The sequence below is a fragment of the Micromonospora sp. WMMD964 genome (genome assembly GCF_029581455.1).
GTDB lineage: Bacteria > Actinomycetota > Actinomycetes > Mycobacteriales > Micromonosporaceae > Micromonospora.
Genome location: NZ_CP120860.1, coordinates 3,710,343 through 3,767,335, shown reverse-complemented (window position 1 = coordinate 3,767,335; position 56,993 = coordinate 3,710,343). Strand labels below are relative to the sequence as shown.

General features: G+C 69.8%; 54 protein-coding genes (2 of these 54 cut by a window edge). 27 read left to right on the top strand and 27 right to left on the bottom strand.

Translation table 11 applies throughout. The annotated features are described in order from the left end of the window. A protein-coding gene (locus O7616_RS17365) for an amino acid adenylation domain-containing protein (RefSeq protein WP_282302951.1) crosses the window boundary here: on the top strand, positions 1-354 show its 3' end. The gene continues 1,101 nt to the left of window position 1, outside the view; the window shows 354 of its 1,455 coding nt (coding positions 1,102-1,455); its start codon lies beyond the left edge, outside the window; the stop codon is at positions 352-354. 163 nt (positions 355-517) lie between these two features. On the opposite strand, the gene O7616_RS17360 is transcribed toward O7616_RS17365, so the two are convergent. Continuing rightward, on the bottom strand, positions 518-1,855 hold the full coding sequence (locus tag O7616_RS17360; protein ID WP_282302950.1) for a cation:proton antiporter: 1,338 nt from the start codon (positions 1,853-1,855) through the stop codon (positions 518-520). Positions 1,856-2,154: 299 nt separating this feature from the next. On the opposite strand from O7616_RS17360, the gene O7616_RS17355 reads away from it, so the two are divergent. From O7616_RS17355 to O7616_RS17310, 10 genes are all read left to right on the top strand, one after another. After that, complete coding sequence (locus O7616_RS17355) at positions 2,155-2,418, top strand: hypothetical protein (RefSeq protein ID WP_282260446.1); 264 nt, start codon at positions 2,155-2,157, stop codon at positions 2,416-2,418. A 111-nt stretch (positions 2,419-2,529) separates the two neighbouring features. Then, complete coding sequence (locus O7616_RS17350; RefSeq protein WP_282260448.1) at positions 2,530-3,399, top strand: hypothetical protein; 870 nt, start codon at positions 2,530-2,532, stop codon at positions 3,397-3,399. Beyond that, positions 3,392-5,212 (top strand): ABC transporter ATP-binding protein, encoded by a 1,821-nt coding sequence (locus O7616_RS17345; protein WP_282302949.1) that lies wholly within the window; start codon positions 3,392-3,394, stop codon positions 5,210-5,212. Before O7616_RS17350 ends, O7616_RS17345 begins: the two co-directional genes overlap by 8 nt. Positions 5,213-5,227: 15 nt before the next feature. Next, positions 5,228-6,253, top strand: a complete 1,026-nt coding sequence (locus tag O7616_RS17340) for an alpha/beta hydrolase (protein ID WP_282302948.1) — start codon at positions 5,228-5,230, stop codon at positions 6,251-6,253. A 5-nt stretch (positions 6,254-6,258) separates the two neighbouring features. After that, complete coding sequence (locus O7616_RS17335; protein WP_282302947.1) at positions 6,259-6,801, top strand: hypothetical protein; 543 nt, start codon at positions 6,259-6,261, stop codon at positions 6,799-6,801. 26 nt (positions 6,802-6,827) lie between these two features. Beyond that, positions 6,828-7,529, top strand: a complete 702-nt coding sequence (locus tag O7616_RS17330; protein ID WP_282260454.1) for a response regulator transcription factor — start codon at positions 6,828-6,830, stop codon at positions 7,527-7,529. Next, positions 7,522-7,947, top strand: coding sequence for a DUF393 domain-containing protein (locus tag O7616_RS17325; RefSeq protein WP_282260455.1), 426 nt, complete (start codon positions 7,522-7,524; stop codon positions 7,945-7,947). The genes O7616_RS17330 and O7616_RS17325 overlap by 8 nt, the downstream gene beginning before the upstream one ends. Before the next feature lie 25 nt (positions 7,948-7,972). Further along, positions 7,973-9,262 (top strand): NAD(P)/FAD-dependent oxidoreductase, encoded by a 1,290-nt coding sequence (locus O7616_RS17320; RefSeq protein WP_282302946.1) that lies wholly within the window; start codon positions 7,973-7,975, stop codon positions 9,260-9,262. Then, entirely contained in the window at positions 9,259-9,645 is a 387-nt protein-coding gene (locus O7616_RS17315) for a hypothetical protein (protein WP_282260457.1), read from the top strand. The genes O7616_RS17320 and O7616_RS17315 overlap by 4 nt, the downstream gene beginning before the upstream one ends. 148 nt (positions 9,646-9,793) lie before the next feature. After that, complete coding sequence (locus tag O7616_RS17310) at positions 9,794-10,075, top strand: hypothetical protein (protein WP_282260458.1); 282 nt, start codon at positions 9,794-9,796, stop codon at positions 10,073-10,075. Positions 10,076-10,446: 371 nt separating this feature from the next. On the opposite strand, the gene O7616_RS17305 is transcribed toward O7616_RS17310, so the two are convergent. Then, complete coding sequence (locus O7616_RS17305) at positions 10,447-11,748, bottom strand: pitrilysin family protein (protein WP_282302945.1); 1,302 nt, start codon at positions 11,746-11,748, stop codon at positions 10,447-10,449. 184 nt (positions 11,749-11,932) lie between these two features. On the opposite strand from O7616_RS17305, the gene O7616_RS17300 reads away from it, so the two are divergent. Continuing rightward, positions 11,933-12,721, top strand: coding sequence for a hypothetical protein (locus O7616_RS17300; protein ID WP_282302944.1), 789 nt, complete (start codon positions 11,933-11,935; stop codon positions 12,719-12,721). Between the two features lie 3 nt (positions 12,722-12,724). On the opposite strand, the gene O7616_RS17295 is transcribed toward O7616_RS17300, so the two are convergent. After that, positions 12,725-13,351: a class I SAM-dependent methyltransferase gene (locus O7616_RS17295; RefSeq protein ID WP_282302943.1), complete on the bottom strand. Its 627-nt coding sequence runs from the start codon at positions 13,349-13,351 to the stop codon at positions 12,725-12,727. Between the two features lie 158 nt (positions 13,352-13,509). Between O7616_RS17295 and O7616_RS17290 the strand changes: the two genes are divergently transcribed. Continuing rightward, positions 13,510-14,058: a GNAT family protein gene (locus tag O7616_RS17290; protein ID WP_282260463.1), complete on the top strand. Its 549-nt coding sequence runs from the start codon at positions 13,510-13,512 to the stop codon at positions 14,056-14,058. Here O7616_RS17290 and O7616_RS17285 read toward each other — a convergent pair. The 3 genes from O7616_RS17285 to O7616_RS17275 all read right to left on the bottom strand — a co-directional run bounded on the left by O7616_RS17285 (position 14,055) and on the right by O7616_RS17275 (position 16,151). Then, positions 14,055-14,378 (bottom strand): hypothetical protein, encoded by a 324-nt coding sequence (locus tag O7616_RS17285; protein ID WP_282302941.1) that lies wholly within the window; start codon positions 14,376-14,378, stop codon positions 14,055-14,057. The two genes, O7616_RS17290 and O7616_RS17285, sit on opposite strands and share 4 nt — an antisense overlap. 77 nt (positions 14,379-14,455) lie before the next feature. Next, positions 14,456-14,899, bottom strand: coding sequence for a hypothetical protein (locus tag O7616_RS17280; protein ID WP_282302939.1), 444 nt, complete (start codon positions 14,897-14,899; stop codon positions 14,456-14,458). 64 nt (positions 14,900-14,963) lie between these two features. Beyond that, the gene (locus O7616_RS17275; RefSeq protein WP_282302937.1) at positions 14,964-16,151 is read right to left on the bottom strand and encodes a trypsin-like serine protease; all 1,188 of its coding nucleotides are present in this window, start codon (positions 16,149-16,151) and stop codon (positions 14,964-14,966) included. A 273-nt stretch (positions 16,152-16,424) separates the two neighbouring features. Between O7616_RS17275 and O7616_RS17270 the strand changes: the two genes are divergently transcribed. Next, a complete protein-coding gene (locus O7616_RS17270) occupies positions 16,425-19,505 on the top strand; it encodes a hypothetical protein (protein ID WP_282302935.1) in 3,081 nt (1,026 codons plus the stop codon). Here the strand turns inward: O7616_RS17270 and O7616_RS17265 are convergent. The 9 genes from O7616_RS17265 to O7616_RS17225 all read right to left on the bottom strand — a co-directional run bounded on the left by O7616_RS17265 (position 19,476) and on the right by O7616_RS17225 (position 27,438). After that, positions 19,476-20,711 carry a hypothetical protein gene (locus tag O7616_RS17265; RefSeq protein ID WP_282302933.1) on the bottom strand — a complete coding sequence of 412 codons (1,236 nt, stop codon included), beginning with the start codon at positions 20,709-20,711 and terminating at the stop codon, positions 19,476-19,478. The two genes, O7616_RS17270 and O7616_RS17265, sit on opposite strands and share 30 nt — an antisense overlap. A gap of 107 nt (positions 20,712-20,818) precedes the next feature. Beyond that, complete coding sequence (gene ptsP, locus O7616_RS17260; protein ID WP_282302932.1) at positions 20,819-22,486, bottom strand: phosphoenolpyruvate--protein phosphotransferase; 1,668 nt, start codon at positions 22,484-22,486, stop codon at positions 20,819-20,821. Next, positions 22,479-22,754, bottom strand: a complete 276-nt coding sequence (locus O7616_RS17255; protein WP_124778215.1) for an HPr family phosphocarrier protein — start codon at positions 22,752-22,754, stop codon at positions 22,479-22,481. The genes ptsP and O7616_RS17255 overlap by 8 nt, the downstream gene beginning before the upstream one ends. Before the next feature lie 9 nt (positions 22,755-22,763). Continuing rightward, positions 22,764-23,804, bottom strand: a complete 1,041-nt coding sequence (locus O7616_RS17250) for a zinc-dependent dehydrogenase (RefSeq protein WP_282302930.1) — start codon at positions 23,802-23,804, stop codon at positions 22,764-22,766. Next, the gene (locus O7616_RS17245; protein WP_282302928.1) at positions 23,801-24,235 is read right to left on the bottom strand and encodes a PTS sugar transporter subunit IIA; all 435 of its coding nucleotides are present in this window, start codon (positions 24,233-24,235) and stop codon (positions 23,801-23,803) included. The genes O7616_RS17250 and O7616_RS17245 overlap by 4 nt, the downstream gene beginning before the upstream one ends. Then, positions 24,228-24,536 (bottom strand): PTS lactose transporter subunit IIB, encoded by a 309-nt coding sequence (locus O7616_RS17240; RefSeq protein ID WP_282302927.1) that lies wholly within the window; start codon positions 24,534-24,536, stop codon positions 24,228-24,230. Before O7616_RS17240 ends, O7616_RS17245 begins: the two co-directional genes overlap by 8 nt. A 2-nt stretch (positions 24,537-24,538) precedes the next feature. After that, positions 24,539-25,696, bottom strand: coding sequence for a PTS mannitol transporter subunit IICB (locus O7616_RS17235; RefSeq protein WP_282302926.1), 1,158 nt, complete (start codon positions 25,694-25,696; stop codon positions 24,539-24,541). A 58-nt stretch (positions 25,697-25,754) separates the two neighbouring features. Then, on the bottom strand, positions 25,755-26,663 hold the full coding sequence (gene pfkB / locus O7616_RS17230; RefSeq protein ID WP_282307660.1) for a 1-phosphofructokinase: 909 nt from the start codon (positions 26,661-26,663) through the stop codon (positions 25,755-25,757). Positions 26,664-26,676: 13 nt separating this feature from the next. Beyond that, positions 26,677-27,438 (bottom strand): DeoR/GlpR family DNA-binding transcription regulator, encoded by a 762-nt coding sequence (locus O7616_RS17225; protein WP_282302925.1) that lies wholly within the window; start codon positions 27,436-27,438, stop codon positions 26,677-26,679. Positions 27,439-27,570: 132 nt separating this feature from the next. Between O7616_RS17225 and O7616_RS17220 the strand changes: the two genes are divergently transcribed. Continuing rightward, positions 27,571-27,819 (top strand): hypothetical protein, encoded by a 249-nt coding sequence (locus O7616_RS17220; RefSeq protein WP_282302923.1) that lies wholly within the window; start codon positions 27,571-27,573, stop codon positions 27,817-27,819. Between the two features lie 457 nt (positions 27,820-28,276). Here the strand turns inward: O7616_RS17220 and O7616_RS17215 are convergent, their stop codons facing one another. The 4 genes from O7616_RS17215 to O7616_RS17200 form a co-directional block, all read right to left on the bottom strand. Beyond that, positions 28,277-29,506: a serine protease gene (locus tag O7616_RS17215; RefSeq protein ID WP_282302920.1), complete on the bottom strand. Its 1,230-nt coding sequence runs from the start codon at positions 29,504-29,506 to the stop codon at positions 28,277-28,279. 117 nt (positions 29,507-29,623) lie between these two features. After that, positions 29,624-30,055, bottom strand: coding sequence for a DUF6196 family protein (locus O7616_RS17210; RefSeq protein ID WP_282302918.1), 432 nt, complete (start codon positions 30,053-30,055; stop codon positions 29,624-29,626). 70 nt (positions 30,056-30,125) lie between these two features. Continuing rightward, positions 30,126-30,695, bottom strand: coding sequence for an MFS transporter (locus O7616_RS17205; protein ID WP_282307659.1), 570 nt, complete (start codon positions 30,693-30,695; stop codon positions 30,126-30,128). Continuing rightward, entirely contained in the window at positions 30,692-31,330 is a 639-nt protein-coding gene (locus tag O7616_RS17200; protein WP_282302916.1) for a hypothetical protein, read from the bottom strand. The genes O7616_RS17205 and O7616_RS17200 overlap by 4 nt, the downstream gene beginning before the upstream one ends. Before the next feature lie 72 nt (positions 31,331-31,402). Here O7616_RS17200 and O7616_RS17195 point away from each other — a divergent pair, with 72 nt between their 5' ends. From O7616_RS17195 to zwf, 4 genes are all read left to right on the top strand, one after another. After that, positions 31,403-32,245, top strand: a complete 843-nt coding sequence (locus O7616_RS17195) for a LysR family transcriptional regulator (RefSeq protein WP_282302915.1) — start codon at positions 31,403-31,405, stop codon at positions 32,243-32,245. A 202-nt stretch (positions 32,246-32,447) separates the two neighbouring features. Then, positions 32,448-33,311 (top strand): TIGR03620 family F420-dependent LLM class oxidoreductase, encoded by an 864-nt coding sequence (locus O7616_RS17190; RefSeq protein WP_282302913.1) that lies wholly within the window; start codon positions 32,448-32,450, stop codon positions 33,309-33,311. A gap of 45 nt (positions 33,312-33,356) precedes the next feature. Next, positions 33,357-34,280 carry an AEC family transporter gene (locus O7616_RS17185; protein WP_282302911.1) on the top strand — a complete coding sequence of 308 codons (924 nt, stop codon included), beginning with the start codon at positions 33,357-33,359 and terminating at the stop codon, positions 34,278-34,280. Positions 34,281-34,617: 337 nt separating this feature from the next. After that, complete coding sequence (gene zwf, locus O7616_RS17180) at positions 34,618-36,111, top strand: glucose-6-phosphate dehydrogenase (protein ID WP_282302909.1); 1,494 nt, start codon at positions 34,618-34,620, stop codon at positions 36,109-36,111. 162 nt (positions 36,112-36,273) lie between these two features. On the opposite strand, the gene def is transcribed toward zwf, so the two are convergent. Then, entirely contained in the window at positions 36,274-36,993 is a 720-nt protein-coding gene (gene def, locus O7616_RS17175; RefSeq protein WP_282302907.1) for a peptide deformylase, read from the bottom strand. A gap of 315 nt (positions 36,994-37,308) precedes the next feature. Here def and mce point away from each other — a divergent pair, with 315 nt between their 5' ends. The 6 genes from mce (at position 37,309) to O7616_RS17145 (ending at position 44,377) form a co-directional block, all read left to right on the top strand. After that, positions 37,309-37,827, top strand: a complete 519-nt coding sequence (mce, locus tag O7616_RS17170; RefSeq protein ID WP_282302905.1) for a methylmalonyl-CoA epimerase — start codon at positions 37,309-37,311, stop codon at positions 37,825-37,827. A 164-nt stretch (positions 37,828-37,991) separates the two neighbouring features. Then, positions 37,992-39,299 carry an adenylosuccinate lyase gene (gene purB / locus O7616_RS17165; RefSeq protein WP_282302903.1) on the top strand — a complete coding sequence of 436 codons (1,308 nt, stop codon included), beginning with the start codon at positions 37,992-37,994 and terminating at the stop codon, positions 39,297-39,299. Further along, a complete protein-coding gene (locus O7616_RS17160) occupies positions 39,286-39,696 on the top strand; it encodes a GNAT family N-acetyltransferase (RefSeq protein WP_282260496.1) in 411 nt (136 codons plus the stop codon). The genes purB and O7616_RS17160 overlap by 14 nt, the downstream gene beginning before the upstream one ends. Before the next feature lie 50 nt (positions 39,697-39,746). Beyond that, positions 39,747-41,432: a hypothetical protein gene (locus O7616_RS17155; RefSeq protein WP_282302902.1), complete on the top strand. Its 1,686-nt coding sequence runs from the start codon at positions 39,747-39,749 to the stop codon at positions 41,430-41,432. Next, a complete protein-coding gene (locus tag O7616_RS17150) occupies positions 41,425-42,825 on the top strand; it encodes an amidase family protein (protein WP_282302901.1) in 1,401 nt (466 codons plus the stop codon). Before O7616_RS17155 ends, O7616_RS17150 begins: the two co-directional genes overlap by 8 nt. A gap of 13 nt (positions 42,826-42,838) precedes the next feature. Then, positions 42,839-44,377, top strand: a complete 1,539-nt coding sequence (locus O7616_RS17145; RefSeq protein WP_282302900.1) for a glutamine synthetase family protein — start codon at positions 42,839-42,841, stop codon at positions 44,375-44,377. 11 nt (positions 44,378-44,388) lie between these two features. On the opposite strand, the gene asnB is transcribed toward O7616_RS17145, so the two are convergent. From asnB to O7616_RS17130, 3 genes are all read right to left on the bottom strand, one after another. After that, positions 44,389-46,224, bottom strand: coding sequence for an asparagine synthase (glutamine-hydrolyzing) (asnB, locus tag O7616_RS17140; RefSeq protein WP_282302899.1), 1,836 nt, complete (start codon positions 46,222-46,224; stop codon positions 44,389-44,391). A gap of 144 nt (positions 46,225-46,368) precedes the next feature. Beyond that, positions 46,369-47,688 carry a crotonyl-CoA carboxylase/reductase gene (ccrA, locus tag O7616_RS17135; RefSeq protein WP_282302897.1) on the bottom strand — a complete coding sequence of 440 codons (1,320 nt, stop codon included), beginning with the start codon at positions 47,686-47,688 and terminating at the stop codon, positions 46,369-46,371. 44 nt (positions 47,689-47,732) lie between these two features. Then, the gene (locus tag O7616_RS17130; RefSeq protein ID WP_282302896.1) at positions 47,733-48,152 is read right to left on the bottom strand and encodes a hypothetical protein; all 420 of its coding nucleotides are present in this window, start codon (positions 48,150-48,152) and stop codon (positions 47,733-47,735) included. Positions 48,153-48,204: 52 nt separating this feature from the next. On the opposite strand from O7616_RS17130, the gene O7616_RS17125 reads away from it, so the two are divergent. Then, positions 48,205-49,206 (top strand): helix-turn-helix transcriptional regulator, encoded by a 1,002-nt coding sequence (locus tag O7616_RS17125; protein WP_282302894.1) that lies wholly within the window; start codon positions 48,205-48,207, stop codon positions 49,204-49,206. On the opposite strand, the gene O7616_RS17120 is transcribed toward O7616_RS17125, so the two are convergent. After that, entirely contained in the window at positions 49,176-50,732 is a 1,557-nt protein-coding gene (locus O7616_RS17120; protein ID WP_282307658.1) for a methylmalonyl-CoA mutase family protein, read from the bottom strand. The genes O7616_RS17125 and O7616_RS17120 overlap by 31 nt on opposite strands. Before the next feature lie 156 nt (positions 50,733-50,888). Here O7616_RS17120 and O7616_RS17115 point away from each other — a divergent pair, with 156 nt between their 5' ends. Next, positions 50,889-52,712, top strand: coding sequence for a fatty acyl-AMP ligase (locus O7616_RS17115; RefSeq protein WP_282302892.1), 1,824 nt, complete (start codon positions 50,889-50,891; stop codon positions 52,710-52,712). Positions 52,713-52,819: 107 nt separating this feature from the next. Here O7616_RS17115 and O7616_RS17110 read toward each other — a convergent pair whose 3' ends face one another. The 3 genes in view from O7616_RS17110 to O7616_RS17100 are tightly spaced (at most 26 nt apart) and all read right to left on the bottom strand, a layout consistent with a single transcriptional unit that may run on beyond the window. Further along, positions 52,820-53,656, bottom strand: a complete 837-nt coding sequence (locus tag O7616_RS17110) for an aspartyl/asparaginyl beta-hydroxylase domain-containing protein (protein ID WP_282302890.1) — start codon at positions 53,654-53,656, stop codon at positions 52,820-52,822. 26 nt (positions 53,657-53,682) lie between these two features. Further along, entirely contained in the window at positions 53,683-55,851 is a 2,169-nt protein-coding gene (locus O7616_RS17105) for a condensation domain-containing protein (RefSeq protein WP_282302888.1), read from the bottom strand. Then, a protein-coding gene (locus tag O7616_RS17100) for an amino acid adenylation domain-containing protein (RefSeq protein ID WP_282302886.1) crosses the window boundary here: on the bottom strand, positions 55,835-56,993 show its 3' portion. The gene runs 362 nt beyond the window's last position; the window shows 1,159 of its 1,521 coding nt (coding positions 363-1,521); its start codon lies beyond the right edge, outside the window; it ends in the stop codon at positions 55,835-55,837. The genes O7616_RS17105 and O7616_RS17100 overlap by 17 nt, the downstream gene beginning before the upstream one ends.

Genomic DNA, 56,993 nt, shown 5'->3' with positions numbered 1-56,993 from the left:
GGCGACTGGGCGCGGCAGGACGCCGAGGGGCGGCTGCACTACCTGGGTCGCCGCGACCGCCAGGTGCAGTTGCGCGGGTTCCGGGTGGAGTTGGGCGAGCTGGAGGCGGCCGTCGCGGCCCATCCGGCGGTGGCCCAGTGCGCGGTGCTCGCCGAGGCCAACCAGCTCGGCGAGTTGCAGCTGGTCGCCTACTACGTGCCGCGCGCCGGCGCCGACCTCGCGCCCGAGCAGGTACGGGCCCACGTGGCGGGATGTCTCCCCGCCCACCTGGTGCCGAGCCGGATCCGCCGGATGGCGGCGCTGCCGCGTACCGCCCACGACAAGGTCGACCTGGCGGCACTGGTCGGACGGTGAGTCGGCGCTGCCGCCGTAGACGGACCGCCTCGTCCGTCTGCGGCGGCGGCCCGGGCGGTCTGCGGACCCCTCGCCGATCTGCGGCGGTCGCCCACTCGGTCGACGGACCCCCTCGTTCGGCCCGGGCGGCGGCCGGCGTCACGGGGCCGCCGCCCGGGCGGCGCTATCCGGCGGGCACCCGCGAGACGGCCACCGGAGCGACGGCCGCGGGTGACGCGGGCCAGCGGCGGCGGGTCAGCACGAAGACCGGCGCCGCGGCGAACGTGGTCACCATGGTCATCAGCGCCAGTACGGTGTACAGCTTCGGGCCGATCAGCCCGGCGCGCAACGCGACGTCGATCAGCACCAGCTCCATCATGCCGCGGGCGTTGAGCAGCGCGCCGACGGACGCGGACTGCGACCAGCTCAGCCCGGACCAGCGGGCCACCAGCGCGCTCACCCCGCCCTTGCTCAGCACGGCGACCAGCACCACGGCGGCCAGCACCAGCCAACCGCTCGGTTCCAGCAGGGTGTCGGTGACGATGCGCAGGCCGGCCGAGGCGAAGAAGAGCGGCAGCAGCAGCGTGGTGGTCAGGGGTGCGATGCGCCCGGTGAGGTGTTCGCGCAGCTCGCGGGGCATGACCATCCCGCAGACGAACGCGCCGAAGACGGCGTGCAGGCCGATCGCCTCGGTGGTGGCGGCGCAGGCGGTCAGCAGCACGAGGGCCGCGCCGACGGCTGCGGGGCGCAGCGCGTGGCCGCCCTCGGTCGCCCAGCGGGCGTAGCGCCGCAGCAGCGGACGCATGGCGACCAGCACCGCGACGTAGGCGAGGCCGCCCGCGACGGCGAGGACGCCGAGGTGGGCGGCGGCGCCGGCGGTCGCCATCAGGCCCGCCAGCATCATCCAGGCCACCGCGTCGTCGGTGGCCGCGCAGGCCAGCGACACGGTGCCCACGGTGGTGCGGGTGGCGCCGGTCTCCTCCAGGATGCGGGCCAGCACGGGAAACGCGGAGACGGCGACGGCGAGGCCGAGGAACCATGCCGCTTGCCAGCCGGGGATGTGTGGACCGAACCAGCCGTCGTCGGACGCGGCGACGCCGAAGGCGCCGCCGGCCAGCGCCAGGCCGAGCAGGCCGCCCACCGCCAGCGGCGCGGCGAGACTGGCGACCGCCGTGGTGGTGGCGGTGCGCAGGTGGCGGATGGCGCCTCCGCTGTCGAAGGACAGGCCGACCAGGAACATGAACAGGGTGGCGCCGAGCTGGCCGAGCACGTGCAGGATCTGGGCCGACGGGTGGGCGACGGTGGCGCCGGCGAGTTCCAGCTCGCGGGGGAAGAGCGCCTGCTGCACCGGTGGGGCCAGCAGCCCGAGTGCCAGCGGGCCGAGCGCGAACCCGGCGATCATGTCGGCCACCACCTGTGGCTGGCCGAGCCGGCCGAGCAGGGCGCCGGCCAGTCGGCAGGCGCCGAGCACCACGGCCAACTGCACCAGCAGATGGGTTGTCAACGCGACGGAATTCGGCACGGTCGCCTCCTTTTCGGCAGTTTCAAAACCAGCCCGAACCGGCAACAAATCATAGATCCACGCCCATTTTCTGGTGCTATTCCAATGACCGCACCCGACGGGCCGGAAAGGTGGCTAGGGGGGACCTAGCCACCTGGCTATACCCGGATGTGACCAGGCCGTCAGCCCACTCGGGTATTTACCGTGATTACCGCGCCGAACCATACTTGGCTCATTGTTCAGCACTTTGGTGGAGTCGAAGGAACCGATCGAAGAATAGAGTTTTCGACAACAGCCGGTTCTATCCACAGGAGGACTGAATGAACCGTATGGAGGCTGCGGCCGAGCGTCACATCCCCGCCGTTGGCGAGGGCGTTCTCGAGCCGCTGGAGCTGGTCGGCGTTGCCGCGCCGGTCCTCACCCCGTTCGCCGTCGGTGTCGCCGTCGGCGCCGGCCTCTACGCGTACCACAAGTGGGGCGGTGCCGAGGAGACCCCGACCGGCTACCGCCTCGACAGCGAGACCGCCGACCAGATGACCGTCTCCGAGCTCGTGCAGAGCCGCCGCCTGGCGGTCACGCGCTAGTAGGACCTCGCCACGTGTCCGGGGAGTCGGCGCAGACTCCCCGGCGCGTCGGCGTCGCAAGCGGCCTCGGCACCCCGACCCCCACCCGATCGACGTTGGCAGGAGAAGCCGATGGCCGGTAACGAAGTAGTCCCCGTCGACAAGGCGCTCAAGCAGGTCGAGCAGATCTCATCGCTCGGTCTGGCGCTGGCGTCGCTGGAGTTCCTCACGCAGCCGCAGGTCTTCACCGACACCGGCCTGCTGAGCTGGCAGGTCGAGCGGTCCCGGCACAAGCTGACCGCCGGCAAGCTCGGCGACCTGCTGGACTACCTGTTCAAGCCGCCGGGCATCTACCTCATCTACCAGCTCCGCCTCGCCGCGGCGGTCGCGCTGATCAACCCGTACAGCAGCAAGAAGGTGCGCGACGTCTCGGTCGCCTACATCGCCGCGACGAACTACCTGCTGCATTTCCGGATCCGCTACGGCACCGACGGCACCGAGCACATGTCGCTGCTGACCTACGCCACCCTCACCGCGAGTCGGATCTTCGCCAACGACGAGAAGGCCAAGGAGGCCTGCGCCTGGTTCCTCGCCGGCCAGACCAACCTGTCGTACTTCGCCGCCGGCCTGTCCAAGCTGGTCGGCGCGCCGTGGCGCAACGGCATGGCGATGCCGGGCATCTTCCGCACCACCGTGTACGGCGACAAGCGCGTCTACGAGCTGCTCAAGTCGCGACCGCGGCTCGCCAAGGCCGCCGGCTGGGGTGTGGTGGCCAGCGAGCTGGCGATGCCGCTGATGATGGCCGCCCCCAAGCTGCCCGCGTGGGCCATGCTCGGCATGGGCGGTGGCTTCCACGTCGGCAACGCCGTCTTCATGGGTCTCAACCGGTTCGTGTACTCGTTCGTCGGCACCTACCCGGCCATCGTCCACGTCGCGAAGCACATGTCGGCCAGCGACGTGAACCTGCTCGGTGACTTCTTCCGCAAGCTGCGTCGTGGCTGAGCGGGATCGGCGGGACCGGGAGGCAGCGCCGGTCGGCCCGCTGCGGGTGACCATGCGCCTGCTGCGGCCGCACCGCCTCGGGCTGGCCCTGGCGGTGCTCCTCGGCCTGCTGGGCTCCGCCGCCGCCCTGGTGCAGCCGATCGTCATCGGCAAGCTGGTCGGGCAGCTCACCGCGCAGCGCTTCGCGGTGGGGACGCTGCTCGTGCTGATCACGCTGTTCGTCGTCGAGGCCGCCCTCGCCGGTTTCCAGTCCTACATCATCGGGCGTTCCGGGACCCACGTGGTGCTCGCGGTCCGGCGGACCATCGTGATGCGGCTGGTGCGCGCCACCCTGCCGGCGCACTGGCAGCACCGGCGCGGTGACCTGTTCACCCGGCTGGTCGCCGACACGTCGTTGCTGCGGACCGCGCTCACCCAGAGCCTGGCCGTGCTCTTCCTGACCGGCATCACGGTGGCCGCCACCGTGGTGCTGATGGCCGTCATCGACCCGGTGCTGAGCCTCACCGCGCTGCTGTGCGTCCTGGTCGCCGCCAGCGGCAGCGTGGCGTTGGCCCGCCGGATCCGGATCGCCACCGAGGCCACCCAGTCGCGGGTGGGTGAGCTGGGCAGCGACCTGCAACGGGCGCTCGCCGCGGTGACGACCATCAAGCTCAGCCGCGCCGAGCAGCGCGAGGCCGACCGGGTCAACGAGAAGGCCGCCGCCGCGCACGACGCCGGCATGCGCACGGTACGACTCAACGCCCTGCTCGCGCCGACGGCCGACGCCGGTGTGCAGGGCTCGTTCGCTGTGGTCTTCGCGGTCGGCGCGGTGCGGATGGGCTCCGGCGCGCTGACCATCGGCGAGTTCGCGACCTTCCTGCTCTACCTGTTCTACCTGATCGCGCCGCTGGTCAGCTTCTTCGCGGCGATGGGCCAGCTCCAGCAGGGGCTCGCCTCGGTGAGCCGGATCGACATGCTGCTGCGCTTCCCGCAGGAGGACGACGCCACCACGCCGCCGGCCCCGGTGTCGCCCGCTGCGGTGTCGCCGGCCCCGGCCATGCCGGCCGCGCCGAGCGCTCCGCTGCTGCGGGTACGCGACCTGCGGTTCGGCTACCTGCCGGACCGCCCGGTGCTGCGCGGGGTGTCCTTCGACGTGCCTCGGCAGGGCCTGGTGGCGATCGTCGGCCCGTCCGGCTCCGGCAAGTCGACGCTGTTCGGCCTGCTGACCCGGCTGTGGGAGCCGCCCGCCGGCAGCGTGCTGCTCGACGGCACCGATGTCCGGGAGATCCCGCTGGACACGCTGCGCAGCCGCATCGGGTTCGTCGAGCAGGAGTCGCGGGTGATGGACGGCAGCATCGAGGAGAACATCCGCTACGCCGAGCCGGACGCGCCGGCGGCCCGGGTCGCCGAGGCCGTCGGGCAGGCCAGCCTGACCGACTGGATCGGCACCCTCCCGGACGGCCTGGGCACCGCCGTCGGTGAGGAGGGCCGCACGCTCTCCGGCGGTCAACGGCAGCGGATCGCCATCGCCCGGATGCTGGTGCCCGACCCCGACGTGCTGCTGCTCGACGAGGTGACCTCCCAACTCGACGCCGAGGCCGAGTTCGCGCTGCGGACCGCGGTCGCGGAGATCGCCGAACGCCGGGCGGTGGTGGCCGTGGCCCACCGGCTGTCCACAGTGGTGCAGGCCGATCACATCGTCGTGTTGGAGAACGGCGCCGTACGCGCCCAGGGCACCCACGCCCACCTGCTCGCCACCGACACGCTCTACGAGCGGCTGGTGCGTACGCAGTTCACCGCGGTGCCGGCGCTGTCGGCGTCCACCGCCTCCTGAGACCGGAGGACCGCCATGCCCACCAAGATGCCGCGAATCCTGGCCGCGGGGCTCGGCGTCAGCGCCGTGGCCCTGGTGGCCGGGGCCACCTACCAGGCGGCTGCGACCCGCCGCGACCGCCGCCTGATCCCCGGCCCCGGCGGCGACGTCGACATCGGTGGCCGCACCCTGCGGGTGCACACCACCGGCCTGGGCGAGCAGCCCGGGCCCACCGTCGTGTTCGAGAGCGGAATGGCCACCCCGCTGGAGCTGTGGGCGTGGATCCAGGAGGGGGTGGCCGGGTTCGCGCCCACGGTCGCCTACGACCGCGCCGGAATCGGCCGCAGCGCGCCGGGCGAGCTGCCGCGCACGGCCGAGCGCACGACGGACGACCTGGAGGCGCTGCTCGACGCGGTGGGCGCCCGGCCGCCGTACGTGCTGGTCGCCCACTCGTACGGCGGTCTGCTGGTGCGGCACTTCGCCGAGCGGCACCCGGAGCAGGTGGCCGGCCTGGTCCTCGCCGACGTGGCGCATCCGGAGGAGCTGGTGCGGTCGCAGCGCCAGCGCGTCGGCCTGCCGTTCGTGGAGCAGTACCTGCGCGACTCGATGTGGCAGAGCACCATCGGGATGATCCGGCTGAACCCGAACAGCGACCGGCGTTTCCGCATCGACGGCCTGCCCGAGGAGGCACGCCTGTCGGCGAAGGCGGCCTTCTGCACGCGGCAGATGTGGCACGGCTCGTACGCCGAGTTCGAGGCGTGGCAGAGCGACGTCAACGCCGAGGTACGCGATGCGAAGCTGCCGCCGCAGTGCCGGCTGTACGTGCTGACGGCGGGCGCGACGGTCACCGGCGACCCGGTGCACCTGCAGTTGCAGGAGGAGTTGGCCCGGCTCTCCGACGACGCGGTGCACGAGATCGTCGACGACGTCGAGCACATCGAGCTGATCACCCACGAGGAGCCCGCGGCGCGGGTGGTCGCCGCGGTGCAGAGCGTCGTCCGGGCCGTCCGGGAGCAGCGGACGCTGCATCCGGCGGACCACAAGTCCGGAAGGGAGCGGTGACCGAGATGAGTCGGATCAACCGGGGTGCGATCCGCAGGATGGCGCTCTACGGCGTGCTGGGGACCTGGTTCGTGGCGAGTGCCATCAAGCAGGACCCGACGCGCAAGTCGAAGCTGTCCGAGCGGTTCGACCCGCACGGCGTGTTCCTGCCCGACTGGCGCTTCTTCGCGCCGCAGCCGGGCACCTACGACAACCACCTGCTCTTCCGGGACGAGCTGGCCGACGGCGGCGTCACGGAGTGGAAGGAGGTGCTGGTCGCCAGCGAGCGCACGTTGCGGCACGCGTTCTGGCACCCGAACCGGCGCGGCGAAAAGATCGTCTTCGACACCATGAACGAGATCATCAAGATCACCCAGGAGCCCGCACTGGAGAAGGAGGACATCCAGGTCTCGGTGGCCTACCTGACGCTGCTGAACTACATCACGCACAGCCAGCGCCACGACACCGGGGCGAGGCGGACCCAGTTCCTGGTCGCCCGATCGTCCGGCCGGGACGTCAACGAGGAGCCGGTGATGCTCTTCCTGTCCAATCGGCACCCAATTGCCTGACCTGGACCCACAGCGGGGAGGCCGCGGTGACCACCGTCATCGTCCTGGATGGATACCCGACGACGTTCGACCGGATCATCGACGTGCTTCGCGCGCCGCGGTTGGCCCACGACGTCGTCGTCGTGAACTCGGTCGACGTCATGTGCATGAGGCTGCGCGGCGCGCTCGGCGCGGTCGGCCTGGTGCCGATCGAGTTGTCCGCCGGCGACCTCTCGCGGCTGGCGACCGCCCCCGGCAACCGTGGCCGGCACGGCGGCGTGATCGTGGTGACCGCCTTCGAGTCGGCCGGTGAGATGGCGCAGGCGATCTCGGCGGGCGCCCGCGGCGTGTTACTGCTCGACAGCCCACCCGAGGAGGTGATGATCGGCGTACGCGCCGTCGCCGCCGGTCACCCCTTCGTGCCGCCGTCGATCCTGGCCACCCTGGCCACGGCCCTGTGCCGACTGGCCTGCGCGCACTCGAAGTCGACAGTCGACTACTCCCTGACCGACCGCGAGCTGGACGTGCTGAGCCTGCTCGCCCAGGGCCATCCGAACAAGCAGATCGCGCAGAACCTGTTCATCTCCGCGGCCACCGTGCACAGCCACGTGCTGAGCATCCTGCGCAAGCTCGGCGTCAACAACCGCACCCAGGCCGTGGTCTTCGCCCAGCAGCAGGGCCTGCTGTGCCAGGGGCACGCCGCGCTCGGCGCGCTGGCACCACAACCCACCGGAGGTCCCGTTGGCTGACCACGCGTCCCCCCGCCGGATCCCGGCCGCCCCGGCCGGGCCGATCATGTTGTACGACGGCGACTGCGGCTTCTGCACCCAGTCGATCAACCGGATCAGCGGCTGGGTGCGGCCGGACGTGACGATCGCCGCGTACCAGACCGTCGACCTGGCACCGCTGGGCGTGACCGCCGAGCGCGCCGACCACGAGGTGCTCTACATCGACGCCGCGGGCCGGGTGCACGGTGGCGCGCAGGCGTTCGCGCGGTTGCTGCGGGTCGGCCGGCCGGCCTGGCGACCGGTGGGCGTGCTGCTGGCCCTGCCCCCGACCCGCTGGCTCGCCGCCGGCGTCTACCGCCTGGTGGCCGACAACCGGACGCGACTGCCGGGCGGCACCGCGGCCTGCGCGATCCCCCGTCCGCCCACCTCCGAAGCCTGAGAACCGAGAACGAAGGAGACTTCCCATGGCAGATCCGACCGGATCGGGAACCGCCGGAGACGAGTTCTTCGACGTGGTGATCGTCGGCGGTGGTCCCGCCGGCTCGTGCACCGCCGGCCAGCTCGCCCAGCGCGGGCACCGCGTGCTGGTGCTGGAACGCGAGACCTTCCCCCGCTATCACATCGGCGAGTCGTTGATCACCGGCATGCTCAGCGTGATGGAGGACCTGGGGCTGCTGGAACGCCTGGAGGCGTACGGCTTTCCCAAGAAGAACGGGCTGAGCCTGGTCTGGGGCGCCAAGCGCGAGCTGTGGAACGTCAACTTCGCCGAGTTGGGCGGGCCCTACCCGTACTCGTACCACGTGCGCCGCGCCGAATTCGACAAGCTGCTGCTGGACCGCGCGGTCGAGCTGGGCGCGGAGGTGCGGTTCCAGGCCACCGTCGGGCTGCCGGTCGTCGAGGACGACCGGGTGGTCGGCGTGTCGTACACCATCGGGGACTCGGCGCCCCGGGTGGTGCGCGCGGCGCTGGTGGTCGACGCCTCGGGGCAGGCCCGGGCGCTGACCCGGCACCTGGCCGCCGTCAGCTGGCAGGAGGACCTGCGCAGTCTCGCCTACTGGACGTACTTCTCCCCCACCGGTGACCTGCCGGCCGGGCAGGAGGGCAACATCCTCGTCGAGAAGGTCACCGACGGCTGGTTCTGGGCGATCCCGGTGGGCACCACGCCGCCGACGTTGAGCGTCGGCTTCGTGACGCCCACCGAGACGGTCAAGGCCGCCGACGTCAACATCGCCGAGCTGTACGCGCGCGGCATCGCGGAGAGCCGTCAGCTCAAGCACCTGCTGGCCGGCGCCGAGCAGGTCGACCAGTTCCGCACCACGCGCGACTGGTCGTACCTCACCGATCGGTTCTCCGGGCCCGGCTGGCTCGCGGTCGGTGACGCCGGCGCTTTCATCGACCCGCTGTTCTCCGGCGGGGTCTGCCTGTCCATCCTGGCCTCCCACCCGGCCGCGCGGGCCGCCGACGTCGCGGTGCGCCGTCCCGACCTGGCCGAGCGGGCACTGGAGGGGTACCACGCCGGCTATCACGAAATGATTTCCGGTTTCTTAGAGTATGTCCGGTTCTTCTACAATCCCGACCGTGACGTGGAGGACTATTTCCAGCAGGCGGAGGCGATGATGGCCTTCAACGAGCAACTGGGGTCGGCCCGGGAGGCGTTCATCGCCGTCATCTCCGGCACGGCCGCGATGTCGACCTACTTCGACATCCCCGACACCACCCCGGTGGCCGCGACAGCGGAAGGAGAACGCGGATGACCGCACGACCCGATGCCCATGGTGGACCTCGCGACTCGGCCCGGACCCGCTACGTGGCGGGTCTGCTGGCCCTGGCCGCGGTCACCGTCCTCATCTTCGTCGGCGCGGGCCGTCTGCCGTCGGGTGTGCAGACCGCCCTCGGCTTCAGCGTCATCTTCTTCGTCGGCGCGCTGGTGTGGCTCAACTCGTCGCAGCGCCGACGCTCCGGCGCCGACACCGAGCCGGCCCGCGCCGCGACGGCGACACTGAACGTCTACGGGATCGCGCTGGTGGCCGCGCTGGTGGGCTACTACCTGCTGCGGGACCAGGACTGGGCCTGGGTCGTCGGGCTGCTGCCGGCCGCCGTGTGCCTGGTCAGCGCCGCCCGGGTGACGCGCGGCTGAGGAGTCCGGGCCTGTCGGGGGCGATCGACCATCATGCCCCCGGCGGGCCCCGATCCAAACCAACAATATGAGGGATGATTCTCCCTCCTCGCCTTCCTAACGTAGAAGTCACCGGAACACCGGTACACCTACCAAGGGAGGAAGAACGATGAACCGCATCGAGACCGTCGCCCAGAACCTGCTGCCGGAGGTCGACAGCGACTACCTGCGGCCGCTGGAGTCCGTGCAGGCCACCGTCCCGACGATGACCTGCCCGACCGTCGCCGGCTTCATCCTCGGCGTCGGCGCCGGCTACCAGTTCATGCAGGCCGTGTTCAACGGCCCGGAGGCCGGCTACGGCACGTTCACCGGTGTGCGCGGCAACTTCGTCGACATGCCGGTCAACGAGCTGGTCGCGACCCGTCAGGCCGCCATCGGCGGGCTTTCCTGACCCGGTAGGGCACTTCTGGGTTCCCGTCGGCCGGCTCCACCCGGCCGACGGGAACCCTGCCACACCGCCCACTGTCAGGCCCGTGCCCGTCCGCGTCACGGAATATCACGATGAACCGCATCGAGACCGTCGTCGCGGATTCAGAGGCCCGTGTTGACAGTGGCCAGCTGTGGCAGCTCGTTTCGGCACGCTCCACCGCGCCGACAGCGACCGCCCCGCCGCACCGGCCGCATCCCCGGCGCCGACGAGGGCTTTCAGTCTCGCGTACGCCGTCTCCGGCCGCAAGGGTGGCGACCAACGGGCCGCGACCCGGATCGGAGCCCACGACCCACGACTGGCGGAACGACCCGACGCTGCGCCGCGCCGGCTCGTCACGGAAGCACCGCCGCGAAGTCGTGGTCCGGGTCCATCGGCCCGGCGACGGCGAGGCGTGACCGACCGACGTCCCAGAGCTCGGCCGCCACCGCGTCGACGTCCTCCGCGCGGACGGCGGCGATACCGTCGAGAACCTCGGACACCGACTCCGCGACGCCCGTGAAGAGCCGGCTGCTCGCGATCCGGGTCATGCGGGAATAGGTGTCCTCCTGGCCGAGCACGAACTTGCCGGCCAGTTGCCGTTTTCCACGGTCGAGCTCATCGCTGGTCAGGCCGCGCCCCCGCAGGTCGACGACCTGTTCACCGAGGCAGGCGAGCAGGTCGTCGACCTTCGCGGGCGCACACCCCGCGAACAGCACGAAGGTGCCGGTCTCCCGGTAGCTCGTCGCGTAGGAGCCGACCGCGTAGGCCAGTCCGCGCCTCTCGCGTACCTCCTGGAAGAGGCGCGAGGACAGGCCGCCACCGAAGGCCGTGCCGAGCACCGTCATCGCGTACCGCCGGGGGTCGGTGTGGCCCAGGCCGCGCACGCCGAGCGTGACGTGCGCCTGCTCCCACGGCCGGTGCAGCACCCGCACCCGCGGCCCGCCGTCGCGCATCCGGACGTCGACGGCGGCGGCGTCCACGCCTGCGGCCGTGCCCCGCCATCCGGCGCGGTCCACCGCCGCGGCGGCCAGCTCGACCAGCTCGTCGTGGCGTACGTTGCCGGCCGCGGCGATCAGCACCCGGTCGGGCCGGTAGTGCCGGTGGTAGAAGTCGCGCACGTCGTCGGCGTCGATCGCCAGGACGGACTCACGGGCGCCGACCGCGGGGCGGGCCAGCGAGCCGTCGCCGAATATCGCCCGGCCCAGCAGCGTCCGTACCACGTTGCCCGGGTCGTCCTCCTGCATCGCCAGCTCACCGAGGATGACCCGCCGCTCGGCCTCGACGTCGTCGGCGTCCAGCCGTGGGCTGGTGAGCAGGTCGAGCAGCAGGTCGACGGCGAGGGGCAGCTCGGTGTCGCGCACCCGCACGTGGAAGAAGGTCAGCTCCTTGGACGCCTGCGCGTTGGAATCGCCACCCACCGCGTCGATGGCACGGGCCACCTGGAGGGCGTCGCGTCGCCGGGTGCCCTTGAAGAGCAGGTGTTCGAGGAAGTGCGAGAGACCGCCGAGGGCGGCCGGTTCGTCGCAGGAGCCGGCGTCGACGAACGCGCCCAGGGCCACCGACGACATCGACGGCACGGTCTCGGTGATCACGCGCAGCCCGCCGGGCAGTGTGGTCTCCCGGATCGTCGCCGCCAGCTGGCTCTCGTCGACCACGCCGCCCTCCCTTCCTCGCACCCCACCGTCGCACATCGGGTGCCCGTCCGGCCCCTGCCCGTTCGGCGACCCCGACCGGCGCTGGCCCATCGGTCAGGTCGGTTGGTCTGCCGCCCGCAGCCGGCGGCGCTGAAGAATTCGGAGGTGACGGACCCGACCCGGGTCGGACCGAAGGGCGGGAACCATGACCAGATACCCACGGGCGGCGCTGCGCGCCGTCGCCATCGCACTGTGCCCGCTGGTCGTCGCGGCCGCCGTGGCCCTCCACGCGTCCGCGGCGTCCGCGGCCACCAGCACCCGATCGGTGTCCACCGTGGAGCAGGACTGCTACGAGTTCAACGAGATGCTGCTCGCGCCGCTGACCGAGTTGCGCGCGGCGGTGCCCGCACGTTACGAGATCGCACCGTTCCCACCCAGCCCGGACCTGGGCTACCTGCTGGTCTCCGACCACCACTGCGGACGGGTGGAGGTCAACGGTCACCGGTGGCCCGGACGGCACGTCAGCACCATGGGCCTGACGCTGCTGCAGTCGCGCGACGGCGTACCCCAGGAGGCGTTCTTCCAGCTCTGGTACGGCACCACCAACCTGTCGCTGGTGGCGCAGGCCCAGCTGCTCGGCCTGAAGGTTCGGCCGGTGGCCGCGACCCAGTCCGTCGTGGCCGACGCCGAGGGCCGCAACCGGGTCACCATGGCCTTTCAGGGCGCCGGGCTGGACCACAGGCGTACCGCCCTGGTCACCGAACCGGCGGCCACCCCGGTCACCGAGGTGCCGAGCGCTCCGATCTACGCCGCCGGACGCCGCGGCGAGGTGACGATGGCGTACCAGAACGCGCTGCGCCCCTCCAGCGTGGCGACGGTCGACGTGACGATCGACGCCGGCACCCGGCTGGCCGAGTTCGGCCTCCCGCCCGACTACGCCGGCGACATCGAGTTCCGCCGGGGCGGCTGGCGCAGCACCATCACCCCGAGCTGAGCGTCACCTGCGGGTCGCCGCCACGGCGTGCAGGATCGGCACCGGCCCACGCCGGCTCACCGCGCGCCACCCGACGACCCGCAGGCCGGCATCGGCCAGCAGCCGGCCCATCGCGGGTCGGCTGCGCGGCCGGTTACCGGCACCCACCATCGGTGCGACGGGACGCAGCCAGCCCACCGCGAACAGGTCGGCGATCACCAGCAGCCCACCCGGGGCGAGCACCCGGGCCGCCTCCCGCAGCCCTTCGACGGGACGCGGCCAGAAGTTGAACGCCATGGTGCTGACCACCACGGCGAAGGTGCCGTCGGCGAAGGGCAGCGGGTCGGCGCCGGCGCAGACCACCTGCGCGCCGACGGGTAGTCGCCGACGGGCGATGCGCGCCATCTGCTCGGCCGGGTCGACGCCGACCAGGCGCGCGCCGGCGAGGCGGGACGCCGCCGCCTCCAGCAGGGCCCCGGTGCCGCAGCCGACATCCAGCAGCGACGCCGGCTCGGTCGTCAACGTGGCCACCCAGTCGAGGGTGGTCCGATGCAGGGATGCGAAGATCCTTTGCACGCCATCGTCGTCGTAGCTCGGCGCCCACTGGTTGAAACGGGCCACCGACTGGGCTTCACGGCCATGCTCATCCATCGCGGTGATTATGTCATGGCCTGGGAGTACCACACGTGACACTTTCAGTGACTTCCGGACGATCTAGGCCCCAACAATCTATTTGGTGGTATTTTCCGTCACTCAACCGTCCTATATTGAGCTTCCCTCAGGGACGGCTCGACGGAGAGGTGACGACGATGCATCCGTGGACCGGTACGAGCGTCCGGCTACGCGCCCTGGAGCCGAGTGACTGGCCGGTCCTGCGCCGAATCGCCGAGGACGCCGATTACGCCGAACAGGGCGGCGTCGTACCACCCCGGCCGGCCACGGTGTTCCAGCGGCGCACCTCCCCCGAGATCACCGCCCGCGAGGACGACGAGTTCACCCTCGCCATCGTCGACACCCAGGATGAGGAGGTCCTCGGTACGGTGTCGACCCGGATGGCGCAACCCTGGAACGGCACCTTCGGCGCGAGCATCGCGCTGGACGCGGAGCGGCGCGGCAGGGGGCACGCCACCGAGGCGGCCGTCCTCCTGCTGCGCTACATGTTCAGCGAACGGCGTTACCAGAAGTGCAACGTCGAGGTGCTGCCGTTCAACCGCCCGTCGCTGCGGCTCTGTGAACGCCTGGGGTTCGTCGAGGAGGGACGCCGACGCCGCAGCCACTTCGGGCGGGGTCGACAGCACGACATCGTCCTGCTCGGCATCACCGCCGAGGAGTACCTGGAGCAGTGGCAGAACGCCTAGATGGGCTCGCCGGCCACGCCACTGAACCCGACGAGGCCGTTGTCCTTCGCCATGGACAGGACCTCTGGCAGATAGTCGAGCTGGCGGACGGACAGCGTCAGCAGCACATACTTCAGCGCGTCATCCGGGCTGTCCGCGAGGTCGAACTCCGAGGGCTCCAACACGTCTTCGAGGTCCGCCCAGCGAGCAAGCAGCCCGTCTCGGAACCGTCTCACGTCCGAGCTGGAGAGCAGGTCGCTGGTGTCGCCCTCGGCGAGCCTGTCGAAGATGTCCTCGGGATCACCCAGACCGCGCTTCCAGAAACCGAAATCACTACTCACGTCGGCATCCTAGGCAGTGGACGTCGTGTCCGGCTCCCCCTCGGTCGGGCGCTTCGCTCTCGCCCGCCGTGTCGGCGCTACGGGCGAGCCTGCGCCGGTGCCACCGCCGTCGTGCGACGACCCGCGCCGCTGACCGCCGCCGCACCGGCACTGACCAGGATCGCCAGGACCGCGACGATGCCACCGAGGCCCGGCCGGGCCACTACCGTGGGCACCGCTCCACTGAACAAGGCCGACGCGTCGTCGTAGCCGAGCAGGAGGAGGATCGCCGATCCGACGGCGACCAGACTCAGGGCGGCGACGGCTGCCAGGGTGAGTGGTTGTCGGGCGGTCCGAGCGAGTACGGCCCAGACGACACACGCGTGCAGCGCCACCACACTGCCCACGTACACACCCCAACCGGGGAATCTGCTGAGCGGCACCGCGATGTCGCCGTAGTCGGCCCAGGGAAGAGCGACGATGGCGACCAGGCTTCCGACGGCACCGACGACGGCTGCGGAGAGTGCGACGTTCCTCGTCATGGATCGACCTCCTTGACGCTGGGCGTGGCGGGATCAGGCCCGCCACGCCCAACCAGTCTGCTTCCTACGACGTCTGGAGTGAGACGCCGAGCGCCGTCAGCGCCGGGGGTACCTCGGTCCAGAGGATGTACTCGTAGGAGACGCCCTCCTGAACCGGCACACTGCCGGCACTGACGATGCCACGCGCGGCGACGAACCCGTCCGACCGGATCGACCATACCGGTCCGCCGCTGTCACCGTGCGCGACGGACGAGCATCCCGCGCACCGATGACCCTCGACACCTTGGCGAACCTTCCCGGTGTCGTCCGACCATTGGACGTACTCGTTCACCACCTCGATCTGGCAGCGGTTCGGGTAGCTGGTGTATCCGCTCTGGCAGACGAGTTCGCCGTCCCACGAGTACTGGCCCGAGCGGACGTCGAAGACGTAGTCGTCGTTCACCCAGACGCCCGAGGAGGTGTTCACGTTGAAGATGGCGGCGTCGTTCAGGTCGTTCTCGGCCTTGATCTCGCCGATGTTGTCGCCGTCCATCGACTCGATGTCGTCACCGTTGTCGTAGCAGTGCTCGGCGGTGAGCAGATATTCGGTGCCGGATGGGTTGCGCACGCCGAAGGCCGCCGTGCAGGTCCAGCCGGAGGCTTCCCAGCCCCACCTGATCGGGATTCCGCCCGGGTACGGCGCGCTGGGACTCTCCCTACTCACATTGTGAATGGGGTTGCCGGCCACATACTCGATGTCCGCCGCGGCCATCGCGCTGCCCACCGCTGCCGCGACCGTCTGGGAGAGCGGCCCGACCGCCTTGGGATCGTTCACCCGCACCTGCAGGCCCCGGCCGTCACTCGGCAGCACGATCGAGTACACCTTGAGGCCCGTCGCGCGGTGGGTGCTCGCCGCCTTCCAGATCTGACTGCTCGCCTTCTCCATCTGTACGCGCGAGTAGCGACTGATACGGATGTCGACAGGCGTCGTGGCACGCTGGGCGGCCGAGACGCCGGCCAGTGCGCGCCCCACGAGCTGGTCGGCCTTGCCGCGATCGGTGACGTGGAGAGTGACCCTGCCCGCGTCCCTGTCGATCTTCAAACCGGCGAAGATGTCGCGGTAGCCGCGCTCGGCGATCTCTCCGATCTCCGCCGCCACCTCCTGCGCCGGCGTCGCCCTGACGAGCCCCGAAGCCTGCCCCGCGTTGCGGCCGCCCTCCGGATCATCCGCTGACGCCGAAGCCGGAGTGGTCAACCCGCCGGCGACGATCACGCCGGTCGCCAGAGCGCCCAGAAAACGTCGATGCTCTCGTCTCATCCGACCTCCCCGTTCTTGGGACACAGACGTCCCCCGATACGGCGCACGTTCCGTGCACCACGAATATCCATCGATACTTGCGGATGGATATTTGTGGTGTCAACCACCATCGCCGCCGTGATCACACTCAGGACCGACTGCGGACGACCGCGCCGTCGCCGCCGGCGGCAGCGCGGATGACTGCCGCACGCCGAGGACGGCGGTCGATGCGGCCACTACCATGCGAGCGTGGCTCACATTGCCCCGGCCCGCAGGCCGTACCCGCTGCTCGTCGCCGCGGCGGTCCTGTTGGCCCTCGGCGCGGCCGTGGCCTGGGGCGTCGGCGACACACTGGGGCTGAGCCACTCCCCCGCCGCGGTGCCGCGCGAGGACGCTGTCGCCGCGCCGGCGCGAACACCCGCACCGGTCCCGCCGTTGGCGTCACTCGTCGTGCCCGACGAGCCGCGCGTCAGAAAGGCCGCGGCCGCCGTCGCCGACGCGGTCGTCACCCGCGGCCTGCCCCGGCCGGTGCTCTCCCCGGTCGAGTCCGGCAGGTCCGCCACGGCCGCGCCGGGCACCGCCACGGTCACGGACCTGTCGGCGGTCAACACGCTGCGGGCGGGCCTGCTGGCCACTCTCGGCGGGACCCCCGAGTCGTACCGGCTCGACGTGCACGGCACCGAGCTGACCGTCCAGGGTGGCGACGTCGCGGGCATGGCGGCCGGGATGTACCGGCTGGCCGACCGGATCCGCTCCGGTGCCGAGGTGCTCCCCGCGGCGGACGCGGGTCGGGTGGTCACGCCCCGGCTCGGCCTGCGGTTGACCGACGCGGGTTCGGTGGGGCGCGAGCCCGACCCGGCCGTCTTCGCCGCCGGCGACGACTACGGCCTGAACACCGACATCGTCGGGTCGGCCGTGCTGCCTCGCGCGCCGTGGGTGGACGCCGCCGCGGTGGCCCGCATCGACGCGCAGTTTCGGCAATTCGTCGACCACTCGGTGGCGCAGGGGTTCAACGGCATCGTCGTGCCCGGCTTCCTGGAGTACGTCACGTTCGCGAAGGTCGGCGACGGGCACGCGGTCTACCCGCCCGGCGACCCGCACGTCGACCGCGCACGGGCGATGGTCGCGGCGTTCGGCCCCGTCTTCCGGTACGCCGAGGACATGGGCGTGCGGGTCTTCCTGCTGACCGACATGCTCGCGGTGTCACCTCCGCTGGAGGAGTACCTGACCCGGACCGTCGGCGGCCTCGACGCGGCCGACCCCCGACTGTGGGCGGTCTACCAGGCCGGTCTGGCCGAGCTGTTCGAGAGCATGCCGTTCGTCGACGGCCTGATGGTCCGCGTCGGCGAGGGCGGCGAGGTGTACGCCGGGACCGGCTGGGACTACTCGTCACGGCTCGCGGTCACCACGGAAGCGTCCGTGCGCACGATGCTGCGGGCCCTGCTGGACACCGCGGGCCAAGCCGGGAAGGAGATCATCTTCCGAACCTGGACGGTCGGCGTCGGCGCCGTCGGCGACCTGCACACCAACCCGGAGTCGTACGCGCAGGTCCTCGACGGGCTCGACGACAGGCACCTGATCGTGTCCACCAAGTACACCCTGGGCGACTTCTACAGCCACCTACCGCTCAACACCACCCTGCTGGGCGGCGGGCACCGCCGCATCGTGGAGTTCCAGGCCCGACGCGAGTTCGAGGCGTTCGGCTCGCTGCCCAACGACCTCGGCCCGCTGCACCGCCAGGCGCTGCGCGCGTTCCTTGCCGCCAACGGAAACGTCGAGGGTGTCTGGAACTGGACCCAGGACGGCGGTCCGCTGCGCGCCGGGCCCATGTCGCTGTACCTGCGCACCGGCTTCTGGCAGCTCTACGACCTCAACACGTACGCCGTCGGCCGTCTGGCCTGGGACCCGCACGCCGACCCGGCGCAGGTCACGGCGGACTGGGCGTATCGCACGTTCTCCGGCGACCCGGCCACCGTCGCCGCGATCGGGCAGGCGATGGCGCTGTCTCGGCAGGCGGTCACCAAGGGCCTCTACATCGGCCCGTACGCCGACCGGTCGGTGCGGGCGCTCGGGCTGGAACCGCCGCCCATGATGTGGATCTTCGAGTGGGACATCCCGACCGGCGACTCCGCAGCGCTGGACAGCATCTACGCGGTGACCGGCGGCCGCGTCGACGAGGCGATCGAGGAGGGCACGCAGGCCGTCGTGCTGGCCCGACGCATGCGCGACCTCATCGCCGCGACCGAACCGGCGACCTGGCGGGACGCCGAACTGCGGGGCCGCTTCATGGCGACTCTCGACTACCAGGTCGACCTGTTCGAGACGCTGGGCGCGTACCGGGCCATGGTGCTGCGGCACGCGCAGTGGCTAAACACGGGTGCCCCCGCCGCCCGCCACGACTGGCGGCTGGCCGCGGCGGCGTACCACGACGCGCGTGACGCGCACCGGCAGCGCTACGGCGCCGACCTGGACCTGCCCGCGTACAACTTCACCGCCGCCGACCTCGGGGCGCTGCGCGCCGACCGGGACCCGGCGATGGCCTGGGCGGCCCGGGCGTTACTCGCGTCGATCCTGCTGGTGGTGCTGCTCGGCCGGTACGGGCGCGGGTTCGGCGCAGCCGCCGCGCGCGGCTTGCTGCTCGGCGCGCTCCGGCCGTGGCGGGTCGCCGCGCTGCCGACGCCCCTGACGCGGGCGGACCGGGTGTTGGTGTGGCTGATCCCGGCCGTGGTGCTGGTGGCGAGCAGGCTCGTGTCGACCTGGTTCGCCGCACCGGCGCACCTGCTGGTCACCCTCGGTGGGTGGGCGCTGTTCGCCCTCGTCGTACGCCTCGTCGTCGGCCGGCGGGATCCGTTCCACCTGTGGGCCGCGGTCGGTGGTGTCGCGTTGCTGCGCAGCGTGCTGCTGCTGGCGGCGCTCGCAGGGCGCGGACCGGGCGGTTACTGGTTCGCCTTCTGGACCGCGCCGAGTGTGCGCGCGGCGTACGTCACCGTCGCGTTCGCGGCGTTCTGCTGGCTGTTCGTGGTCGTCGCGGTGGTCCTGCGGGACCGGTACGGCCTGCCCCGCCGGAGCGCCGTCGGGCTGACCCTCACCGCCGCGGGTGTGCCCCTCGGCCTGCTGTCCACCCTGGTCTGGGCAGTGGGCCTGGAGCGCGCGCTGACGGTGTGGAACGACCAGCTCGCGCTGCTGCCCTGGGGTCTGTCCCGCATCCTCGGCATCACCGTCCACCTCGGCATCCCCACCGAACTCCCGGCATACACGGCCGCCGCCGGATCTGCCCTGGCCGCCAGCGGCCTGCTCCTGTCACTCGGCCGCCGCCGGCTCTCCGCCTGACGCCCTGACCCGACGCGCAGCGAGAAGCAACACACTCCCGGCCATCAGCGCCGCGATGCCGATTCCGCCGAGCAGCCCGGCCCGCGGCCCGGTGACCGGCAACCCTCCGTCACCGCCGCCGCCATCGCCATCGCCACCGCCACCGCCACCGGGGCCACCACCGCTCCTCCCGGCTAGCACCACGGCGAACCCGTCCTGGTTGTCACTGGGATCCGCGTCGGCTACGCGGACGACGACGGCGTTCGCCGGAAGCTCGTTTCGCGCAGGCGTGGAACGGCTGTTCGTCGACTGCGCGGCGAGGCCCTCCACCCGCACGGTTCCGCCCCGCAGTGTCGCCGGCGCGGTGGCGGATGGCGCAGCCGTCACCAGGTTGTACAGCTCGACCGCCGAATAGATCCCGTCGTTCGGATCGGTGTCGTCGGCGGCCGGAACGAGTGTGAGGCCTGGGTAGGTGCAGACGGCCGACCGCCCGGCGTCGCTGAGCACACACTGTGCCGGCTGCCTGGTGAAGGTCACGCCCCTGGGCAGACGCAGCGTGACCCGCACTCCGCTGACCGCTTCCCGGCCCTGGTTGGCGACAGTGTGCCAGACCGCACCCGTCTCACCCGGGTTCAGCGTCCCGGTGGGCATGGGCGTGCCGTCGGCGCCGATCCGCACTGACTGCTTCACATCCCGGGCGACCAGCGAGAGGTCCGCACTGGGCTTGTCGACCAGCATCAGTGGAAACCATCTGGTGTTGTCGGCCGGATTCGCGTCCACGTCCGGCCGGACGGTGACCGAGACTTCGAACCTGCCCTCGTAGGGCGCCGTCCCGTAGACGATCGCGTCGATGGGGAAGTCCACGGTTTCGCCCGGCGCCGGAACCATCTCCGGTATCAGTCGGCAGTAGAAGCCGCCGACATCGCCGTCGCACTCGCCCCCACCCCCCGCATGCCACAGCAGAGCGATCGGCATGGGGTCCGGGTCCCCCTGCGGCTGGCGGACATTGACGACCACGTCGCTCGGGGTCTCGTCCCCCAGATTGCTGACCTTCAAATAGACAACCTTCTTCTCGACCCCCAGGGAGATCCTTGTCCCGGACACATCGACCGCGAGGTCCGGACCGGTCCTCGCCGCCTCGGCGGGAACCGCGGGAAGGGCCACCCCGGTGAGGAGGAACAGCGCAACGGCGACAGTTCGCGACAGCCGCCGACGACCAACGCTCATGGCAGAGACCCCTCAGGACGCACGGACAGTGTGATAGAGAACACTATCGGGAATCGGCGTCCATGGGTGTCCGCCGCTTCGGGGCTGTCGTACGCACGGTTACCGGATCACCGCGCTGACACTCCCTGGCCGACCCGGGGTCGGCGCAATGCACCAGCCGCCGCCCGGCCCGCCTCCGGGCTGGGGGCGGCAAGGGCGGCCTCGGCGATCCGACGGCACTCGTCCAGGGTGTGCGCGGCCAGGGACTCGCGCACCGCCGCAATGCTGCGGGGCGCCATGGAGAGGCTGGTGATGCCCAGTCCGGCCAGCACAAGAGCGAAGTCGGGATCCGCTGCGGACTCTCCACACACGCCGACTGGCTTGCCCGCCTCGATGCCGGCTGCCGCGCAGGAGGCGAGGAGCGTGATAAGCGCGGGCTGCCACGGGTCGAGCAGGTCGGCGATGTCGCCGCACATGCGGTCCGCAGCGAACGTGTACTGGCTGAGGTCGTTGGTGCCGATGCTGAGGAAGTCCGCGTGGCGCAGCACCTGGCTGGCGCGCAGGGCCGCCGCCGGCACCTCGATCATCACGCCGGCGGTCGGCAGGCCATGCTCACGGCAGGACTCAGCGAACGCCGCCGCCTCCGCCGCCGTGGCGACCATCGGCGCCATCACCCACACGTCGGCGTCCGTCGCGGCAGCCGCCGCCGCTATCGCGGCCAACTGCGTGCTGAGCACGGAAGGTGTCTGCCGCGAGACGCGCAGACCGCGGATGCCCAGCGCGGGGTTGGGTTCGTCGGCCAGACGCAGGAACGGCAGCGGCTTGTCGGCGCCGGCGTCGAGGGTGCGTACGACGATCTTGCGGCCGGGCAGCGCGGCGAAGACGTCGCGGTACGCGGCGACCTGTTCGTCGTGCGACGGCGGGTCGCTACGGTCGAGGTAGAGCAGCTCGGTGCGGAACAGACCGACGCCTTCCACCTCGCCGGTGAGGTCCCGGGCGGAGCCGATGTTGGCCAGTAGCGCGACGGGATGCCCGTCCGCGGTCCGCCCCGGGCCGTGGGAGCGGGCGCGGCGTTCGATCTCCGCGACCCGGTCCGCGTTGACGGTGGCCACCGTCTGCGCGGAGACGCCGGCCACCACGACGCCGCTCGCGCCGTCGAGACTGGCAAACGCGCCGTCGTTCACGTCCAGGATGTCCGCGCAGCGGACCACGGCCGGGATACCGAGTGTCCGGGCCAGGATCGCGGTGTGGCTGGTCGGCCCGCCCTCGGCCGTGACCAATCCCAGCACCAGGGCCGGTTCGAGGCCGGCGGTGTCGGCGGGTGCCAGGCGGGCGATGAGCAGGTACGGATGTCCCGGGTCCGGCACGCCCGGCATCGGCTGCCCGAGGCACGCCGCGACGAGCCGGTCCCGCAGATCGTCCAGGTCGCTGACCCGTTCGGCGAGGTATCCGCCCGCGGCTTCGAAGGCCGCCCGGTGCTCGGCGAGCACGTCGGTGATCGCGTGCGGCGCGTCCGCACCGCCGTCGATGGCGATGTCGGCCGCGTCGACGAGCGTCTCGTCCTGCACCATCATGACCTGCGCACGCAGGACCTCGGCGGCGGTCGCGTCCAGGGCGGTGTCGGCGCGACGGGTCAGGTCGGCGGCGACGGCGAGGACCGCGGCCCGGACGGCCGTCTTCTCGGCGGCGGGATCGACGACCTCCACCGCCGGCGGCAGGACCGGGGGCGGAGCCAGCCGGTAGACCGGCCCCGCCGCACGACCGGGGCTGGCCCCGATCCCCCGTAGTTCACGCATCGACGGCGTCCAGATCACGTTCGAGGAGGTCGGCCAGGGTGTCGACGGCGGCCTGCGCGTCGTCGCCGTCGGCCTCCAGGGTGACCTCGGTGCCCTTCTTGGCGCCGAGCGACAGCACGGCGAGCATGCTGCGGGCCGGTACGGGTTTCTTGTCGCCGGTGCGGATGGTGACCAGCACCGGCTGCTTCGCCGCCTCGGCGACGAACAGCGCCGCCGGGCGGGCGTGCAGCCCGCTGGCGGAGCCGACGAGGACTGTTCTGGTGGGCAACGGATCCTCCTAAGGCTCGATCGTCACCTTGATCGCTTCGCCGCGCGCCACGATGCCGAAGGCGTCGAGGGCCCGGTCGAGCGGTAGGCGGTGGGTGATGAGGTCGGCGACCGGCACGGAGCCGTCGGCGATGAGTCGCAGCGCCTCCTTGTTGTGCTCCGGGCTGGAGCCGTTGGCACCGACGATGGTCAGTTCGCGGTAGTGCACGAGGTTGGAGTCCAGGGAGATGACAGGCTTGTCCTTCGGCAGCCCGCCGAAGAAGCTGATCCGGCCCTGCCGCGCGGACATCTGCACCGCCTGCTCCTGGGCGATGCCGGCGGCCGTGGCGGTGATGACGACGTCGGCACCCCGGCCCTCGGTGAGCTTGAGTACCGCGTCGACGACGTCGGTCTCGGCGCCGCAGATCGCCGCGTCCGGCTGGACGAGGTTCGCGGCCAGGTCGAGGCGTTCGCGGTTGAGGTCGACGAGGAACACCCGGGCAGCGCCGCGTGAGCGGGCCAGGCGCACATGCAGGCAGCCGATCGGCCCGGAGCCCACGACGACCACGTCGTCGCCCTCCCCCACGCCGGCGAGGTTCTGGCCGTTGAGGACGCAGGCGAGGGGCTCGGCGACGGAGGCCTCGGCGAAGCTGAGCCCTTCGGGGATCCGGTTGAGCCCGTCGACGGCGAGGACGTTGTGCGGCACGACCAGGTATTCGGCGAACCCGCCGTCGAAGTGGTATCCCATCGACACCTGGTTGGGGCACACGGTCATCCGGCCGCGCCGGCACTCGGCGCACGTGCCGCACGGGATGGCGGCGATGACCTGAACCCGCTCGCCCGGCTGCCAGCCCGTCACGTCGCCACCGACGTCGGTGATCTCGCCGGCGATCTCGTGACCCATGACGCGCGGCGGGGCGATGTGGTGGTGGCCGAAGCGGGAGATCTTCACGTCGGTGCCGCAGGTGGAGCACGCGCGGACGCGGATCTTCACCTCGGCGGGGCCCGGCGTGGGCTCGGGTGCGTCCTCGATGCGGACGTCACCGGGTGCGTGGAATCGGACAACCTTCACGAGGGCTTCCCTTCGAGGATAGTGATCACGTCATCGGCGCTCGTCGACTCTCGGAGCCGCTGCGCCTGCACCGGATCCATCAGCACCGAGGCGAGCTGGGCGAGGATGTCCACGTGCCCGTCGCCGGCCGCGGCGATGGCGACGCAGACCCGCACGTCGAAGCCGTCCCAGTCGACGCCGTCGGGGAAGCGCAGCACCGCGAGGGCGTCGCGCTGAACTGACTCCTTGCTGTTCAGCGTGCCGTGCGGGATGGCGACGCCCTCCCCGATGTAGGTGGAGACGCTCTGCTCGCGGGCGAGCATCGCGTCCACGTACGCCGGGGCGACCGCGCCGACCTCGACGAGTACCGCGCCGCAGCGGCTGATCGCCTCCTCCCGCGATCCGGCCCGCTCGTCGAGCCGGATCGCGTTGCGGGCCAGTAGTTCAGCCACTCAGCTCACCGCCGCGCTGCACCGCGTTCACCACTCTGGTGACGGCCGGGTCGCCGATGAACACCTGGATCGGCACGATCACCGTGTCGGGCGCGCTGACCCGGGCCCGCGCGGCGAGCCCCTGGTGGCAGATGACCACGTCTGCGTCGGCGGGGATCGAGTTGACCGGTGTGTGCTCGACGGTCACCGCGTTCTTCGCCAGTTGCCGCCGAAGTTGACTGGCCAGCATCACGCTGCTGCCCATGCCGGCGTCGCAGGCGACGACCACTTTCTTGATCTCACTGCCGTTGATTGTGGACATGTTCAGACCTCCTGCTTGGCCGACTTGTCGAGGGTCTCGTCGGGGTGGCCGGCCCGTTCCTCGTCTGGGCGGACGACCGCCTCCTCGTCAGGGCCGACAGCGTCTGCGGCGGGCTCGCCGCGACCGAAGCCGAGCAGGGCCGAGGCGACCGCGAAGGTGACGGCAGCGGCGATCACGACGCCGAGGATGACTCCGAAGTGGCTGCCCTTGGGGGTGACCGCGAGGTACGCGAAGATGCTGCCCGGCGAGGGGGTGGCGACCAGGCCCGCACCGGTGATCACGAAGGTGCCGACGCCGGCCGCACCCCCGGCGATCATGGCGAGGATCAGCTTCGGCTTCATCAGCACGTACGGGAAGTAGATCTCGTGGATGCCGCCGAGGAACTGCACGATGATCGCGGCCGGGGCACTGGGACGCAGCGCGCGAGGACCGAAGATCATGAAGGCGAGCAGTAGACCGAGGCCGGGGCCGGGATTCGACTCGATCATGAACAGGACCGATCTACCCTTGTCGGCCGCCTCGGCGATGCCCAGCGGGCCGAACACGCCATGGTTGATGGCGTTGTTGAGGAAGAGCACCTTGGCGGGTTCGACGAGCACCGAGGTCAGCGGCAGCAGGTCCTTGCCGACGAGCCAGTCGACGCCCGAGCCGGCCTGCTTGGTGAGCCATTCGACCACGGGGCCGATGCCGTAGACACCGCCGATGGCCATCGCGGCGCCGATGATGCCCGCGCTGAAGTTGTCGACAAGCATCTCGAAGCCGGGACGGATCTTGTTTTCGATCAGGCCGTCGAAGAGCTTGAGGAGATAGGCGGTGAGCGGCCCGATGAGCATCGCGCCGAGGATCATCGGCACATCCGCGCCGACGACGAGGCCCATGGTCGCCACCGCGCCGACGACGGCACCGCGCTGGCCGTGGACCAGCCGGCCGCCGGTGTAGCCGATGAGCACCGGCAGCAGGATGCTGATCATCGGGCCGACCAACTCGGCCAGGGTCTTGTTGGGGATCCAGCCGGTCGGGATGAACAGTGCGGTGATCAGGCCCCAGGCGATGAACGCGCCGATGTTGGGCATGACCATCGCGGCCAGGTAGCCGCCGAGGCGTTGCACTGTGGCTTTGAGGCCCTGGCCCTTTACCTCTGGGGTGTAGGAGGAGGTCACGGGGGTTCTCCTTGATGAGGGGCGGTCCAGACGGCCTCGGGGGAGGAAGCTCGTCCGGCTAGGGGTGGATGGTGACGTCGTGGCGGAACAGGTCCGCTGGGCCCGGCATCCGGCTACCGGGCAGGCTCACCGCGGCGGCGCCCCAGGCCAGGCCCTCGGCGAGGGCGGCGGCACCCTGCGCGCCCGCGGCGAGGAACCCGGCGAGCAGCGCATCGCCGGCGCCGACGGTGCTCCGGGGCCGGGCGACCGGACAGGTGCCGGTGCGGACCCCTTCGGCGTCGACCAGGACAGCGCCGTCAGCGCCGAGGCTGGCCAGGACGGTGCCGGCTCCCCATGCCCGCAGGCACTGGGCGGCATCGACCACGTCGCCGAGGTCCTTCAGCGGGGTGTCGACCACGTCGGCCAGTTCGTCGCGGTTGGGCTTGAGTAGGGTCGCCCCGGCCAGGGCGGCCTCGCGCAGGGCAGGACCGCTGGTGTCGACGGCGACCCGGACGCCGGCCGCGCGCAGCTTCCGGCACAACTGAGCGTAGGCGTCGGCGGGCAGGCCGGGCGGGACGCTGCCGCACAGCACGACCCAGTCGGCGCCGCCGGCGCGGGCGAGCACGCGGTCGATCACCTCGTCGAACTCGGCGCGGCACAGGGCCGGGCCGGGCTCGTTGATCTTGGTGACCGTGCCGTCGGGCTCGGCCAGGGTGATGTTGGAACGGGTCCGGCCGGAGATCGGCACGGCGAGGACTTCCACACCTTCCGCCTCGAGCAGGCGGATGAGCTGGTTGCCCTCGTCACCGCCGGACGGCAACACCGCCACCGACGGCACCCCGTTGGCCAGCAGGGCACGGGACACGTTGACGCCCTTGCCACCCGGATCGAGGTGAGCCGCGGCAGCCCGGATGACCTCGCCCCGGTTGAGTGAGTCGACCTCCACGGCCCGGTCGAGGCTGGGGTTGAGGGTGACGGTGACGATCATGCCCGGCCCGCTCTCATGCGCGTACCACCCGAACGCCCGCAGTCTCCAGGTCACCGACCAGGTCGGGGTCGGCACGGCTGTCGGTGATGAGCAGGTCGACGTCGGCCAGTTCGGCGAACCTGGCCAGATAGTCGTTGCCGAGCTTCGTGTGATCGGCGACCACCACCGTGCGACGGGCCGATCGGACCATCGCCCGCTTCACCGCCGCCTCGGACGGGTCGGGGGTGGTCAGTCCACGCTCGACCGAGATGCCGTTGGTCCCGACGAACGCGACGTCGACGTAGAGGTTCGCCAACGGCGTCAGCGCCCAGTCGTCGACGGTCGCCAGCGTCCTCCCGCGGACCCGTCCACCCAACAGCAGGACGTTGAGGTTGGCGTAGGTACTGAGGGTCGTGGCGATGACCGGCGAGTTGACCACGACGGTCAACTCTCGGTCGACCGGCAAGAGTTGGGCCAGCCGGGCGGTCGTGGTGCCGGCGTCGAGAATGATCGCTCCCTCCTCCGGCACCTCCCTCAGGGCGAGCTTGGCGATGCGCTCCTTCTCCTCGATGAGCACCGCGTCACGCGCCGCCAGCGCGGGCTCGAACCCGAGCCGTTCGACCGGGATCGCTCCACCGTGGACTCGGCGCAGCACCCCTGCCCGCTCCAGGATGGTGAGGTCGCGGCGGATGGTCTCCGATGTCACGTTGAGCCCGTCGGCCAAGCCGGCCACCTCGACCCGGCCCACCTCGCGGGCGAGGCGAAGGATCTCCTGCTGTCGTTCTTCGGCGTACATGTTGTTGTTTCACCGCCGTTTCGCTTTGCTTGTGCTGTGTTTACGCCCGACTACGAGGAAAGTCAAGGGAAGGGCCACATAAAGCCACACAACCCGGTGGCCTAGCGCGACGAGTGGCCTAGACGGAGCCGGATGCGACGGCTCGGCCGGTTGGGAGCGGTCGCGCAGCTGTACCGCCAGGACATCCCGGACTACGCCGGTACGGGCGGCACCGACCTGCTGCAGGTGTCGTGGTGCCCGGTGGACCACTCGGACCGGCACTACAGCCCTTGCGTCCTTCTCCACTGGCGCGGCAGTTCAGCCCTCGGTCGACTGCTCGAAGCGCCTCCCGAGCCGCCGGTGATCAGCGACATGTACCTGCCGGTTCCGTGTGCGGTGTAACCCGAGCAGGTCCGCGAGCACCGATACGCCGACCTGCTCCGCGATGACCTACGCGAGCGGCTCGACGAGTGGGATGACGACGAAGACGAGAACCGTCCCCACTGTCAGAGCGACCTGTCGCCGGCGCCGGGAGAGAAGGTCGGCGGGTACGCGAACCGGCACGGCATGCACCACAGTCGGCGCCCGTCCGCGGAGAACGCGAGCGCGTCCCCGGCCACCGCTATGCGGTGACGCGCCTTCCATCCGAGGCTCTTCGGCCGCCGAAACCCACTCGTCGAGGCCCCTTGTCGGACCGGTCGGCCACGCCGACACCTCGATGGCTTCACTGGCGGTCCGGCCCGGTGGCCCAGGACGACCGAAGGGTCAGGACAGTGACACACGCGCACCGAAGGTAGCTGTCCCAACCTTGTGGGGGATGGGCCGCCGAGGCGCAGAGCGCGCATCGGCGGCCCACGTCTCAGCCGTTGTCGATCAGGCTGGCGATCTCGTTGTAGATCAGGTGCGCCTTCGCGCCCTGGTTGGACGGGCAACCGCCGAGGTGGTGCAGGGCGATCACCCGGTGGCTGGCGTTGAGTACGGGTGAACCCGAGTTGCCGCCGGAGGTGTCACAGCTGTAGCTGATGTTGTAGGTGTTGTAGTTCGCGTTGCGGACGGCGCAGGTCGTGCCGTTCTGGGTGTCCTCGAAGATCGACAGCCGCTTCGGGCTGCCGTCGCCGTGCCCGGGGATGTAGATCCGGGTGCCGTTGCTGGTGGCGGTAGTCGCCAGGTACAGCGTGCCGAATCCCTGGATGGCGGCGAAGTTGTTGACCGAGAACAGGGCGTAGTCCAATTGACTGGAACCACCGCTGCTCACCCGGTAGAGAGTGGCACCGCTGACCTTGGTGCCGGCACCGGGATTCGCGCCGCCGCAGGTGGCGCACTGGTAGTTGAACTGCATCTCGCTGCCACTCACGGCGGACTGCGTCGAGAAGCAGTGCTTGTTCGTCAGCATCCGGTTGGTGTCGCCGACCCGCCAGGTGGTGCACAGTCCACCGCCGCTGATCAGCAGGCGCGCCACCGCCCTGCCGCGGGCGTACTCGGTCGGGTGGCTGTTCTGGTAGCAGACCACGTCCCGGCGGGCGTCGGTGCTGCACACGGACTGGGTGGAGAAGTTGTGCGCGGCGATCTCCGCGCGGTCGTATCCGCGCCAGAACCGGTCGATGGTGGCGGCACTGCCACGTGCGGGGCGGCTGCTGTGCAGTGTCACCACGGCCGTGTCGCCCTCCACCGACATCGCCCAGAAACCCGGCTGCCCGTCGGTGGTGTAGTCCGAACCGGTCGCCCGGTTCAGGTGGCGGTCGTACCGGTAGCTCTCCTTGCCGTCGCGACTCGACACGGTGACGTAGTCGCCCTGGGCCAGTCGCAGTGAGCTGAAGTGCACCTTGACGTAGGTGGCGCCGGGGTGCTGGATGATCTGCGTTCCACCGTCGGGAGCGTAGGACAGGAGGCTGTCGACGGTGCGGAGTTCACCGATCGTGGTCACGCCCTCTGCCGAGAACTGGTTCGATTCCGGTGCCCGCTCGGATCGTGGCACGAGAGGGGCGACCGAGTACGCCTCGGCGGCGGGTACCGACAGGAGGCTCAGCCCGAGTGTGCAGGCAGCGATCGCGACCGCCCCCGTTCGTAGGCGGCGCAGGGCATGTTTCATCCGTCGCTCCTTCTCAGGAATCAGCACCGAGACGTGCCTTCGGCCTTCATACCTGAGATCACGCAAGACATGTAATCTCATCTATGTCATAGCGGCAAGCCGCCCAGCCGGCTCTGTCTAGCGGACGGCGCGCAGCTCACGAAGAACCCGTACAGCCTCGGTGCGGAGTTGCGCCGGGCAACCCCAGTAGTCGTAGATGCCACCGCGGGCGCTGTTGTGCCCGCAGATGACGAACACACCCGTGCCCATCCGGCGTTTGAACTCCGTGGCCAACCATCCGACGAACCCGCTGTTGTCCAGGTCGGGCGGGAAGTGGAACGAGAACACCGCGAAGTGCTCACCGTCGGTCCCGCCGCCCGGCGCCAGCCACGACCACCGATCCTCGTCCCGCACCACGGCCAGCAGGTCAGCCGTCAAGGCCGGTGGCTGATCAAGCGGCGCCTCGAAGAACGCCCACTCACCATCGAACACGACCAGTTCCGCGGCCGCGATCACCCGCCGAAGCCGCTGCTCGGTCTCGTCACGGGACTCCTGGCTGATGCTGACCATGCGACGATCCTGCCCGATGAGACCAGGCACCGCAGTCGCCCTCGACACACCGCCGAGGGTCACACTCCGCTCAATATCCGAGATCTGCCGGACCGGGGTGATGGAGCACCGCCGTCCGCGCGGGCGACCGGCGGGCCAGGAGATATCCGGTCACCGCGGCGGTGAGGCCGGCAAGCCCGGCCGCCGCGAAACCGCCTGCCGGCACGGAGAGGTCGATCGCCACGCCGACGAGCGGGGCTCCGAGCGCGAACCCGGCGCTCTGCGCCGACGACTGCAGACCGATGGCCTCACCCCGCACCTCGGGTGGCGCCAGCCGGCTCACCGCATCGGCCACCCGGCCGAGGGTCGGCGCGGTGAGTAACCCGCTACCGACGACGGCCACACACAGCCAGGGCCAGTCGCGGGCCAGCCCGGCGGGAATCGTCACGAGCCCGAGCAGACCGAGCAGCAGCCAGGTGGGCAGTGGTCGGGTCAGCGCGCCGTAGGTCAGTCCGCCGATGACGGACGACACGCCGAGCACCACGACGACGACGGCGGCCCAGGACACCTGACCTGCCTCCCGCAACGTGGCGACGATGGCGAGGTCGACGCCGCTGAGCAGCGTCGTCGTCCCGAATGCCATGGTCAGTGCGGCGATCATCTCGGCGCTGAGCCACTGCCTCCGTGGGGGGCGTTCCGCCGCGGCGGCGGCCGCCTCGTCCTCGGCGTGCAGGGGCGGGTTGAGCACGGCGATACCGACGCCGCCGGCCAGGATCGCGGCGCCGACCCCCCACGCCACCACGTCGGGGACACCGCGGCCGCGCCCACGATCACCACCGCCGGCCCCACGATGTACGACAGCTCGCCCTGCACCGATTCCAGCGCGAACGCGGGCCGCCGCTGCTCCGGCGTCGTCATCGCGGCGATCGCCTGTCTGTTCAGCGCCTGGGCCGGCACCATCAGCAGCCCCGCTACGAAGCCGGCTCCCAGCAGGAGCCCGTACGGCAGGACCGGCACGCTCAGCCAGAAGACGACCTGCACGGTGACGGTCAGCAGCAGGACGAAGCGCAGGCCCCGCGAGTCGACCAAGCGACCGAGCAGTGGTCCGCCCAGCGCCACTCCGGCGGTCAGGGCCGCCGCCACACCACCCGCCGCCGCATAGGTCAACTCCAGGCCGAGGACGACGAAGAGGGTCAGCGCCATCACGTCCGCAGTGATCGCGGTGCGGGCGACCAGGGAGACGCCCAGCAGTTGTGCCATCCCTGGCACGGCGAGCACCTGGCGATATCCGGTCACCCACATGACGCTAATTCCGCTGGCGCCCCATAAGAAGACGCCAACTTGTTGAGGTCGGCATAATCAATGCTTATGGCCAGGGATCTGGAGACCGCCCTCCTACGGTCGTTCGTCGCCGCCGTGCGGGAGGGCAGCATCAGCCGCGCCGCGACCGCCCTCGGGCACAGTCAGCCCGGTCTCAGCCAGCAGTTGCGCAAGCTCGAGAGCATCGTCGGCCGTCCGCTGCTGCACCGGTCGTCGTCCGGTGTCTCGCCGACCCGGGCGGGCGAGGAACTCCTGCCGTACGCCGAACGCATCCTCTCGCTCGCCGCCCAGGCACTCGCCGAAACCGGAGGCGCGCTCACCGGCCACTGCGGCGTCGGGTTGCTCGAAGACCTCGCCGCCTCGCAACTCACGCAGGCCCTCGCCGACCTTGCCCGGCTACATCCCGGGGCGACGCTGGAGGTGCTCAGCTGTTCCAACGCCGCCATGCGGGAGGCCTACGACGCGGGCCGCGTCCAACTCGTGCTGGACGCGGTTCCGGACATTCCCGGGCCGCCGCGCTGGACGGTGCGCGCCCCGCTGGTCTGGGCGACCGGGCAGGGTGTGGACGTGGCCGCCGATCCGCTGCCGGTGGTGCTGTTCTCCAACCCGTGCTCCTGGCGTACGTCCGTGTTGGACACGCTGGAACGCGCCGATCGGCGTTGGCGGGTGGCCTTCGAGAGCAACAGCCTGGTCGGGGTGCTGGCCGCGGTACGGGCCGGGCTCGGCGTCGCGGCGCTCATGCCCGCGAACCTCGAGCCGGTCATGATCTGCCGCGACGCGAATGCCCTGCCCGTCCTGCCGGACGTCGAGTTCGGTCTGGCCCGGCACCCCCGGACCGAGGGTGATCCGCTCATCGACGCGGTGGAGGCGGCGCTGCGTCGCATCGTCTGAGCCCGCGCCCTCGTCATCGGCCGGCCATCGGCAGCCGTGGCTCGGCCTCGACCTGGGCAGCGGCGGTCACCACCCTGTTGCGCCGCGACGTCTGACCGGACGCCCGCCACGAGGAGGCCACCCGTCGGGGCAGTCGGCCCTATGGCGGGCGTCGCACGCGGCGACGCTGCCGTCGACGGCTGACAGGTCGTAGGGTTCCGGTATGGCACAACGACTCGTCAGCGTGTGGCAACCGTTCTTCCTGTCCAGCGAGAGTCACGGCGCTGCCGTCGATGCCGCGACCGAGTTGGAAGAACTCGGCTATTCACGGATCTGGTTCTCCGGTGGCTTCGGAGAGAACGTCGCCCCGCGCTTCCGGGAGATCCTGGACGGAACGACGCGCATCGGGGTCGCGTCCGGGATCGTGAGCATCTGGCACTCGTCGCCCTCCGACGTGGCGGCGTTCGTCCAGGACGCGCAGCTGGCGCACCCCGGCCGGTTCCTGCTCGGCCTCGGTGCCAGCCACGCGGTGCTGGTGGAAGGCAGCGGCACCGACTATCGCAAGCCGTACTCGAGAATGGTGAATTACCTCGACGGCCTCGACGCGGCCGGGATTTCGCCCGAGCAGCGCATCCTGGCCGCACTGGGCCCGCGGATGCTCGACCTCTCCCGCGACCGTTCCGCCGGGGCACACTCGTACTTCGTCCCCGCCGAGCACACCGTCGAGGCCCGGGCGGCGATCGGGCCCGACCGGCTGCTCGCCCCCGAGGTCGCGGTGGTCCTGGACGCGGACGCCACCACCGCCCGCGCCACCGCCCGCCAGTACGCACACCTTTACCTCGCGCTGCCGAACTACACCAACAACCTGCGGCGATTCGGCTGGACCGACGAGGACTTCGCCGGCGGCGGCAGCGACCGCCTCATCGACGCCCTGATCCCCTGGGGCAGCGTCGAGAAGGTGGCGGCCGGGCTGGAGAAGCACTACCAGGCAGGCGCGGACGAGGTGGCGATCCAGGTGCTCAACGGCGGCGACGCCACGACGTTCCCCGCCGACGCGTTCCGCGCTCTCGCCGCGGCCCTGATCTGACTCTCCGACAACCCCACGTCCGCAGCGACGGCCGTGTAGGTCCGGATGAGCTTGGCGTCGGCGTTCGTACCGATCTGGGTCCTCACCGCGGTCGGCTACGCGGCCTGTCGTTGGGGCCTGCTGGGCGAGGCGGCGGCGTCGGTGCTCGGCCGATTCGTGTTCCAACTCGCGATGCCGTCCGCCCTGTTCCTCGCCCTGTCCCGAATGCCGGTGTCCGGGTTCGCCGACCGCTCGCTGCTCGCCTTCGCGGTGAGCACCGCCGGGGTCGTCGGGCTCGGGTGGGTCGGCGCGAGCCGGCTGTTCGGTCGTACACCCGGCGAACGGCCGATCTGGGGCATGGCCGCCGGCTACGTGAACTCGGCGAACCTCGGCATCCCGATCGCCGCGCAGATCCTCGGCGACGTCTCGTTCCTGGCGGAGGTGGTGCTGCTGCAGGTGCTGGTGGTGACACCCGTGATCCTGGCCGCCCTGGACCGGCACAGCAACCCGGCCGGGCGGGTACGAGTCCGCCGGATCGCCTCCCTGCCGGTACGCAACCCGGTGATCCTGGCGTCGCTGCTCGGTGTCGCGTGCTCGGCTGCCGGCCTGCGTCTGCCGTCGGCAGCCGACGCGTCGCTCACCCTGCTGTCGGGCGCCGCGGTTCCAGCCGCCCTCGTCGCGCTCGGCGCGTCACTGCACCACACGGTGCCGTCGCGGGCAGAGCCGACCCGGCTGGCCGAGCTGGCCGTGATCACCGCGCTGAAGCTCATCGCACAGCCGGTCATCGCGTACGCGGCCGGGCTGGCCTTGCACCTGTCCGCGCCGCAGTTGCTCGCCGTGGTGGTGTGCGCGGGCCTGCCGACAGCGCAGAACACATTCATCTACAGCCAGGAGTACGGCGTCGGCGAAACGATCGTCAACCGGGCGGTGGTGGTGACCACGACCCTGTCGCTGGCCACCCTGGCCGGGGCGGCGACGCTGCTCGGGTAGCCGAACGCGTGTCGTCACACCCTCAGCGAACCTCACCCGCTGCGCAGAGCGGCCGTCAAGCAGGTGGTGGGACGCGAGCGTCAAGCATGTCCCGTGCCGGGACATCCGGGCCGCCGGCGAAGGCGCGTCTCATTCCTACCACCGCCTCGTCGGTCGGCAGACCGCACCGAATCGTCACCGAGTCGCCTACCCGTCAGCCCGGCATGCGACGCTCAAGGTCCGCGACCAACGGGCCACGCCGCGTGGCCCCGGACACTACCGCTATACCCGCACAAACCCTGGCATGACAGTACGGCACCCCCATCCCACACCCCTTGTGCCCGGAGGAACGCAGACCATGGACCACGCACCTCAGCTCATCCAGGAGCGGAGTGCCCCGCCGGCAACGCTCGTGATCTTCGGGGCCTCCGGTGACCTGACCCGACGCAAGCTGCTGCCCGCAGTCGAGAGCCTGGCTCGGCACGAGCGACTCCCGGACCAGTTCGCGCTGGTCGGCGTCGCGCGTACGTCGATGACCGACGAGCAGTTCGCCGAGAGCGTCCTCGGCGAACGCACCCTCGCCAGTAAGCGTCAGCTCCAGGGCGGCGTGCGGTACGTGGCCGGCGGCTACGACGACCCGGATACCTACAAGCGACTGGTGGAGACCCTCGACGAGCTGGACGCACAGCGGGGCACGTCCGGCAACCGGCTCTTCTACCTGTCCACCCCGGCCGGGGCCTTCGAGCCGGTGATCAACGGACTGGCCGGTGTCGGGCTCAACCGGCCACGCGAAGGCTCCTTCGCCCGTTTGGTCATCGAGAAGCCGTACGGGCGCGACCTGGTCACCGCCCGCGAGCTCGACGGCGTCGTGCACAGCGCGTTCGACGAGCACCAGGTCTTCCGCATCGATCACTACCTGGGCAAGGACACCGTCCAGAACGTGCTGGCGCTGCGCTTCGCGAACTCGATCTTCCAACCCATCTGGGATCGCTCCTGGGTCGACCACGTGCAGATCACCGTCGCCGAGACCCTCGGCGTCGGCAGCCGCGGCGGCTTCTACGAGGACGCCGGCGCGATGCGGGACATCGTGCAGAACCACGTACTCCAGGTGCTCGCGCTGGCACTGATGGAGCCACCGGCCTCATTCGAGGCTGAGGGCCTGCGCAACGAGAAGGTGAAGCTGCTGCAGGCGATCCGACTCCCCACCGACCGGGACATCGCCGAGGCCGCGGTCCGGGGACAGTACACCCGGGGCGGCACCCGTGAGGAGCTGATGGCCGGCTACCGCGAGGAGACCGGAGTCGACCCCCTGTCGCGGACCGAGACCTACGCCGCCATGCGGCTCAACGTGGACAACTGGCGCTGGGCCGGGGTTCCGTTCTACGTCCGCACCGGCAAGCGCCTCCCGGCCCGGCTCACCGAGGTGGCACTGCAGTTCCAGCGGCCGCCGCACCTGCCGATCCCGACCGACCAGCTCACCGGCCTCGACGCCGACGCGCTGATCCTGCGGATCCAGCCGAACGAAGGCATCTCGCTGCGCTTCGGCGCCAAAGTCCCGGGCCACTCCTTCCGGGTCCGCACCGCCACGATGGAGTTCTCCTACGACCAGACGTTCGCCGAGGAGTCTCCGGAGGCGTACGAGCGCCTGCTTCTGGACGCGCTGATCGGTGACGCGTCGCTGTTCATCCGCAGTGACGAGGTGCAACAGTGCTGGCGGATCGTCGACCCGATCATCGACAACTGGGCGAAGGACCACTCACCGATCCCCACCTACGAGGCCGCCTCCTGGGGCCCGACCGACGCCGACCGGCTCATCGGCCGCCACGGTCGCAAGTGGCGCAACTCCGCGTGACCCCGCCACGACGAGTGTGACCGCGCCGCTGAGCCCAGTCTCTTGGTCTCCCATCGGGGCGCGGCGCGGTCCACTCAGTGGGCCGGGGTCGGTTCGGCCCGCTGGACACCGGGTCTGGTCGGGACCGGCGCCAGCACACCTCCGGCTCGCCACGCCCGGGTCTCAACTGACACTGGGGTCCTTCGACGACACCGCTGACCAGGGCCGGGCCTCAGCCGGCTCCTTGCCCATAGCCGTCGCTCGGGCAGCACGTTCGGCCAGGACCTGGTCCCTATTCACGCTCATCTCCTGCATCACCGCCCGGCGGTTGCGCTTGCTGAGCCGGTCGATATAGAGCGTCCCGTCGACGTGGTCCGTCTCGTGCAGCAGGCAACGGGCGAAGTAGCCGGTCCCGGCGATGCGAATCGGATTGCCGTGCAGGTCGATGCCGTGCGCCACCGCCCAATCCGGACGGGCGACGGAATGCCCTGCACCCGGCACGGACAGGCAGCCCTCCACGGCCTCCACGAGCCGGCGTGAGCCGTCGGCGGGCAGCTCGATGTCCGGATTCAGGATGTGCCCGACGTGGCGGATGCCGTCGTCGTCCGGGCAGTCGTAGACGAACAGGCGCAGGTCGACATCGACCTGGTTGGCGGCGAGGCCGACGCCCTGTGCCGCGTACATGGTCGCGAACATGTCGGCGATCAACTGCTCGAGCTCAGGGGTGCCGACTTCGGTCACGTCCTGGCAGCGGCGGCTCAGGATCGTCTCGCCGGCCTCGGTGATCCGAAGGATGCGGCCGTGCTCGCTGCCCGGCGCCAGCTCCGGGAACTCGTCGACCGGCTGACCCAGCAAGCGGACGCGCCGGTCGATGGCGTCGCCAGAGGTTCGCTGGACTGACATGTTTCGGGCCTCCTCGGGCTGGCATGGCGACGGTTGACTCATCACAATAAGTGCCGTTTAGGCAGTTTGCCATCAACCGCAGCGAAGACCAGGTTACCGGCTGCCCGCACCGCGCCGGGCGCTCGTCCACTTCGGAGTGGGAGCTCCTCCCGGCAGATCGAGGCCCTCGACGGATCCGTTCCGCCGACCGATCATCCTGTCGAAGCAGCGCCTGCGAGCGCGATCGGCGGAGGTCCGCCAGTGGGCGGGGTTGGCGGTTGATCGAGTTACGGCTACTATAACGAAGGTCGATGGATCAGATTCGAGTCCGGCTTTATGGCAACAATTTCGGACCGTTCCGGTGGCTATCTCACGGGGGAAGCTTTGATTCAGGTTTCCGAATCCGCCTTGCAATCGGCCGGGCTTCTGCGCGTCGACCATGTCGGAATCGCCGTAGCGGACCTGGACGAGGCGATCGATTTCTACCAGCGCGTTCTCGGGATGCGGCTGGAGCACCGGGAGACCAACACGGTCGGTGGCGTCCACGAGGCGACGTTGGTCGTCGGTGACGACACGTCGGGCGCTCGGATCCAGCTACTGGCACCCGCCGGTCCGGAGTCACCGGTGGCGCGATTTCTCGACCGCCGCGGGCCCGGGCTCCAGCAGATCGCCTACGAGGTGGCCGACGTCGAAGCCTCCAGCCGGGCATTACAGCAGATGGGCATCCCCTTGCTCTTCGCCTCACCGCAGCTGGGAACAGCGGGCTCGAGGGTCAACTTCATCCATCCGGGACGCGCCGGCGGGGTGCTGGTCGAGTTGGTCGAACCGGCGGCGGCCCCGAGGGCCGGGGGGTGAGGCGAGATTTCCCGGCCGCCCGGGTGTGCGGCGCTCCCCGCCGGTGAGCGGTGGCCGGCAACGCCTGATGATCGCTTCCCGATCTGGAGCGGATTGTTGATTCAGATCAGTAAGAGTGCGCAACCGTCGTCAGCTGAGAATGTCGTAATCAGTGGAGTCCTGCCGTGATTGAGCGCTATTCTCTGCCAGCGATGGTGCGGCTCTGGAGCGACGAGACGAAATATGCTCTATGGGCTCGTATAGAGAGTTTGGTCGCGGAGGCGCAGGCGCGATCGGGGATGATTCCGGCCGAGGCCTTCGAGGTCATCCGATCAACCCCGGCCCCGGCCGTGGAAGCGGTCCGGCGCAACGAGAAGCTGCGCGACCACGAGATCCTCGCCTTCCTCGCTGCCTACACCGAGGCCATGCCGGCCGGCACCGCGCGCTGGGTGCACCACGGTCTGACCAGTTATGACGTGGTGGACACCGGGCTCGGTCACACCCTTGCCGCGTCCTGCGATCTCTTGCTGATCGAAGGGCGCCGGTTACTCACCGCGCTGGCCGGTCAGGCAGTGCAGCACTGGGACACGATCTGCATCGGACGCACGCACGGTGTGCATGCCGAGCCGACAACCTGGGGCCAGAAGATGGCACTGTTCGCGTTCGCCGTGGAGCGCAGCCTGCGGCGGCTCGCGGCGGCCCGGACATCGGTAGCGGTCGGCACCGTCTCCGGCCCGGTGGGCACGTACGCGGATCTTCCGCCCGCCGTCGAGGAACACGTGTGCGGAGCCTTGGGCCTTACGGTGGAGCCGATTCCGTCGCAGGTCGTCGCCAGGGACCGACACGCGGAGCTGTTGTCGGCGATAGCGGTCGGTGGCGCCGTCGTCGAACAGATCGGACTGGAGTTCCGCCTGTTGCAGCGCACCGAGGTGGCAGAGGTGGAGGAGCCTCGGACGGTTGCCTATCAGGGATCCTCTGCCATGCCGCACAAGCGCAACCCATCGACGAGCGAACGGCTGGTCGGCCTGGCGCGGCTGCTGCGGGCCAACGCGGCCGCCGCCCTCGAGGACGTCGCGTTGTGGCACGAGCGTGACCTGACGCACCAGTCGACCGAGCGGGTGATCCTGCCGGACAGCCTGACGGTGGCCCACTTCCAGATGTCCACCGCTGCCGGTCTGATCGAGCAAGCGCGGGTCGACACCGAGCGGATGCGGGAGAACATCGGCACGACCCGTGGGCTCATCTACAGCTCGCTGGCCTATCGGGACATGGTGACCGCCGGTACCGATCGGGAGGTCGCCCACCGTTTGGCTCAGTCCGCTGCCAAGCAGGCGTCGGCGAACGGGCAGCAGTTCGCTCACGCCCTGAAGGAAGCCGGCGTCGAGGTGGTGGCATCCGGTTTTCGACCGGAGCGGTTCCTGACCAATCGCGAACATCTCCGACGGCGCTTGAACACTTTGATTGAGGAGTCCGAGCTAGATGTGGCGCACTGAGATCATCGACGGCACCAAACTGGACACCGAAGAGGTCGCGGCCCTGTATGTCGCCTCCACCCTGGCCGAGCGGCGGCCTGTCGGCGACCGGGAGCGGTTCACCGCGATGCTGAGAAACGCCAACCTGATCGCGGTCGCCTATCAGGACGACCAGTTGATCGGCATCAGCCGCAGCCTGACCGACTGGTCCTACGCGACGTACCTCTGCGACATCGCGGTGGACCGTCGCTTCCAGCGGCAGGGCGTGGGCAAGGACCTGATCCGCGCCACTCAGGAGGCGGCGCCCGCCGCCAAGATCGTTCTCCTGTCGGCGCCAGCCGCCACCGGATATTACCCCCGCGTGGGGTTCAAGCAGCACAACTCGGCCTGGGTGCTCGACCCGATCGCCGAATCGTAACCCGGTCACGTCGCTCCGACGACCTGAGACTGAGCGGGGGCTCGTACATGATGACGCTTCGCACCGACGGATTCGCGGCGCTGGTCGCCGAGGCGGCCGAACGAGCGCGGGGGTGCACGACGGTGAACGATGCCGTACGCATCGCCCAGGCGCTCGACGGCCGGGTGCCGGACGAGATCGGAACCGCCTCGCTCACCCTGGCCGAGCAGTGCCTGCTGGTTCTGGCGACCGGCGCCGGCGCCGTGCTCGACGAGGCGGACGGTGACGGATACCGGCTGGCGCTCACCGCCACCGGACGGGCCCGGGTGGTGCCGCCGCAGGCGGAGCCCCTGGCGGGTGACAACATCCTGGGCGGCATCCGGTTCCCGAAGGCGATGGCCGAGGCGGACCGGGTCTGGCAGATGGCCCGTGATCTGGAACGCCAGATCTCCACCGACATCGCGCGGGAGATGACCGCCCGGCCGGCGGCGGAGGTCCACGAGGAGCTGACCCGGATCGGCTACTCACTGATCCACATGGCCCCCGTGCTGTTCTATGTGCTCAACCGCACGTACAGCAACCTCGGCGCCCACTCCAACCTGCCGGGCAAGTCGATCCGGGTGAACTCGCCCACCTCGCTACTGAACGTCCTGCGTGACACGCCCGTCCCCGAGTGGGCGGCGGAGGATGCGGTCTTCGTCGCCTGCCTGTCGGCACTGCTGCGCTCCGGTCCCGCGGTACGCGTGGAAGAGTTCAACGGCGTCCAGCTCACTCCGGATCGCGTCGAGACGTTCCTGATGGAGCGCATCGAGGCGTACGGCGGGCTGGCCCCGGACCTGGGCCACCTCGACCGACTGAGCCGCCTCAACACGCTGGCCGAGCATTGCTCGCGTCTGCGCCATGAACTCGCCGACGGCGGGGCGTTGTTCTACCGCACGATCAACGGCCTGACGCTGCACAAACGGGAACACGTCCTGCTCGAGCCGATCACCTACGCCGAGGTGCCGCCGGCGGTGCATGCCGTTCTGGCCGACCTTCTCGGCCGACCGGTCGAGAAGGATTTCGGACCGGCGGGCGAGGCCCTTCGCGCCATCGTGGCCGGCTTCCGCCTGGCACCGGCGGTCAAGGACTTCACCACTCCCTTCGAGGATTTCCTGCACCAGTTGCTGACCGCGGTGGCTAACGGCACCGCATCGGACGTGTCGATGGGCCGCGGCCCGCGCGCCCTCGCCGCGCTGTCTCGGACCGCCGCCCCAGCGGACGTGCAGCTGAAAATGGGCACGAGCGAGTTCTACTGCTGCGTGACGCCGAGTGAGGCGTTCGACCGGCGCTTCGCCGACGACCGCGACCAGCTCGTCCGAGCGCTCTCGGCCTACAGCAGCCGGATGCGTTACAACACGTGGCACTACCTGCCGCACACGTTCGGCCTGACCGGACGGACGCGCGACGACTGGTTCTTCGCTCCCACCATGCCGGACGTCACGGAGTGGTCGGATCAACATCACACCGGCCATGTCATGTTCGGCGTCCGATACGCGATCCGGGTGCCGATCGGCATCCACTTCGACGGTGGCTACCGTCCCGGCCTCTTCGATCTGCGGTTGATGCGCACCGATGGTCCGGCCTACCGGACGGAGGATCTGCGCTCAGCGGTCGCGGTAGGGCGGCTGCTTGGTGAGTTGCACCAGGCGATGGCGGCCGATCCGCCGCTGATCTCGGACTTCGGCAACGACTGGTACCGCCGATTCTATGGCTGACGAATTGGTCTACGCCGACATCACGGCCTTGCGCGGCCTGTTCGGACGGAAGGCCGTCTCCCCGGTCGAATACGTCACCGACGTGCTCGGCCGAATCGAGGAGGCGGATCTGGCGATCGGTGCGTTCGTGACGGTCGACCGGGACGGTGCCCTACTCGCGGCTAGTCTGGCGGAGCAGACGTTGAGGACAGAGGGCCCGGCGGCCTTCAGGCGGCTGCCCCTGCTCGGGATGGCGATCTCGATCAAGGACCTCATCCCCACCCGGGGGCTAAGGACCACTCGTGGCTCGTTGCTGCATCGCGACTGGGTGCCGGACTTCGACCCGCCGCTGGTGCGACGACTGCGCGAGGCCGGCGCCGTCATCGTCGGCAAGACGAACACCCCCGAGTTCGGATGGAGCGGAGCAAGCGGCAACCGGGTCGTCGGGCGTACGCGAAATCCGTGGGTGCGGGACCGCACTCCGGGCGGTTCGAGTGCCGGCGCCGGCGCTGCGGTGGCGGCGGGATTCGGGGTGGGCTCGGTCGGCACCGACGGAGCGGGATCGATCCGCATCCCCGCCTCGTTCTGCGGCGTGGTCGGCTTCAAGCCGTCGTTCAGCCGGATCCCATACGTCCCGGCCAGCGCCGAACTGCTGTCCCATGCCGGACCGCTGACTCGTACGGTGGCGGACGCAGCACTGATGTACCGGGCGATGGCGGGGCCGGATCCCCTTGATCCCTGGTCGCTGCCCGTCGAACAGGCGGAGGCCGGGACCGCCCCGCTGCGCATCGCCTGGGTCCGCACCCTCGGCGCCCCGGCACCTGATCCGCAGGTGGAGAAGGCGTGCGCGGCTGCCGTGGCCGTTCTCGCCGCGGCGGGTCATGAGGTCGTCGAGACCGACTGGCCGTTCGAGGACCCCTATCCCATACTGGCCACCATCCTCGCCGTCGCCGACGCGGCAGGTCACGACGAGGCAGCCGACACGCTGATCGACCCGGGCCGACGACCCATCATCGAGTACGGTCGCGGAATCTCCGGCACGGACCATGCTGAAGCGATACGGCTGCGCGGTGACTACACCGGCCGGGTGTTGCGGTGGATGGCCGATTACGACGTGCTCGCCACGCCGACAGTGCCCGGTCAACCGTTCCCGGTGGCGCTGGACCAGCCCACGGATACCCCGGTTAAAGGGCCGGCCCCGTGGCTGGCCTGGACTCCGGCGACCTATCCCGCCAACCTCACCGGCCAGCCGGCGATTTCGGTTCCGGTGGGACGCACGGCCGAGGGCTGCCCGGTCGGCCTGCAACTGGTCGGCCGTTGGCGGGCGGACGAGTCGGTGCTGCGTATCGCGGGGCACCTGGAGCAGTTGCAGCCGTGGCGCGACATGTACGACGACCTGGCCGGCGGATACTAAGGAGATAGCGACGATGAGCGCCTCGAAGATCATCGACTACGGCGGTGCGGCCCGTTACGCCGCATTCAGCACCGGTAGCGTGGATTTCATCGAAGAACACGGCCTGTTCAGCGAGGCGCAGCAGGAGGCGGCCGACAAACTGCTGTCGCTACTGGACAGCATCGACCTGATCCGTGTGGTGTTCGGTGATCCGCACGGTCTGGTCCGCTCCAAGACGCTCACCCCGGCGGCTTTCCGTACCGTGATGCGCAACGGCATGGATATGAGTCCGGGCCCTTTCGTCTTCGATACCGGGCATGCCGTCGCGATCGACTTCTTCGCCGACGGCGGTGGTATCGGTCTGCCCGAGCTCACCGGAGCCGGGGATTTCGTCGTGGTCCCCGACGCCCGCACCTTCCGCATCCTGCAACGTGGCGAGACTCGGGTCGGCTGGGTCATCGGTGACGAATACCTGCGTAGCGGCAAGCCACACCCGCTCTCCAGCCGTGCCGTCCTACGCCGGCTGACCGATCGGCTCGCCGACTCCGGGTTGGACTTCGTCGTCGGGCTGGAGGTGGAGTGGTACCTGACCCGGTATACCAGCCGCGACGTCGGCAGTGTGGGTGGGTTCGGAGTGCAGGGCAGTGCGCCGACGGTCGAGGCGGTGAACCCGGGGTACCAGTTCAACTCGGATGCCTACCTGGACGACCTGCTGCCGGTGATCGGCCCGCTGGCGCGGGCCTTGGAGCAGGCCGGGCTCCCGCTACGGACGATCGAGCACGAGTCCGGGCCCGGGCAGCTGGAATTCACGTTCAGCCCGATGAGTGGACTGGCCGCCGCCGATGCCATCCTGCTACTACGGGGCATGACCAAGCAGATCTGCGCAGATCTGGGCTACCACGCCTCGTTCATGGCGCTGCCGGCTCTGGACGGCTTCGATGCCAGTGGGTGGCATCTGCATCAGTCGCTGTTCGACGTGAACGCCGGTGGCAACATCTTCGCCGCCAACGAGCCGGACCGGCTGCTGTCGCCGCTGGGCGAGCATTACCTGGCCGGTCTACTGGCGCATGCCCCGGCGGCCACGGCTCTGGCGGTGCCGACGATCAACGGGTACCGGCGGCTCGACGACGCCTTCTCGCTCTCCCCGGACCGCACCTCGTGGGCGCCGGAGAACCGTGGGGCGCTGATCCGTGTGCTGGGCTCGGCGGGAGCGGCCTCGACGCACCTCGAGAATCGGGTCGGCGAGCCGTCGGCGAACCCGTACCTGTACCTGGCCGCGCAGCTGGCCGCCGGGCTGGACGGGATCGACCGCAAGCTCGATCCGGGCGAAGCGACCCAGAACCCGCACGATCCGATGGCCGGCCGTCTACCGACGAGCCTGGCCGACGCGCTGGCCGCGCTGGAGGCCGATCCGCTCTATCACACGGTGCTCGGCGAGCACCTGCTGACGGCGTTCCTGGCGCTCAAGCGTAGTGAGATCCAGCGGTACGGCGAATGGGTGGCGAACCATGAGCCGGTGGCGAGCAACCAGGCCACCGAATGGGAACAGCGCGAATACTTCGCCCACTTCTGAGCGTCGACCGTTCACACGTCGAGGGTCACGCCGCAATCGGCGATCCAGTGGTGAAGCTGCAGAGCCATCTCGATGCTCATGCGGTTGACGCCGGTGCTCAGTCCGAAGGACGGATCGGTGAGCACCGACCGTACCCGGGCCGGGTCGAGCAGGTCGACGACCGGGGAACCCGACTCCACGATGGCTTGCAGCCGGGCTCGTACACCGAGCCGGTAGACCGGATCCTGCGTGGTCGGGAAGGGCGATTTCTTACGCTGCAGGATGCTGCCCGGCAGCAGTTCTCGGACGGCGGCGCGCAGGAGGTACTTCTCCTGGCCGCCGGAATTCTTCTGCGCCCACGGCACGCTGTACACGTAGTCGACCAGCTCGTGGTCGACGAAGGGAACCCTTGCCTGCACCATGCCGACGTGACCCAGCCGATCCCGCCGGTCCAACACGATGCGCAGGTAACGCGTGAGGTTGAGGTAGGTCAGCTCACGCATCCGGCGCTCGGTGGCGTCCTCCTCGCCGGTCAGCGGAACCTCCCGCAGCGCCTCCTCGTACCGGACGCTGATGTACTCCGGGACGTCGAGTTCCTTCATCAGCGTGCGGTCGACGAGCCCGGACACCATCTCCATCCGGTGGAAGGCGCCGAGCCAGGGGAAAGTCGCCGTCTTGACGTACCACGGGTCCTGGAACCAGATGTAGCCGCCGAAGAGCTCGTCCGCGCCGTCTCCCGCCAAGACCGGTGCGGTGGTGTCGCCGATCCGCTGGGCCAGCCGCTGGAAGGCGACGTACATATCGAGGCCCACCACCGGCTGGCCCATCGCCCGCACGACGCTGAGGTGCTGTGCGGGGTCTAGGAGGTCGCTCGCGTCGAGCCGGAGCTCGTCGTGTTCGCTGCCGAGGAAGGCGACCATCTGCGCCACGTACGGGCTGTCCAGCGAGTCGTGCAGCTCGTCGGGCCGGAAGTGCTTCAGGTGATGGGTGTACTCGAGCGAGAACGTGTGCAGGGGCGTGCCCGGCATCCCGTGGCTCGCCAGCGCCGAGATCGCGCTGGAGTCGAGGCCGCCGGAGAGCATGGTGCACAACGGCACACCGGGTGCGACCTGGCGACGTACCGAGTCCTGGAGGATCTGCCGCACTCGGGCGGTGGTGGTCTCCGGATCGTCGGTGTGGAGACGGGCCGAGATGGTCCAGTAACGCCGGCGGGCGAGACCGTCACGCCCGTACGTCACGATCTCGCCGGGCAGGACCTCCCGGACGCCTTTGAACACACTCATGCCGGGCGTGGGGGTGAAGCCGAAGAGCTCGCGCAAGCCGTCCTGGTCGACGACCGGCCGGACCAGTCCGCCGGCGAACAGCCCGTTGGGTGTGGAGTCGAACGCGAACCCGTCGCCGGTGTCGGTGTAGTACAGCGGCTCGATCCCGAACCGGTCCCGAACCAGGATCAACTGCTCACGCTTGGCATCCCAGATCGCGAGGGCGAACATGCCGCGCAGCCGCTCGGCGCAGGCCGCACCCCATTGCTGGTAGGCCCGCAGCACGACCTCAGCGCTCCCGGCGCCGTCGAAGGAGTGGCCCCGGGCGGAGAGCTGCCGGCGAAGTTCTGCGGCATTGAACAGCGTGCCGGTACCGGCCAGGACCGTCGTGCCGATCGCCGCCTGGTCGACCGTCAGCGACTGGTGTAAGCCGTCGACCAGGTCGACGGCAGTGACCCCGGTGGCCGTGATTCGGGCATGCCGGGCCGACCAGCTCCGCCGTGAGCCGGGTTCGCTGCGGTGCACGGTGCAGGAAATGGGCTGTCCCAGGACGTGGTGGTCACCGGCACCTCGGGTGAAGGAGACAGTTCCCGCTATTCCGCACACTCACGGGCTCCTTCCTGTCCGACGGCCGGAAACTGCATGCCTCATCCAGATCCGCACTACAGGATTTGCATCAGAAAGAGGCATCGATCGAAGTCTGGCAGTTCATTCGAGCGATGTCCACAAATATCCGATGTGGCGCGAGAGCTACTGCAGGCCGACGTACGGCGCCACGTCGTCGATCTGGGCGCGAAGCTCCGGATCCGTGACCCCCAGGCCCTCGCTGGGCGCCAGGCACAACACGCCGACCTTGCCCACGTGCTTGTTCTCCTGCACCAGCCGGGCCGCCTCGGCGGTTTCCTCCATCCGGTAGCTGACCGAGAGGGCGGTCCTGATCCGTCCCTGACTGATCAGCCGGTTCGTCTCCCACGCCTCCTGGTAGTTGGCGCCGTGGCTGCCGATCACCCGCTTGAGCCGCATCCACAGGTAGCGGTTGTCGAACTCGTGCTGGTAACCGGTCGTCGAGCCGCAGGTGACCACGCTGCCGCCACGACGGACGGCGAATACGGAGACGCCGAAGGTGGCGCGGCCGGTATGTTCGAAGACGATGTGCGGGTCCTCGCCGTACGTGGCCCGGATGATCTTTCCCAGCTTCTTACCGACCTCCGCGGGATCGGGCAGATCGCTGCCGACCAGACCGATGTCGTGCCGGTTGATCACCAGATCGCATCCCAGCCTGCGCAGCTTGGCGGCCTTTTCCTCGCTGCTCACGACCCCGATGGGGACGCCGCCGCCGTTGCGGACGAATTGCACCGCGTACGAGCCGAGCCCGCCGGTGGCACCCCAGACCAGGACCAGATCGCCCTGCTTCATCCGGGCGCCCCGCTCACCGACCAGCATGCGGTAGGCGGTGGCGGCGCACAGCGGAGTCGCGGCGGCTTCCTCCCAGGTGAGTGCCGCCGGCTTGGCCAGCAGTTGGTTGGTACGGGCGACGGCATAGTGTGCCAGCCCGCCGAAGTTGGTCTCGAATCCCCAGGCGCGTTGGTCGATGCCGAGCATGCCGTCCATGTGAGTCAGCGGGTCCTGGTCGTCCACGTACGGCGCCGAGACCAGCACATGGTCACCGATCCGCCAGTGTCTCACCCCCGAGCCCACGCGCACGATGACACCCGCGGCGTCCGAGCCGAGCACGTGGTACGGCTGGTCGTGCCGGGCAGCCCAGCCGCCCTGCCTGCCGAAGCTCCGCAGGAAGGCGAAGGTGGAGATCGGCGTGAACATCGCCGACCAGACCGTGTTGTAGTTGATGCCGCTCGCCATCACGGCGATCAGGACCTCGTCCGGGGCCAGCTCCGGCATCGGTACCTCCCCGATCCGGATGGACTTGCGGACGTCCTTGTCAGCCGTCTCCTTGAACATCTCGGAGTCCTCGACGCGCAGGTGCGCCGCCGGATAGTTCCCCGGGACGGGCAGGCGCTCGAGCTCCTCGGCCGGCGCGCCGGCGACGACCGCTGCGGCAAGGGAATCCATTCGGTCCACTCCTCCCGTGAAATCCGGATGTCCGGACATCTGTGTCAGCTGCTGGGGTGTCCGTCGATGGCAGGCTCGCGGCCCGATTCGTCATCGCCGGCATCGACGCGGTGCTCGCTTGCGGGGTGCGACTGCGAGCAACGCACGGCCACCAAGAACGTTGCCGCAGTCGAGGCGACCGCCCGGAAGGGATTCCGCCGGGCGGGGGCCGTCGGCATCCCGATGCCGCGGTGATTCCCCGCCGATGCCATTCCGCGCCGTGTCCTTCCGCTGGGGCGTTGCAGCGCCGGCTTCCCCACCGGCGTGCCGGGGTCATGGGTGCCGACGCTCACGCCGCAGACGAGCGACGCCGTGCAGCGGTGTCGATGCCAGATCCCCGTTACGAACGGACTCTGCCGCTGATCCTCAGCAATCCGCTCGCATTGTCCACCCTGCACCCTGATCATCGGATGCACCAGGCTCATGGTGTTTCATAGTTCCGCCAGGCGTCGATACGAGGGAGTGAAGTTGGAGGAAATGGTGATCGCCGCCCTGCAGGGGCTGCCACGACTGTCTCCTCAGGACGCGCGGGTCTATGCGCTGGCCGCCGAGCGGTCCGCCGTCGGTCTCGAGGAGCTGTGCGTCGAGACCGGGATGACGACTGAGGAGGCCCAGAGTTCTGTCGAGCGGCTCTGCGCCCTGCAGTTGATGCGTCCGCTGTCCCCGACGTCCTCACACCTCACCGTCGTTCCTCCGGACACCGCCCGATCGCAACTGCTCGATGCCGCAGCACAAGTGATCAATGCGGGTCAACGGGTTGTCGACCGGATCCGTTCCGACCTCGACACGCTCGCCTCGGTCTACGAAGCGAGTGCGGCCAGCCGGGAGAGCCGGCAGGTGGTCGAGGTTCTCGCCGACGAGCAGGCGGTGAGTCGCATGTTGCTGTCGCAGGCCTCACGTACCACCCGGGAGGTGATGATCGCCCAACCGGGCAGCGTCCAGCCGGAGAAGACGATCCGGGACCATCAGGCGATGGCAGACAAGCTCCTGGAGCGCGGCGTCGCGGTGCGGGCCCTGTACCACCACACCGCCCGGTTCGAGGCGTCGACCGGTTACCACCTGACACAGTTGCAGCACGGCGGATCCGAGGTCCGAACCTGCAGCGAGGGCATGAGCGCCATGCTCGTATTCGACGACCAGGCGGCGTTGATCGGTCTTCGTGACAACCCGGCCGGCATGCTGTTGGTCCGGGAGCCGAGCATGGTCGCCTTCGTCCGCCGGACGTTCGACCAGGCATGGAGCGACGCCACCGCCCTGCCGATCCGTTCCAATCGGGACGACGTGGCGCGGACTTCCGACGACATCAAGTCCACCATCCTGCGGCTTCTGGCCGAGGGCCTGGAGGACCGTGTCATCGCTCAGCGGTTGGGCATGTCGTTGCGTTCCTACCAGCGGCACATGTCGCAGATCATGACCAAGCTGGGGGCGCGCAACCGTCTCCACGCCGGCTATCTGATCGGACGTGACGGGCTGGCGTGAGGCCCGGTCACCGAGGCGCGGCCGGGAGGCTCGAGCGTCAGCGCCGCTCGCATCTGCCCGATGGTGGCCCGTGCCCGCGCGGCTTCGATCAGGGCCGGCATGATGTTCCGCCCCGCTGCGGCGTCAGCATGCAGCCGGCCGAGTTCGGCGTCGGCCTTCGCCCGAGGAACCACACGCCGCATCGGCTCGGACGGCTCGTGCCGTTCGTTGCGGACCAGGACGTCCTCGGTGACGGTCCGAATCGTGTTGGACACGCCCACGGTCGGACCGGGGGTGCGGAAGGCGAGATCTTCGATCTCGCTCTCCAGCCACCCGCTCCGTACACACGCCACCATCCCCCCGCGCTCCTCGATCCGCCGCAGCCAGTCCTCGACCTCGTCGGTCAGTTCCGCCACGATCGACTCGATCACGTCCGAGCCGCCGAGTGGGTCGACGTGCCGGGCCAGGTCGGTCTCCTCGGCCAGGATCTGATGGGTGCGCATGGCGATGCGGGCGGCGAGTTCGCCCGGTGTCTGGTAAGCCTCGTCGAACCCACAGATGTGTAGCGACTGCACCCCGCCCAACACCGCGGCCACCGCCTGCAGCGTCGACCGTACGACGTTGTTCAGGGGCTCCTGGTGGGCCAGGGCGGAGCCGAAGGTGTTGACCTGGATGCGCATCTTCAGAGCGCGTTGCTCGGTGACACCCCAGCGGGTACGCAGGCGCTGGGCGTAGATCGATCGGGCGACGCGGAACTTGGCAGCCTCGGCCAGCACCTCCATGTGTGTGCCGAAGATGAAGCTGAACGTGCGGGCGATCTCGTCCGGGTTCAGACCCCTGCTCAACAGCCCGGCCAGGAATTCCTCGGCGTCGGCGATACCGCAGGCGATCTCCAGACTGCGCGAGGCGCCGGCCTCCCGGGCATGGCCGCCGGAGATGGATACCGGGTTGATCCCCGGCAGGTTGCGGATGCAGTACTCCATGACGTCCAGCGAGTAGCGCATGCTGGTGTCCAGATCGAAGATGTACGCCTTGCGGGCCAGGAACTCCTTGAGCATCTCGTTCTGGAGTGTGCCGCGTAGCGCCTTCGGCTCGACACCGGTCTCCTCCGCTACCACCGCCCACATGGCGAGCAGCATCGGAGCGGTGGCGTTGATGGTCATCGAGACCGACACCTGATCCAGGGGGATGTCCGCGAAGACACCGGCCAAGTCGTCCACGGTGACGATGGAGACACCCGTGCGGCCCACCTCGCCGTCGGCGAGCGGATCGTCCGGGTCGAGGCCGAGTTGAGTGGGCAGGTCGAATGCCAGGGACAAGCCGGTCTCGCCCATTTCCCGCAGGTACTTGAAGCGGGTGTTGGTGCTCTCGGCGCTGCGCAGCCCCGCCAATTGCCGCATGGTCCACAACTTGGTGGTGTAACCAGTCGGGTGGATGCCGGCATCGAAGGGATAATCCCCCGGTTTTCCCATGCTCTCCTCCAGCTGACTCGCGTCTTCACTTTCGCATGCATGACTTCGGGCGCGCAGGGCGATCGGGACTCGCATTTCGTGTTGGCGCAAAGCCGAGGGTGAAAGAAAACCTGAAATGCCGCACAAATGGGTCTTAATGGACGTCGGAACGGTCGGGCTGGAGGAAGGTGGCCGGGTCCACGTCCATGGCCCACGTCGCGGTGATCTACCCTTGCGCCCTCCTGAGCCCCGGTGGCTAATATTCCAACGATCGCTTGGCGTCTATCGCGGGAATACATTTCAAGGGATCGACGGTCGGTCGACGGAGGGGATTTCGCGTCTATGGGTGTCGTCGTTGACAGCTCGAATGCGGTGGCGGCGCTGGGCACACTCGTCGCCACTGTTCAGGCCAGGGCGCAGGAGCAGCCCGACGACTCGGCGTACGTTTTTCTGCGGGACGGCGAGGTGGAATGTGACCGGCTGACCTTCCGGCAGCTGCATGACGCCGCGGAGCTCCTCGCCGCACGGCTGGCCACCGACATCCCGGTCGGCAGTCCGGTGGTGCTGCTTTACGAGGCCGGGCTCCAGTTCCACCGCGCCCTGCTCGGCTGCATGTACGCCGGTCTGCTGGCCGCACCGGTCAAGGTGCCGCACAGCCGGGTCGGTTGGGAACGGGTCCGCGCGGTGGCGTCCGACGCCGGTAGCGCCGTCGTGCTCACCACCGCCGACGTGCACGCTGGGCTCACCGAACGCTACGGTGCCGAGCCGGGCTTCGACGAACTGGTGTGGATCGCCACCGACGGCCTGCCGCAGCCCGCCGGCACGCCACAGTTGCCGGCGGTCGGGCCCGACGACATCGCGCTGCTGCAATACACATCCGGCTCCACTGGCACGCCGAAGGGCGTCATGGTGAGCCACCGGAACTTCCGGGCGAACGCGGCGGAGATCGAGGAGGTCTGGCCGACGGACGGCGGTACGGTGGTCAGCTGGTTGCCGAGCTTCCACGATATGGGACTGCTCTTCAATTTCGTGATGCCGATCAGCAGTGGCATTCCGGCGGTGCTGATGGCGCCGGAGGCGTTCATCCGGCGCCCGGCGCGCTGGCTCGAAGCGATCGAGAAGTTCGGCGGAACCCATGCGGCAGCTCCCAACTTCGCCTACGAACTGTGCCTGCTGGACGCCGCCAAAGCCGAGGTCGACCTGAGCTCCTGGCGGGTCGCGGTCAACGGTGCGGAACCGGTGCGGTGGAGAACCGTCACCCGGTTCGCCGAGGCGTTCGCGTCGCGTGGGTTCGACCCAGGCACCATGTCACCCGCGTACGGCCTGGCCGAGAACACCTTGAAACTCACCGGCAGCAGACCGGGGGAAGCTCCGAAGGCGCTGCATCTGGCCGGTGCCGAGCTCGGTGTCGGACGGGTGACGCCCTGCCCGCCGTCGGATCCCGGCGTCGTACACCTCACGAGTTGCGGCGCCCCGCAGGGCTCCTCGGTGATCCTGATCGTCGATCCCGTCACCCGCCGCGAATGCCCACCCGCCACCGTGGGTGAGATCTGGGTGCAGAGCGATTGCGTGGCGCGCGGCTACTGGCGACGCCCGGCCGAGTCCGTCGAGACGTTCCGGGCGCGACTGGCCGACGCGGAAAGAGGCGGCGAGTATCTGCGTACCGGCGATCTCGGCTTCTTGCAGGACGGCGAGTTGTACGTGACGGGCCGCTGGAAGGACGTGATCGTCCGGTCAGGCCGCAACTACTACGCCCAGGATCTCGAACTGGCCGCAGAGTCCGCCGATCCGGCGCTACGCCCGTCCTGTGCCGCGGCCTTCTCGGTGGAAAGGCAGGAGTACGAGGAGCTCATCCTCGTCGTCGAGGTCGACGGGCGGCTGCTGCGCCGGATTCCGGCAGCCGAACTGACCACAAGAATCGCGAGCCGGGTGCACGACGCCTGTGGCATCCAGCCCGACGAGGTGAGACTGGTTCGGCGGGGCAGGATCCCGAAGACGTCGAGTGGCAAGGTGCAACGCCGACGCTCTCGCGAGCTGTACCTCACCGGGGCTCTGCCGTCGCTGCCGGCACCGTGAACGGCCCGGCTGAGGCGGTGCGCGAGCGGCCGCACCGACCACACCACGGGCCGGTCTCCGATGTGGTGGCGAACGCGCCGCCGCACCGGAGGCCGGCACGACGAGAGCTACCCCACGCCCTCGCCCATCAGGACGGCCCGGCGCTCGCGCCACTCGTCGGCCTTCTTGGCGTCGCCAGCCTGCGCGTACATCTGTGTGATGAGGTGGTAGCCCTGTGCGTCGTCGGTGTCGAAGCGGAAGAAGAGCTTCAGCAGGTGCTCTTCAGCCTGCTCGGCGAAACCGCCGGCCAGCAGCTCCGACGCGATCGCCAACTCCTGCTTCAGCGCCATGGGCTCCAGCGGCGGCAGCGGTTTGACGTCGTCGGGCAGCAGATGGCCGGCAGCGAGGATTTTCGACAACTCCTCGGTCTCGTAACAGTCGATGACGATGTGGATACGTTCAGGACCGGTGACATTGCATACGCCGTGCCGGAAGACCGGGGCCAGCCGCCACAGGTCGCCGACCTGCATGTTGATGGTGTGGCCGTCGATGGCCAGCACCGCCGACGGGTTCGTCACCAGGGGTACGTGCAGGCGGAAGTGGTCCACCTCGGAGAGTTCACCGTAGTCGCGATGCTCCCATAGATAGGCGCCCGCCTCCAGCCGGGCGAGCCGGACCCACATGATGTCCAGGGGCAGGGACGCCAGCAGAGCCTTCGTGTTCGGCATGCCTTCCAAGATTTCGGTGGGCACCCCGTGTCCGTCGTGGATCGTGACATCTTCAGACTGCCCGCTCGGGTTGATCAGGGATAGCGTGTACCAGCCACCGGACTGATAGTCACCGTAATTGACCGCCCATCCGGTGGTGATTGCGCGGACCTCGTCGGCAACGGCGGCCAAGAGGTCGCGGTCCAGCGGCCCGAGGCGCGAGATCTGGTTCAGCAGTACGGCGTGGTTACTACTCATTTCTATACCTCTTTGGCTTGAGGGCATCAAACCGTGACAATTTTGGGAGGCGACCAGCTCCGCGGCATCGCGGCAAGAGTCGCCCGCCGGATTTCCCTGAGCTCGCGCACCTCCGGGGGATGATGGAATTCACAGTTGACGATGACATGTGGGCCTGGGCTCCTATCCCCCCATTCGTCGGTGACGACGGCATGCGCTGCGGAGACTGCGGGCGAACTGAGCGCTACCCTTTCGACGTGTTCCAGATGCAGGGCGCGGTGGGCGTACCGCACCCGGCGTGCTACGAGACCGGTGACGCGCAGCTCGTCGGTGGAGACCCGACGGCCCAGGAACCCCGTACTCCGCCAGTCGGCATCCGGAACCGGCCGCCAGGTGATCTCACCGACCACGAACAGCGGGCACGGGGCACCGTCCGGCGCCTGCACCCGCCAGTGCCCGGTCGGCACGATCAGCCGATGCTCCCGCTGGGATCCCCATCGGAGGTAGGCGGTGGCCCGACGATCCGGTCCGAGGTCGTAGGCGAGCAGGACCGCCCAGCCTGCGGCCATCAGGTCGTTGATCATGGCGTTGGCCCCGGACGCAGCGAACGGCAGCACGAGCACGGATCCTTCGGCCGGCACCGTCGTGAGACCGCCGCAGGCGTGCGGATCGCTCCACACCACTCCGGGCGCCCCGGTGCTGCTCCGCAACGTGCGGACGTGTCGGCCGAGAGCCGCCCGGGCATCTCGGCCGCCATCGTTCGTCTCGACCTGCAACCACCAGCTCACCGCAGGGCTGATCTCCCTGGCGGCCCGCAGCTGTGCGACCGCCCGATCGTGCTGCCGTGTGGCGGGTGCGAGCCCGTCGCAGGTCAGGCTGAGAACACGGTCCGGCTCCGGCGCCGACCCGCCGGGGGACGGGACCATTGGCGGCACCCCGGGCCGGCCGACGTGCCGACGGCCCGGAGCCGACCCGGTGCGGAAGGCCCGCATGAACCGGTCCGCGCCCGCTGGCGAGAGGACGCCGTCGTTGTAGTCCAGTCGGCCGTAGAGGGCGTCACCCTCATCGCGGAACTGCAGCACGAGGTCGAACGACCGTGACGAGTTCGGAGCGAAGAAGTCCCATGTGAGATCGATGCCCGGCACGGCCGGCAGACTCACCGGCGGCCGGGTGTAGGACAATGACAGCCAGGTCAGCGCGCTGCCCACGGCGACCGGACCGTCCACGGTCTTGAGGGCGCGGCCGAGCCAGGAGAACGGCACATGGCGGTAGCGGCGGACGTGCTCGGCGAGAGTGACGGCTCGGGCGACGGCCTGTCGAGGGCTCAGTCGCTGCGGCAGCCGTACGTGTACCGGCACTGTGTTCACCTGTAATCCGATGTCACCGCGGCTCGCCGGGCTGCTGGTGTCGGTGTGGACCGCGAGCACGAAATTCCGGTTGCCGTACTCGTGCAGCTGCCGTACGAGAATGGCCAGCAGGCAGGTGAAGCGGGTCGGCTTCGAGCCGGGCGCCAGGTCCCGCCACTGCTCGATGTCGGTCAGTGCGACGTCGTAGCGGCCGGTGCTACCCACTCGATGACCGACAGCCGGTGCCGCGTCCGGCAGGAGCAGCTCCGGCAGGGACGATATCGCGGCACGACGCCAATAGCTGTTCAGGGTGCGATCGACCGGTGCGGGCTCGACGCCGCGGTGCACTTCCAGCACCGGCGGCGGCGCGGCCTCGCCCGCTCTTACCCGGCCGAGGGCCTCGTTGAAGTCACGTGCGAAGACGAACTTGGATCGGCCGTCGAAGGCGATGTGGTGTACGCCCACGACCAGGGTGAACCTCTGCCCGCCGTGGCGGAGGAGGGTGAACCGGATCGCCACCTCCTTCTCCAGGTCCCACGCCGCGGTGCTGCCGTGGGCCACGTACCAGCGCACCGCAGATTCGCGTTCGTCGCCGGGGGAACAGGGAAGATCGGCGACCGCGATCGGGGGCAGGTCGGCGGTCGAGGGTGCCCAGCTGGGCCGATCACCCCACACCACCACAGATCGCAACGCCGGGTGCCGCGCGCATACTCGGCGGCAGGCCTGCTCCACCTCGTCCGGCTCGACGGGGCCCCGCATCGTGACCGCCAGGAAGCCGCCGTGCACGGTTTGGTGATGCACCTGCTGCTCCGCGAAGATCGCCTCCTGGGCGGGAGTGAGCGCGAGACCAGGTTCAGGCGTCGACGTCACTGCCGCCGCCGGATTCGACCAGTTCCGTCAGAGTCCTCCGGGCCACCTTGCCGTTGGTGTTCATGGGCAATTCGCTCAACCGCAGGAACCGGCGCGGATGCATGTAGTCGGGCAGTGTGTCAGTGAGGGCTGCGGCCAGGGCGCTACGGGTGACGGCGCCGGGTTCTTTCTCGGTGACGACCGCGACCAGGCCGAGCGTGCCGTGCGTCCGTACACCGAGCACGGCCACCTGCCGGATACCGGGCACCCGCAACAGCACGGCTTCCACCTCCCCGGGTTCCACCCGGTAACCGCGTATCTTGAGCTGTTCGTCGACTCGTCCGGTGAAGTGCAGCAGGCCGTCCTGCAGCCGCACCGTGTCGCCGCTGCGGTAGCACCGGCGGCGGCTGCCGTCCTCGTGCTGATACTCGCGGAACTTCGCCGAGGTCAGTTCGGGGTCGCCGCGATAGCCGTGCCCGACCATGGGCCCGGAGATGACGAGCTCAGTCTCCTCCCCCTCGTGCAACGGCCGAACGATGTCGCCGTCAAGAGCGAGCAGGTCAGCCTCCCCCACCGCAGTGCCCAGGGGCGGATACACCGGCCAGCCGGCCGGCGGCCCATCGAGGCGGTATTCGGTGACGACATGCGTCTCGCTGGGCCCGTACTGATTGACCAGCACAATGCCGTGCACGGCGCAGAGTTCGCGGACCTCGTCGTTGAGCACCAGGCGCTCACCCGACGGCACGATCTCCCGCAGGCAGGCGGGTGGACCGCCGACGGCGTCGGCCGCGATTGCCAACATCTGCAGCGAGGCGACCGTCATGAAGGCCCGGACCACCTCATGCTTCTCAATCAGCCTGAGCAGAGCGAACGAGTCCCGACGGGTCTGGTCGTCCACCACGACGAGAGCCGCGCCGACCGTGAGGGTGGCCGCCATCTCCTGAAAGCACACGTCGAAGCCGACCGATGCCAACGCCAGCGTCCTCGGCGCGACTTCGTGCTTCCAGGTGTCGGCATGCCAGACCGCCAGGCCGTCGAGAGCGGCGGGCCCGAGGACGACGCACTTGGGCTGCCCGGTCGAGCCTGAGGTGGCGACGACGTAGGAGTTGGCACCGTCGACATCGCGCGGGGGGTGGCCACCCTCCTGCAGGTCCTCAGTCGAC

What these genes read in the sequence shown, in the direction of transcription:
- O7616_RS17355 (WP_282260446.1), top strand. Translation starts at nt 2,155, where the DNA reads ATGAACCGTATGGAGGCTGCGGCCGAGCGTCACATCCCCGCCGTTGGC.
- O7616_RS17350 (WP_282260448.1), top strand. Translation starts at nt 2,530, where the DNA reads ATGGCCGGTAACGAAGTAGTCCCCGTCGACAAGGCGCTCAAGCAGGTC.
- O7616_RS17340 (WP_282302948.1), top strand. Translation starts at nt 5,228, where the DNA reads ATGCCCACCAAGATGCCGCGAATCCTGGCCGCGGGGCTCGGCGTCAGC.
- O7616_RS17335 (WP_282302947.1), top strand. Translation starts at nt 6,259, where the DNA reads ATGAGTCGGATCAACCGGGGTGCGATCCGCAGGATGGCGCTCTACGGC.
- O7616_RS17320 (WP_282302946.1), top strand. Translation starts at nt 7,973, where the DNA reads ATGGCAGATCCGACCGGATCGGGAACCGCCGGAGACGAGTTCTTCGAC.
- O7616_RS17315 (WP_282260457.1), top strand. Translation starts at nt 9,259, where the DNA reads ATGACCGCACGACCCGATGCCCATGGTGGACCTCGCGACTCGGCCCGG.
- O7616_RS17310 (WP_282260458.1), top strand. Translation starts at nt 9,794, where the DNA reads ATGAACCGCATCGAGACCGTCGCCCAGAACCTGCTGCCGGAGGTCGAC.
- O7616_RS17300 (WP_282302944.1), top strand. Translation starts at nt 11,933, where the DNA reads ATGACCAGATACCCACGGGCGGCGCTGCGCGCCGTCGCCATCGCACTG.
- O7616_RS17295 (WP_282302943.1), bottom strand. Translation starts at nt 13,351, where the DNA reads ATGGATGAGCATGGCCGTGAAGCCCAGTCGGTGGCCCGTTTCAACCAG.
- O7616_RS17290 (WP_282260463.1), top strand. Translation starts at nt 13,510, where the DNA reads ATGCATCCGTGGACCGGTACGAGCGTCCGGCTACGCGCCCTGGAGCCG.
- O7616_RS17280 (WP_282302939.1), bottom strand. Translation starts at nt 14,899, where the DNA reads ATGACGAGGAACGTCGCACTCTCCGCAGCCGTCGTCGGTGCCGTCGGA.
- O7616_RS17265 (WP_282302933.1), bottom strand. Translation starts at nt 20,711, where the DNA reads ATGAGCGTTGGTCGTCGGCGGCTGTCGCGAACTGTCGCCGTTGCGCTG.
- ptsP (WP_282302932.1), bottom strand. Translation starts at nt 22,486, where the DNA reads ATGCGTGAACTACGGGGGATCGGGGCCAGCCCCGGTCGTGCGGCGGGG.
- O7616_RS17240 (WP_282302927.1), bottom strand. Translation starts at nt 24,536, where the DNA reads ATGTCCACAATCAACGGCAGTGAGATCAAGAAAGTGGTCGTCGCCTGC.
- pfkB (WP_282307660.1), bottom strand. Translation starts at nt 26,663, where the DNA reads ATGATCGTCACCGTCACCCTCAACCCCAGCCTCGACCGGGCCGTGGAG.
- O7616_RS17225 (WP_282302925.1), bottom strand. Translation starts at nt 27,438, where the DNA reads ATGTACGCCGAAGAACGACAGCAGGAGATCCTTCGCCTCGCCCGCGAG.
- O7616_RS17220 (WP_282302923.1), top strand. Translation starts at nt 27,571, where the DNA reads ATGCGACGGCTCGGCCGGTTGGGAGCGGTCGCGCAGCTGTACCGCCAG.
- O7616_RS17215 (WP_282302920.1), bottom strand. Translation starts at nt 29,506, where the DNA reads ATGAAACATGCCCTGCGCCGCCTACGAACGGGGGCGGTCGCGATCGCT.
- O7616_RS17210 (WP_282302918.1), bottom strand. Translation starts at nt 30,055, where the DNA reads ATGGTCAGCATCAGCCAGGAGTCCCGTGACGAGACCGAGCAGCGGCTT.
- O7616_RS17205 (WP_282307659.1), bottom strand. Translation starts at nt 30,695, where the DNA reads ATGATCGCCGCACTGACCATGGCATTCGGGACGACGACGCTGCTCAGC.
- O7616_RS17195 (WP_282302915.1), top strand. Translation starts at nt 31,403, where the DNA reads ATGGCCAGGGATCTGGAGACCGCCCTCCTACGGTCGTTCGTCGCCGCC.
- O7616_RS17190 (WP_282302913.1), top strand. Translation starts at nt 32,448, where the DNA reads ATGGCACAACGACTCGTCAGCGTGTGGCAACCGTTCTTCCTGTCCAGC.
- O7616_RS17185 (WP_282302911.1), top strand. Translation starts at nt 33,357, where the DNA reads ATGAGCTTGGCGTCGGCGTTCGTACCGATCTGGGTCCTCACCGCGGTC.
- zwf (WP_282302909.1), top strand. Translation starts at nt 34,618, where the DNA reads ATGGACCACGCACCTCAGCTCATCCAGGAGCGGAGTGCCCCGCCGGCA.
- def (WP_282302907.1), bottom strand. Translation starts at nt 36,993, where the DNA reads ATGTCAGTCCAGCGAACCTCTGGCGACGCCATCGACCGGCGCGTCCGC.
- mce (WP_282302905.1), top strand. Translation starts at nt 37,309, where the DNA reads ATGGCAACAATTTCGGACCGTTCCGGTGGCTATCTCACGGGGGAAGCT.
- O7616_RS17160 (WP_282260496.1), top strand. Translation starts at nt 39,286, where the DNA reads ATGTGGCGCACTGAGATCATCGACGGCACCAAACTGGACACCGAAGAG.
- O7616_RS17155 (WP_282302902.1), top strand. Translation starts at nt 39,747, where the DNA reads ATGACGCTTCGCACCGACGGATTCGCGGCGCTGGTCGCCGAGGCGGCC.
- O7616_RS17150 (WP_282302901.1), top strand. Translation starts at nt 41,425, where the DNA reads ATGGCTGACGAATTGGTCTACGCCGACATCACGGCCTTGCGCGGCCTG.
- O7616_RS17145 (WP_282302900.1), top strand. Translation starts at nt 42,839, where the DNA reads ATGAGCGCCTCGAAGATCATCGACTACGGCGGTGCGGCCCGTTACGCC.
- ccrA (WP_282302897.1), bottom strand. Translation starts at nt 47,688, where the DNA reads ATGGATTCCCTTGCCGCAGCGGTCGTCGCCGGCGCGCCGGCCGAGGAG.
- O7616_RS17130 (WP_282302896.1), bottom strand. Translation starts at nt 48,152, where the DNA reads ATGAGCCTGGTGCATCCGATGATCAGGGTGCAGGGTGGACAATGCGAG.
- O7616_RS17125 (WP_282302894.1), top strand. Translation starts at nt 48,205, where the DNA reads ATGGTGATCGCCGCCCTGCAGGGGCTGCCACGACTGTCTCCTCAGGAC.
- O7616_RS17120 (WP_282307658.1), bottom strand. Translation starts at nt 50,732, where the DNA reads ATGCGAGTCCCGATCGCCCTGCGCGCCCGAAGTCATGCATGCGAAAGT.
- O7616_RS17110 (WP_282302890.1), bottom strand. Translation starts at nt 53,656, where the DNA reads ATGAGTAGTAACCACGCCGTACTGCTGAACCAGATCTCGCGCCTCGGG.